Here is a 57671-nt window from a genome sequence, read left to right as displayed (position 1 = left end):
TTGTTCAAGCTCGACGGCGCCGCGCTGGCTCTGGTCGGCAGCCAATTGCTGGTTGCGCTGCAGGTCGGTGATGCGGACCTGGATGCCTCGTTCGGCGAATTCGGCCTCTTGTGCGGCGCGTTCGAGTTCGCGAAGGCGCGTGCGGGCGGCCTCGGCCTGCGCCGACAGCGTCTCGCCGTCCATCTCGGCGTCCGCAAAGCGCGATTGGTGTTCGGCAAGTTCCAGGTCCAGCGCCTCGAAGCGGGCTTCGGCCTCTTCGCGGGTGGCGCGCAGGTCTTCCTCGTGAGCCTTGATTTCCTCGAGGTCCTGGCGCAGACGCGCGGCGCGCTCGCCGGATTGCTCGGCCTGTTGCTGCAGGCGCGAGTGTTCAAGCTGGATGTCGTGCACCCGGCGCGTGACCTCGGCCACGCGGGTGCGCGCCGGGGAAATGGCCTGGGAAACCTGCTGCCAGGCGGCCTCTGCGCGGGCGACGGCGGCGCGCGCCTGGTCCGCGATCAGTTGCTGCGCCTTGATCTCGCGCTGCAGATTTTCGATTTCCTGCTGGCGGGCCAGCAGGCCGGCCTGTTCGGAATCCGGGGCATAGAAGCGCACGCTGTGGGCATCGACCAGGTGGCCGGCCTTGACCACGCAGGCGGAGCCTGCCGGCAGACTGGCCCGCTGGGCCAGGGCCTGGGTCAGGTCGGCGGCGGTGTAGACGCCATCCAACCACTCGTTCAGCAGCGTGCGCAGGTCGGGATCCGTGATGCGCAGCAGGCTGGCCAGCGGCGTGAGGCCAGCCGGCGCCGGCGGCGTGGGTGCAGCCACCGGCAATTGGTAGAACGCCAGGCGCGCGGGCGGCGCATCTTCGGCGAAGGCGCGCGCCCAGTCCAGGTTGCGCACCTCCATCGAGGCCATCCGTTCGCGCAGCGCCGATTCCAGGGCGGTTTCCCAGCCCGGCTCGACATGCAGCTTTTGCCACAGCCGCGAAAGCCCGGCCAGTTCATGCTTGGCCAGCCACGGTTCCAGCGAGCCCTGCTTCTGCACGTCTTCCTGCAGCTTCACCAGCGCCGACAGACGGGCTTCCAGCCGAGCCAGGCTTTGCGCTTCGGTCTGGGCGCCTGCCTGCGCGCGGCTGCGTTCGGCATCCGCCTCGGGCACGCGGCCTTCCAGCACGGCCAGTTCTTCCTGGGCCGCTTCGAGCTGGTCTTCGCCCGCGGCGCGGTCTCCGGCCAGCTGCTCCAGGCGCTCGGGATCGGGGCTGTGCAGTTCGCGCAGTTCCTGCTGGAGACGCTCGCGCCGCTGGTCCAGGTTCTGCATCTGGCGATCGGCGTCGCGCTGGGTCTGCGCCACCAGGGCCAGATTCTGCTCGACACGGGCGAGCGCGGCGCGCATTTCGTCGCGGCCGGCGGCGGCCTCGCGCACGCGCTGCTCGACCGAGGGCAGCCCGGCCTGGGCATCTTCCGCGGTGGCGCGCGCCTCTTCGGTGCGGGCGGCGGCGGCCGCCAGGTCGTCTTCGGCCTGCGCGATCTGCTCGGTGCAGTGCTCGCGCTGGCTGGTCCATTCGGCGATCTGCTGCTGGAGCTGGTCGCGGCGCGCCTGCAGGCGGTTGCGGGAGTCCACGACGTGCCGGATTTCGGCTTCCAGGCGGCTGACCTGGGCGTTGGCTTCGTACAGGGCGCCCTGGGCGGTGTGAACCGCATCGCTGGCCGCATAGTGGGCCTGGCGCCGCGATTCCAGCGCGGCTTCGCCGGCGCGCAGGCCGGCGATGGCGGCTTCCAGTTCGTTCTGGGCCTGCGCCATCTCCTGCGCTTTCTTGGCGCGTTCTTCGCGAGCCCCCGTTTCCTTCAGGAACCACAGCGAATGCTGCTTCTTTTCGCCGTCGGCCTGCAATTCGCGGTAGCGCGTGGCCACTTCGGCCTGGGCCTCCAGCTTTTCAAGCTGGCTGTTCAGTTCACGCAGGATGTCTTCGACGCGGGTCAGGTTCTCGCGCGTGTCCGACAGGCGGTTTTCGGTCTCGCGCCGGCGTTCCTTGTAGCGGGACACGCCAGCGGCTTCTTCCAGGAATACCCGCAATTCTTCCGGCCGGGCTTCGATCAGGCGGTTGATCATGCCCTGGCCGATGATGGCGTAGCCACGCGCGCCCAGGCCCGTGCCCAGGAAGATGTCGTGGATGTCGCGGCGCCGGACCTGCTGGTTGTTGACGAAGTAGCTGCTGGTGCCGTCGCGCGTCAGCACGCGGCGCACGGCAATTTCAGCGTAGGTGCTCCACTGGCCGGCGGCGCGGCCCTCGCTGTTGTCGAACACCATTTCCACGGACGCCCGCGCCGCGGGCTTGCGGTTGCCGGACCCGTTGAAAATGACGTCCTGCATGGACTCGCCGCGCAATTCCGAGGCCTTGGCTTCGCCAAGCACCCAGCGCACCGCGTCGATGATGTTCGATTTCCCGCAGCCATTGGGCCCCACCACGCCCACCAGCTGGCTGGGCACGGGGATGACGGTGGGATCGACGAAGGACTTGAAGCCGGCGAGTTTTAGCTGAGTAAGACGCACAGTACGATGACGACGGGGTGGGTTGAACGAAAGGCGTTAACGGACCTGCCGCACAGATTGCAAACCGGCCCCAGAAGGGCCGGCTCTCATATGGGTCGTATGATACCGCAGGCGGTCTGTTCCCAGACGTGGACAAGGGCCCCTCCCAGGGGGAAACGCGCAATGGCTGCGATCAAGGCTCCGGCTATACTCCCTGACACTTTTTGGCACGACACATAATTTTCACGCGGACTGGCCGGGCTCTGGCCGAAGAACGGGGACATTCTTGAAACGTGGTTTCTATCTAGTCATGGCCGCGCAGGCCTTCTCGTCATTGGCGGACAATGCGCTGTTCATCGCAGCGATCGCCTTGATACAGGAGCTGCACGGCCCGGACTGGTTGGCGCCCATGATGAAATGGTCGTTCGCGCTGGCGTATGTCGTGCTTGCCGCCTTTGTCGGCGCCCTGGCCGACTCGTACCCCAAGGGCCGGGTGATGTTCTCCACCAACGCCCTGAAAGTCGGCGGGTGCCTGCTGATGTTCTCGTACGCCAGCATAGGCGTCGCCCCTGAATATCAGACCTATCTAGTCTGTGCGGCGTACGCCGTGGTAGGCATTGGCGCCGCCGCCTACTCGCCCGCCAAGTACGGCATCGTCACGGAAATGCTGCCCCCGCACATGCTGGTCAAGGGCAATAGCTGGATCGAGGGCCTGACCGTCTTCTCGATCATCCTGGGCACCGTCCTGGGCGGGCTGCTGATCTCTTCGTCCGTCTCCACCGCCCTGCTCAGCCACTCCTTCATCGGCAGCCTGGTCCATACGCCGGCCGAGGCCGCGATCCTCGTCATTGCCTTCGTGTACCTGCTGGCGGCGCTGTGCAACCTGTTGATCCCGCGCACCCACGTGCGCTATCCGCCCCAGCAGAAGAACCCGGTCCGGCTGATGCGCACGTTCTGGGGCTACGTCCGCGTGCTCTGGAAGGACAAGCTGGGCCAGATTTCCCTGGCCGTCACCACCCTGTTCTGGGGCGCCGGCGCCACCCTGCAGCTGATCGTGATCGAATGGGGCCGCAGCCATCTGGGCTATCAGCTCGACAAGGCCTCGATGCTGATGGGCGTGGCCGCGCTGGGCACTGTAGTCGGTTCCATCCTTGCCGGGCGCATCCCGTTGCGGCGCGCCCTGGCAGTGCTGCCGGTGGGCGCCGCCATGGGTTTGGTCGTGCTGCTGATGCCGCTGGTCTACCAGCCCTGGAGCGTCTATCTCCTGCTGCTGCTGACGGGCGGCCTGGCCGGTTTCTTCGTGGTGCCCATGAACGCCCTGCTCCAGCACCGCGGGCACGTGCTGCTGTCGGCCGGCCATTCCATCGCCGTGCAGAACTTCAACGAGCAGCTCAACATCCTGCTCATGGTGGCCATGTACACCCTGCTGCTCTGGCTCGAGCTGCCGATCAACGTGATCATCGTCATCTTCGGCACCGTCGTCGCCGTGCTGATGGTGGTGTTCATGCGCTGGAGCAAGCGCAACATGCAGGCCAACCCCGACCTGCACGACCAGATCGGCCAGGAAGGCCATGGCCGCGCCCTGGACTCCACGCACTGACGAAATCGCTCCAAGCGCTTGAAATCTCAATGAAAAAACCGGGCCATGCCCGGTTTTTTCATCGCCTTGCGGATCGCTTCAAACCTCGCTGGCGGCCAACCTCAAGTCCTGCCATGCGCGCGCCTTTTCGGAAGGGCTGCGCAGCAGATAGGCGGGGTGGTAGCTGACGATGACCGGGATCTGCACGCCCTCGTCCGTCTTCAGTTGATGAACGCGGCCGCGCAGGCTGCCGATGGTGGCGTCGGTGCCCAGCAGCGTCTGTGCGGCAAAACGGCCCAGCACCAGGATGCGCTCGGGCTTGAGCAGCGCGATCTGCCGCATCAGGTACGGGCTGCAGGCTGCGATTTCCTCGGGTTTGGGATTCCGATTGCCCGGCGGCCGGCACTTGATGACGTTGGTGATGAACACGTCACGCTCGCGGCTCATCCCCACCGACGACAGCATGGCGTCCAGGAGCTGGCCCGAACGGCCCACGAAAGGCAGGCCCTGGCGGTCTTCCTGTTCGCCTGGCGCCTCGCCCACCACAAGCCAGCGGGTCGGCTGGGCGCCCTGGCCGGACACCGCATGGCGCCGGCCTTTGCACAGCCCGCAGGCGGCGCAGGCCAGGACCTGCTCGCCCAGTTGTTCCAGATTGAGGTCCTTGACCGCTTCGGCCACCGGAATGGGCGGCGGGGCCTCTTCCTTGGTCTCGACCTTCGGCGCGGGCCGCGGCGGCGGTCCCTTGCGGTTCAGGATCGACGCCGGGATGGCCGACGTGCTGGAGCGCCCAGGAGTCTCGGCAGGCGGGGATACCGCAGGTGCGGAGGCGGCCACCATTGACGGAGCCGCTGTGGAAGTGGGCGGCGTGGACACGTCCGCCGTCGACAAGGCCGTCACATCGATCGCCGTTGCGGCCGCGCCGGCGGCAGGCGCGACCGCAGCCGCGTCGTGAATCGTTACGTCGGGCGGCGAAACGACTGAAACGCCCGGCGCAGCAACGGTGGCCGCGGCCGGCGGCGTGCGCAGCCAAAGCCGTTCCATGCCGATCTCGCGAAGCCAGATCCGCTGTAGCGGGTTGACGCGCGGCGGCGTCGGGCGCGGTGCGGCGTCCATCAGGCTCATGCCGGTGCTCCGCCAGGCGCGTCGAACCGCTTTTGCATGACGAGCGCGTCTTCCCGGCCGCCCTTTTCGGCAGGATAGTAGGCGCGCCGCAAGCCGATCTGCAGATAGCCATGGCGCTTGTAGAAACCGATGGCGGATGTATTGGACGGTCGGACTTCCAGCAACAGGCCCTCCAGCCCACGTTCTCGCGCCTGACGCTCGCACCAGTCAAGCAGCACGCCGCCCAGGCCCTGCCGATGCAGGTCCCGGGCCACCGCGATCACCAGCAGATGCGCCACGTCGGGCGCAAACATCAGGACGCAGAATCCGGCCAGTCTGCCTTCTCGCCGCAAGGTCCAGGCGCCGTAGCCGGCCGACAAGGCGTCGGTGAAATTGCCTCGGGTCCAGGGGAACGACTGCACGTGCGCTTCCAGCGCCACCACCTCGGTCAGGTCCGCCTCTGTCATGGGCTGCGGCGCCGGCGCGGCCAGCGAGGGCTGCGCCTTGGGATTGCCGCCTTCGCCGCGAAGGCGCTCGGCGGTGGTGAATGCCACCTTGTCCCGCACATAGAGCGGGGCAGCCAGTTCCGGCGCCAGGGTTTCGCCCCGCAGCCATCCCTGCCGGCCCAGACGCGCCACGCTGGCAGCCTGCGGCCGCTGCGCATCAGCGACGCGGCGCCATTCGGCGGGCGGCAACATATCCGCCGGGTATGCCTCCCAGGCGTCCCCTGCCAGCAAAGGTTCGAGCGGCTGCCCGGCCTTGTTAGACCAGGCTGTCAGATGATGGGCCGTCCAGGGCACGACTTCCGCGGCCGAGATCAGCAGAGGGGCCTGCAAGGTTTCCCATGAGGATTCTTGCCCCGACGAGTCGCCCCGGCGGTAGACTGCCAGATAGACCTCGTTCATGCGGGCGTCCAGCGCCACGACGATCGCCTGACCCGGCGTCGATTCCAGCTGCGCGGCCACCGCCTGGTGCGAAACAATAGGCAACACCGGGATGCCCAACCCCAATGCCATTCCCTGAGCCACGCCGCAAGCGACTCGCAAGCCGGTAAACCCGCCCGGCCCCTGTCCGAATGCCACGGCATGCAGGCCGGACGGCGAAAGCCCGGCTTCGGCGAGCAACTCATCGGCCATGGGGAGGAGGCGCTCCGCGTGCTCCTGGGATCCTTCGTGTTCCCGCACGGTGATTTCCAGGCAGCCGTCCGCCGCCCGCAAAAGGGCCACGCCACAGCGGGACGACGATGTTTCCAGAGCCAGCAGGTTTAGTTCCATAGATGCAGATTGTACGAAATAAGCCGCTGTTACCCCCGGGTGTAAGGGGGATTTCAACCAGGGTTCGCAATGTGTAATATCTTGTGAACGCCCACTAGCCGCTGGTTCTTGTCACTGTTACATTTCCGGCCATGAATACGCAAAACACCACCCCCACCCGCAAAATCCTTGTCGTCGACGATGATCCGCGCTTGCGCGATCTGCTGCGCCGGTACTTGTCCGAACAGGGATTCAACGTTTTCGTTGCCGAAGACGCCAAAGAGATGGGCAAACTCTGGCAACGCGAGCACTTCGACCTGCTCGTGCTGGATCTGATGCTGCCCGGCGAAGATGGCCTGTCCATCTGTCGCCGGCTGCGCGGTGGCCACGACAACACCCCCATCATCATGCTGACGGCCAAGGCGGAAGAAATCGACCGCATCGTCGGCCTGGAGATGGGCGCGGACGATTACCTGTCCAAGCCGTTCAACCCCCGAGAACTGCTGGCGCGCATCAATGCCATCCTGCGCCGCCGCGGCACCGAGGAACATCCCGGCGCCCCCAGCCAGGAAAACGAATCCATCGCCTTCGGCCCCTACGTGCTGAACCTGTCCACCCGTACGCTCACGCGCAACGGCGAACAGGTGCCCATCACCACGGGTGAATTCTCGGTGCTCAAGGTCTTTGCGCGCCATCCGAAGATTCCCCTGTCGCGTGACAAGCTCATGGAACTGGCTCGCGGCCGCGAATACGAAGCCTTCGACCGCAGCCTCGACGTCCAGATCTCGCGCCTGCGCAAGCTGATCGAACCGAACCCGTCCAAGCCCGTATTCATCCAGACCGTCTGGGGTCTAGGATACGTGTTCGTCCCGGACGGTGGTAGCTGATCGGCTGGCCCGCCCCGGGCAGGAGCGCAGCGTCGTGCCGCGCCTGCGCAGAACATTCAGGAACCTGACATCACGTTTGCGGCTCGGCTTGTTCGGCCGCACGTTCCTGTTGCTCGCCGCGCTGATGCTGGTCAGCCTGGGCGCGTGGCTTCAAGTGTTTTTCAGCATGGAGCTGGGACCGCGCGCCAATCAAATGGCGCAGCGGGTGATCACGGCCGTCAATATCACACGCACGGCGCTGATCTATTCCCATAACGGTGAACGCAGCAAACTGCTTCTCGACCTGGCCACCAACGAAGGCATCCAGGTCTATCCGCGCGAAGTTACCGATTTCGCCGAAGCCCTCCCCGACGACGACTACTGGCAGCGTGTGGCGCAGCACATCCGCACGCGCTTCGGTCCGGAAACGCAGATCGCCTGGGGCGTGAACCAGGTGCCCGGGTTCTGGGTCAGCTTCCAGATTGAAAAAGACCTGTATTGGCTGGTGTTCGAACGCGAACAGATCGGCCTGACCGGAGGCATCGAATGGCTGGGCTGGGGCGCAACGGCGCTGCTGCTGTCCCTGGTGGGCGCCGCAGTCAGCGTGGGCTTCGTCAACAGGCCGCTGTCACGCCTGGCCCGCGCTGCCCAGGTGCTGTCGCGTGGAGAAACGCCAGCGGCCCTGCCTGAACAAGGGCCGCTGGAAATTCGTGATCTCAATGCGTCGTTCAACCGGATGGCCAAGGACTTGCGGCAGGCCGAGGCCGACCGCGAACTCATGCTGGCGGGCATCTCGCACGATTTGCGCACGCCGCTTGCGCGGATGCGCCTGGAAATCGAGCTCAGCGGCGTATCCGAAGACGCCCGCCAGGCCATCGACGAAGACCTCGGGCAGATCGATCACAGTATCGGCCAGCTGATGGAATACGCCCGTCCGGCTGGCACGCTGCCCCAGCTGGCCACGGACATCTCCGCCGTCCTCGCCGAACTCTACGAGCGCGAGCGCAGCCATACCTCATCGCTGGGCGGTGAACTCGAGGCATCCCTCGAACCCGGCCTGCGCGCCCGAATCACTGCACTCGACCTCAAGCGCATCGTCAGCAACCTGATCGAAAACGCCCGGCGCTACGGCCGATCCACCGACGGCATGGCGCACTTGAACATGACGCTGCAAGCCGAAGGCAGCATGATCGTGATCGAGGTCTGCGACCGGGGCCCCGGCATTGCTCCCGAAGACGTGGACCGCCTGCTGCGGCCCTTCTCGCGCGGTGAAGCAGCGCGCACCGGTGTCAGCGGCGCCGGCCTGGGCCTGGCGATCGTCGAACGACTGCTGAAACACGTCGGCGGCTCTCTCCGGATGCTGCCACGTGAAGGCGGCGGCCTGACCGCCCGGATAGAGTTGCCCAAAGCCAAGTTTAGGAATTATCAATTAGACAACGATAATCCATAGCGTAGAATTTATGGTTTGAGGCACTGCCTTATCTCCACCCAACAACTACGGGAGTAAACATGAAAACTGTTGGCGACAAACTCGAGCCCTTCAAGGTCACCGGCGTCAAGCCCGGCTTCAACCAGCACGAAGAAAATGGCGTGTCGGCGTTCGAAGACATCACCGAAAGCTCGTTCCCCGGCAAGTGGAAGGTGATTTACTTCTACCCGAAAGACTTCACGTTTGTGTGCCCGACCGAAATCGTCGGCTTCAACAAGCTGGCCAAGGACTTCGAAGACCGCGACGCCGTCCTGCTCGGCGGCTCGACCGACAACGAATTCGTCAAGCTGGCATGGCGTCGTGAGCATCCGGACCTGAACAAGCTGGGTCACTACCAGTTCGGCGACACCACCGGCGCTCTGATCGACCAGCTGGGCGTGCGTGAAAAGGGTGCTGGCGTTGCCCTGCGCGCCACGTTCATCGTCGATCCCGACAACACGATCCAGCACGTTTCGGTGAACAACCTGAACGTCGGCCGTAACCCGGAAGAAGTTCTGCGCCTGCTCGACGGTCTGCAAACCGACGAACTGTGCCCGTGCAACCGTACGGTTGGCGGCGCCACGCTGTAATTTCCAGCCCGGTCCGGGACCTGCTTGCCAGGGCCCGCGCCGGGCTTTAACTGCGCTAGATTATAGGTAAAAACTATGGAATTTCTTACGACCATTAAGGAACAACTCCCGGATTGGGCCAAGGACATCCGCCTGAATCTGGACGCCGTGATCGCCCGCTCCACCCTCGCACCGGAAGATGCCGTCGGCGCCGCGCTGTCCGCCGCCTACGCCGCACGCAGCCCCGTGCTGGTCGAAGCCTTCAAGAGCGGCCTGTCGGAAGGCGACGCGAACGCCGCGCTGACCGCCTCCGCCCTCATGGGCATGAACAACACCTGGTATCCCTACGTGGAGATGACCGGCGACGCCCAGCTCAAGAGCCTGCCGGCCCAATTGCGCATGAACGCCTACGCCACCCATGGCGGCGTGGAAAAGAAGCGCTTCGAGCTGTTCGCCCTGGTGGCCTCCATCATCGGCAAGTGCCATTTCTGCGTGGCCTCGCACTACGAGAACCTGAAGAACGACGGCCTGTCGACTGAACAGCTGCGTGATGCCGGCCGCATCGCCGCCGTGGTCAATGCCGCCGCCCTGGCGCTCGCCGCCCAAGGCAAGTAAGCGACCCGCTGGCCAAAAAAAAGCCCGCCTGCATGAAGCAGGCGGGCTTTTTTATTTCTGAAACGGCGACCTCATTTGCCGGGCGCCGTCTTCACCGCCGCGGTAGGCAGGCCGTTGGCCACCCAGGCCTCCATGCCGCCGCGGTACCAGTATGCGCGCCAGCCCAGCACGCCCGCGCGCAGCGCCGCGTTGTAGGACGAACGGTCATTCATGCCGGCGCCCATGAACACGATGGGCGCGTCGCGCCGGCCGCCCGTATTCTTCTGCAGCCAGGAATCGAGCGCGCTTTGCAGGTGGTCGGCGACACTGCCGTCCGAGCCCGCATCGGGCAACGGGTAGGCGATGGGCAGCGTTTCCCGCAGGCCGCTCGTATCGATGATGAGGATGTTCTTGTCGTTGTTGATCATCTTCACCAGGTCAGCGGTGGTGATGACGTCGGCGCGGGCGTGCTTGTTCGGAGTCGGCCCCTTGTAAGGCGACGAGAACAAGAGGGACGTCGGGGGCACGCCACTGTCCTTGAGTTCATCAAACGCCCCGCTGGGCAATGCCGGCATGCCCTGGCCCGCAGGCGGCGCCTGCCGGGGAGCCGACTGCGCGCCGTCCTTGGCCACGACCTCCCCGCCCACGGTGCCCATTTCGATGTCCGAAATCATCACTGCGATGTTCTCGATCAGCTCGTAGCACATCGTGATCGAGCCTTCGCGCGGGTTGTACCAGGCGTTCAACTGGCCGCAATCCTTGAAGGTCACATTGACGGGCCGCGGCAGCACGTAGGTCTGGCCGAGCAGCTTGATATTGGCGGCAATGGGCTCGGAAAGATGGTGCGCGAAGAGATTGCCGATCTTGCGCTTCGAGGGTTCGAAAACCACGTTGACCGGGGCTCCGGGCGCGTCGGCGGCCTGCAGGCCGTCCGGCGTCCAGGTGCCGACCCGCGTGTGCGGCGCCAGCAGCCGCCGCCATGCGCGGTTCTGCTTGTTGAATTCGTCGACGCAGCGCGACTTGGTCCGGTCTTCGAAACCCGCATGCTTGGCCACGGATTCGAACACCCCCGGGTTGCCGCCATACATGATGCAAAGCATGTTCCGGAAACGCTTCAGGTCACCCGTGTGCTCGTCCTGCCAGGCCGAACTTTCCGACGCGCCTCTTTTTTCCGCCAGCTTGCCGCTGTAGTACCACTGCAACGCTGCGTACGTCGCGGCCTCGCGGGCCATGGTGTTCGAATCCGCGTCCTGGGTCGGATACATGGTGGGTTCAACGATCCGCAACGCCGAATACATATCGACCGCGTCTTCTTCCGCGCCGGTCGCCGGCAGTTCCAGCTCACCGATCAGCGCGTGGCCGAACTCGTGCAGGAAAATGCTGCGCATGATCCCGACGTAGACGCCCACGATGCGCAGGGTATCCCCGCCGAACCGCGGATAGGGACCCGCCCCCTGCAAGCCGGACGTGTTGTTGGCGGGCGCCGGAGCCGGCGTCTGCACCGTGGCCCCGCCGCCGCTGCCGCCGCCGCGCGGGGGCTGACCGCCGCCCTGCGGGCTGGCCCCGGTCGGCTTGGCTCCCGCATTCGACGTGATGGCGAAGTCGGCGATGCCGAAGGTGCCCTCGTCATACGCCATGACGCCGATTTCGCTGCCCAGCGCCGCTTCGTTCTCGATGTCCGCGATTTTCTGGCCGTTCACGATGAACCGTGCGGCGCCCGGCACTTCCACGACTTTGATGCGGTCCGTGCCATCCAGTTTGGCGACATTGGGCACCGAGGCGATATCGCGACGCTTCTGGCCTTCCAGGCAGAACAGCAGGATGTTTTTGTCCGCCCGGATTTCCAGGAGGCAAAGGCCCTTGGTGGCATTGTTGTTCAACGAGATGCCGATGGACGCCTTGGGGCTTTTCGAGTTGACCACCACGTTGACGTCGGTGATGCGTCCGGCTTCAGGCGCTGGGCCGGCGTTGATGTAGAACGTCTGCTCGCCGCCGGGCACGTCGCTGTTGCGCAGCGTGAACCACCCGTCCTGCTCGCCGACGTGCCATCCCTGCAGCAACTGCTGCTTGACCGCGCCCGCCAGCGGGCCGAGCTGCCGTTCATATTCCGCATGGGCGGAGGTAGCAAATGCCGCAAGAACGCAAAGTAGCCCGACGCCACGTAAACGCATCTGAATGTCCCTGTTTGGTCAGATTTCAAGTCGCGCAGCGTATGCCAGATCAAAACGATCCGCTTATGCATTTGTTAAAGATGTATGCCAACGTAAATGCCGCCTGCCCAAGGGGCGGCGGCATTCATTTACCTACTCGGCATTACGCCCGGGGGAGAGGCGCAGCTCAGGGCGCCGTGCGGGCGAGCAGCGCCACCACGGTTGCCGCGATGCCTTCCTTGCGGCCCAGATACCCCAGGCCTTCATTGGTCTTGGCCTTGATGTTCACCTCGGACTCGGCCAGGCCGGTATCGGCGGCGATGTTTTTCACCATGGCCGGCGCGTGCGGACCGATCTTCGGGGCCTGCGCGTGCAGCGTGGCATCGATATTGACCGGCGACCAGCCGGCCTGGCGCACACGAGCCATGGCCTCGCGCAGCAGAACCCGGCTGTCGGCGCCCTTGAAGGCGGGGTCCGTGTCCGGGAAATGCCGCCCGATGTCGCCCAGTCCTGCCGCGCCCAGCAGCGCGTCGGTAATGGCGTGCAGCAGCACGTCCGCGTCCGAATGCCCCAGCAGTCCGTGAGTATGGGGAATCGTGACCCCGCCGATGATCAGCGGCCGACCTTCGACCAACGCGTGCACGTCGAAGCCCTGCCCGACGCGGAAAGGAATGCTCATAGCCATTTTTCCATCAGTTCAAAATCGTCCGGCCACGTCACCTTGAAATTGCGCATGGAACCCGGGACCAGCAGCGGCGCATAGCCCGCCGCCTCGATGGCCGAAGCCTCGTCGGTGACAGCCACGCCGCTCACGGACGCCGCGGACAGCGCATCGCGCAGCACGCCCGCCCGGAACATCTGGGGCGTCTGCGCCAGCCAGAGACCATTGCGGTCCAGCGTGCGCTCCACCCGTTCGCTGCCCGCCTTGACCGTGTCGGCCACCGGCAGCGCCAGCAGGCCACCCACCGGGTCGGCAAGGCAAGCGTCGATCAGCCGGGCAAGCGCCGCCGCAGGCAAGCCGGGACGTGCCGCGTCATGCACCAGCACCCAGGCGTCGTCCGCCACTTCGCTGTCGGCCAGGGCGCCCTCGACCGTATCGGCGCGGGTCGCGCCGCCGCAGGCCCGCCAGACCGTGCGAGGCAAGCCGGCGAGCGCGGCGTCGACCCAGCCGTCGCCCGGGGATACCGCCACGCGGACCTGCGCTACGCGTTCGTCGGCCAGCAGGGCGAGCACCGCATGCCGAAGCATGGGCTGTCCGGACAATGGACGGTACTGTTTGGGAACGGCCTCGTGCCCGGGCCGGCTGGCGCGGGCCCCGACGCCCGCAGCGGGCACGATCGCAATGATTGAGTCAGACATGGTGCGGAGATTTTATAATCTTCCGCTTGATGTCCGCTTCCAGCCTGATGCCCGCCCCTTCCTCCTCCGCCACAGCCGCGCCGCCCGTCCCCGCCACGGTTCCCACCCTGACCGCGCTGAAGCCCGGCTCGCGCTACGCACAGCCCCGGCCGCCGGGTTCGGGCGACGCCTGGTTGCTGGCGGACCTGGCGCGCCAGGCGGGCGCGCCGCTGGTCATCCTGACGGCCGAGCCCCTGGAGGCCCAGCGGCTGGCCGAAGAGATCCAGCTATTCGCGCCCGGCCTGCGCGTACGGCAGCTTCCCGACTGGGAAACGCTGCCTTACGACGCCTTCTCGCCGCACCAGGACCTGATTTCCGAGCGTCTGCACACGCTGCATTCGCTGATGATGAAGACGGTCGACGTGCTGACCGTGCCCATTACCACCGCGCTGTATCGCGTCGCCCCGCCCTCGTTCCTGGCGGCCTACACGTTTTCGTTCAAGCAGAAAGACCGTCTGAACGAAGCCGCCCTTCGCGCGCAACTCACGCTGGCCAACTACAACCACGTCACCCAGGTGACGTCGCCCGGCGAATTCTGCCTGCGGGGCGGGCTGATCGACCTGTTTCCGATGGGCTCGGTGGTGCCCTACCGCCTGGACCTGTTCGACGACGAGATCGAAACCATCCGCAGCTTCGACGTCGATACGCAGCGCAGCCTGTATCCCGTGCGCGAAGTCCAGCTGCTGCCGGGCCGCGAGTTCCCGATGGACGAGGACTCGCGCAACCGGTTCCGCGCGCGCTTTCGCGAAGTCTTCGAAGGCGACCCCTCGCGCGCCCTGCCCTACAAGGACATCGGCAACGGCATCCCGTTCGCCGGCGTCGAATACTACCTGCCGCTCTTCTTCGAAGAAACGGCCACGCTGTTCGACTACCTGACCGAAGGCACGGTCATGGTCACCGTCGGCGACATCGACGACGCCATTCAGCGCTTCAATCAAGACACCGCCAGCCGCTACGGCTTCCTGAAGAGCGATCGCGAACGCCCGGTCCTGCCGCCGTCCGAGCTCTTCCTGGACAACGAATCGCTCTACGCCCGCCTCAAGGATTTCCGCCGCCTGGCCCTGACGGCTGGCCAGCCGCATCCGGACTTCCGCGCCGCGCCGGACGTCAGCGTCGCCCGGCGTTCCGACGATCCCATCGCCAAGCTGCGCACGCTGGTGCAGACGCGCCAGACCCGGGTGCTGCTGTGCGCGGATTCAGCTGGTCGGCGCGAAACGCTGGTGCAGATGCTGAACGAGTTCGGCGTTACGCCCGACGCGCAGCCCGACACCATCGAAGCCTTCCTGGCCTCGGACGCGCACTTCGGCATCGTCGCTTCGGCGCTGGGCATCGGCTTTGAGCTGCCGGCCGCCAACCTGGCTTTCCTGACCGAAAACGATCTGTATCCCGGGCTCGCCACCACCGGCCGGCGCGGCAAGCGCGACCAGGAACGCGCCAGCAACGTCGAGGCCATGGTCCGCGACCTGTCCGAGCTGCGGGCGGGGGATCCCGTCGTCCACGCGCAGCACGGCATCGGGCGCTATCACGGCCTGGTCAACATGGACATGGGCGAAGGCGAGATGGAGTTCCTCCATCTTGAATACGCCAACGGCAGCACGCTGTATGTGCCAGTGTCGCAGCTGCACGTGATCGCCCGCTACAGCGGCGCCGATCCCGAAGCCGCGCCGCTGCACCAGTTGGGCTCCGGCCAGTGGGACAAGGCGCGTCGCAAGGCGGCCAAGCAGGTCCGAGACACCGCCGCCGAGCTCCTGGCGCTGTACGCGCAGCGGGCGGCGCGCGAAGGCTTTGCCTTCAATCTGTCCTTGAATGACTACGAGGCCTTCGCCGAAGGCTTCGGCTTCGAGGAAACCGCCGACCAGGCCGCCGCCATCGAAGCCGTGATCGGCGACATGACTTCGGGCCGCCCCATGGACCGCCTGGTCTGCGGCGACGTCGGTTTCGGCAAGACCGAGGTCGCCCTGCGGGCCGCCTTCCTCGCGGTCGCCAACGGCAAGCAGGTGGCCTTGCTGTGTCCCACCACCCTGCTCGCCGAGCAGCACGCGCAGACTTTCTCCGATCGATTCGCCGATTGGCCCGTGCGCGTCGTCGAGCTGTCGCGCTTCCGATCGGCCAAGGAAGTCTCCAGCGCCATCGAAGGCATTAACGACGGCCGCGTCGACATCGTCATCGGCACCCACAAGATCCTGTCCAAGGACGTGAAGTTCAAGCGCCTGGGGCTGGTCATCATCGATGAAGAGCACCGCTTCGGCGTGCGCCAGAAGGAAGCGCTGAAGTCGCTGCGGGCCGAGGTCGACGTGCTGACCCTGACCGCCACGCCCATCCCGCGCACGCTGGGCATGTCGCTCGAGGGCATCCGCGACTTCTCCGTCATCGCCACGGCGCCGCAGAAGCGCCTGGCCATCAAGACCTTCGTGCGGCGCGAGGACGGCAGCACACTGCGTGAAGCCCTGCTGCGGGAACTCAAGCGCGGCGGCCAGTGCTACTTCCTGCACAACGAAGTCGAAACCATCCACAATCGCCGCGCCCGCCTGGAAGAGCTGGTTCCCGAGGCCCGCATTGCCGTGGCGCACGGCCAGATGCCCGAGCGCGAGCTCGAACAGGTCATGAAGGGCTTCTACCAGCAGCGCTACAACGTGCTGCTGTGCACGACCATCATCGAGACCGGCATCGACGTGCCCAGCGCCAACACCATCGTGATCCACCGCGCCGACCGCTTCGGGCTTGCCCAGTTGCACCAGTTGCGCGGGCGCGTCGGCCGGTCGCACCACCAGGCGTACGCCTATTTGTTGACGCCCGGCGAGGACGCCATTACCAACAACGCCAAGAAGCGCCTGGAAGCCATTCAGGCCATGGAAGAACTGGGATCGGGGTTCTACCTGGCCATGCACGACCTGGAAATCCGCGGCACCGGCGAGGTCCTGGGCGACTCGCAGTCCGGCAATATCCAGGAAGTGGGCTTCTCGATGTACAACGAGATGCTCAACGAAGCGGTGCGCGCCTTGCGTGCGGGCGAAGAGCCCGACCTGGACGCGCCCTTCAACCTGGCCTGCGAAGTCAACCTGCACGCCCCGGCGCTGCTGCCGTCCGACTACTGCGCGGACGTACACGCCCGGCTCGCCATCTACAAGCGGCTGGCCCATGCCGCCGACGAGGACGACCTGATCCACATCCAGGAAGAACTGATCGACCGCTTCGGCAAGCTGCCCGAGGCGGCGCAGACGCTGCTGGCCACCCACCGCCTGCGCCTGGCGGCCCAGCCGCTGGGGATCGTCAAGATCGACGCCAGCGAAACCCAGGCCCTGCTGCAGTTCGGCCCCAAGACTTCGGTGGACCCGGCCAAGATCATCGAACTCGTCCAGCGACAGCGCCACATCAAGCTGGCGGGGCAGGACAAGTTGCGGGTCGAGATCAAAGCCGCCCAGCTTGCCGCCCGGGCGGACGCCGTGCGAGCCGTCCTGCGCGCCCTGAAGTAATCCACGACACCTTTCCCTGACCCCTATGACTACCTATAACCTCGTCGTCCAATCCCCCGGCCTCGCCATCGAACACGCGGAACAGCTTGCCGCGCTGGCCCAGGCCCAGGGCGTGGCGCGCATCAGCAACACCGCCGCGCGCCTGCTGGACGTCCAGCACGACGCCGGCACCCGCGCCGAGGTCACCGCCTGGGCCGACGCCCGGAGCGTGGACGCCGCCTTCGTCCCTGCCGGCCTTAAGCTGGCCGGCTGCAAGGTCCTTGCCATGGACATGGACTCCACTCTGATCAACATTGAATGCATCGACGAGATCGCGGGCGTGGTCGGCGTGAAAGACAAGGTGTCCGAGATCACCGAGGCCGCGATGCGCGGCGAGATCAAGGACTTCGCGGAAAGCCTGCGCCGCCGGGTTGCCCTGCTCAAGGGCGCTCCGGCCAGCGCGCTGGAACAGGTCTACCAGGAAAAGCTGCTGCTGAACCCCGGCGCCGAACGCCTGATCAGCACGGCTCAGTCCGCCGGGATCAAAGTCCTGCTGGTCTCCGGCGGGTTCACGTTCTTCACCGAGCGCCTGCGTGAGCGCCTGAACCTGGACAGCGCCCATGCCAATACGCTTGAAATCGAAAACGGCGTGCTGACCGGCCGCGTGTTGGGCGATATTCTGGACGCCGACGCCAAGGCGGCGCACCTGCGCGAGTTCGCGCGCATTCACGGCGCGGAAACCAACCAGATCATCGCCATGGGCGACGGCGCCAACGACCTGAAGATGCTGGCCGCCGCCGGCTTCCCGGTCGCGTATCATGCCAAACCGCTGGTGCGCCAGCAAACGCGGTACGCCCTGAACGTGTCGGGCCTGGACGGCGTGCTGAACTGGTTCGAAAGCTGATCGCCGCGTCAGCCGCGGCGCCAGGAAGTGAAAAAGCCACCTCGCGGTGGCTTTTTCGTTGCAGGCCGGTCAGGCCTGCGGCTCCAATTCCGGATCAGTACCGCATGCGCACGGAAAGCAGCGCCGCGCGGCCCGTACCCAGCGCGGCGTAGTGCGCCGCGTAGGCCTTGGTGTAGTACGTTTCGTCGAAGATATTCAGCACGTTCAACTGCGCCGAGATGTGTTCGTTGAATTCGTAGCCCGCCATGGCGTCGAAACGCCAGTAGGAAGGCACCCAGCGCGCCTTCGGCGTGCCGTCGGCGTTCTTGGTGGCGTCCGAATTGCCGTACACCTTATCCACGTAGTAGGCGCCGCCGCCGACCGTCAGCTTGGGCAGGACCTTGTACGTCGTCCACAGGCTGAAGGCGTTGCGCGGGGTGTTGGGCAGGTCCTGGCCCACGGCGCCGCTGTTGTAGGCGCCCTTGGTCATTTCGCTGTCCATGAACGTGTATCCGCCAAACACGTTCCACTTGGGCGTGATGGATCCCGAGAAACCCAGCTCGATACCCTGCACCTTGGCCTCGCCAACCTGCGCCACTTCCGTCGCGGACACGGCCACGCTGGTGTTCTTGCGAATGTCATGGAAGGCCGCCGCCGACAGCGTCAGGCGATTATCCAGGACGTCCCACTTCGTACCCAGCTCCACCGTGCGGCTCTTTTCCGGCTCCAGCGAAGACGTCGAGATCGACGTCGCATCGCTGATGGCGCCCGCGGCGATCGCCGACGGCGTCGACGACGTGCCGTACGTCGCGTAGATCGTGCCGTTGGGCAGCGGCTTGTAGGCAAGCCCGATCTGGTAGTTGAAAAGGTTGTCCTCGCGGCTCGTGCTGTAGAACGCCGGCGTGCTGGCGGGATCGCTGCGGCCCTTGGCGATGTTGCTGCCGCTGGTCCGATAGTTGTCCCAGCGCGCGCCCAGGCTGGCCTGCCACTGCTCATTGAACTTGATCGTGTCAAAGCCGTAGAGCGCGATGGTATCCGTGTTGTAGCGGGCCGGATTGTTGTTGCGGGTCAGCTTGCCCGTGTAGTCCACCCGCGGATCGGGATTCCAGAGCGACGCGCACAGCGCCGGATTCGACGGATCGGTCGCGCTCACCTTGCAATCCATCGGCCCCCGCGCGATGGTCTGGGTATAGCTGTCCTTGTCCTGCTTGATGTTGCTGTACTCGAAGCCCAGGTCGAACGAGTGCTTCAGGCTGCCCGTCTCGAACTCACCGGTCAGGTCCGTCTGATTCGCAAAGCTCTTGGTCACGTAGTAGCCGGACTTGAGCGCCCGGTAGACCAGCCCGTTCGGCACATTGCCCTTGCTGTCATCGGGATTCGTCGCCGCGAAGTCCGTCGTGCCACGGCCATAGCGCGTCACGTTGCGCAACTGCAGCTTGTCGGAAAAGTCGTGCTGGAAATCGACCGTCGCGACGTCGTCGCGCGTCTTCATGAAGTCGCGGCCGGTCAGGCCATAGAAAGACTTGCGGCTCACGCCCATCGTCTCCGTCACCGGCTGACCCGTCTTCGGGTCATACGGAATGGAGTAGTCCGGCATGCTGTCGTCTTGATAGTGGTAATAGCTGAGCGTAATGCGCGTCGGCGTGCCCACCCCCAACATGAGCGACGGCGCCACACCCCAGCGCTCGAAATCCACGGCGCTGTCGCGGCCCGGCACGTCGCCCTTGTTGCCCATCACGTTCAGGCGGAACGCCGCCTTGTCGGCCAGGCGCCAGTTGCTGTCGATCGTGGCGCGGTAGTTATTGTCCGTGCCGATCTGCGCGGTCGCTTCCGTGAAGTCCGTGGTCTTCGGCGCCTTGCTGACCATATTGATGCTGCCGCCCGCGCCGCCGCGGCCCGAATACACCGAGTCCGGCCCCTTGATGATCTCGACCTGTTCCAGGTTGAATGTGTCGCGAACCTGCGTGCTCGAATCGCGGATGCCGTCCAGGAAAATGCTGCCCGCCGAGTTCTGACCGCGGATAACCGGCAGGTCACCGCCCGGACGGCCGCCTTCGCCGGCGCCAAACGTGATGCCCGGCGAATTGCGCAGCACATCCTGCAGCGACGACGCCGCCTGGTCCTGGATCACCTGACGCGGCACCACCTGAATCGTCCGCGGCGTATCCAGCAACGGCGCCGTCATCTTCGGCGATTGCGCCGTGGAGGTCTGATACGAAGACCCCTCGCCTTCAACACGAACAGGCGACAACTGCGTCACGCCGCTATCGGCGGATTGCGCGGCTGCAAGGGGGCTGATGAACAACGCGGGCGCGGCAATGGCAGCGGCCAGCGAGGTAGTGAGCGTATTCAGCGAATACGAATCTTGGGGCTTCAAACCAGCTTCTCCAGAATGTGAATAGCAACGATTCTTGTTTTTTTCGGCGTTTGCGATTCTGAACTGGGCGGCTGAAAGAAACCTGAAAGACTTGATGCAGCTCATCCAAAAGATGAAAAAACAACAGTGCGCGCTGAACTTTCGAAGGAATTGAAGCCACGTAAATTGGTGTCGGATAGCACGATGTGGAAGCGCGCGGTTATCGCGCGTCGGCACTTGATCTCCAGGCCAGCCTACGATCAGCGGCCAGCCCTACGAAGAAGGAAGCGCCCGACGAAGCGCTCTGCCCGCCCCCGACCGGCCCCGGCGGAACCCAAGCCCAAGCGCCCCAGCGCCACTCAAAATCCTAGCCTTGGCGCCTACCCCGCAATCCCCCAAAATCGCCCCAAAAGCCGTTCATCCCGGTCCTCGCACTAGATCACCCGCCCATAAAAAAACGCCCCACACGGGGCGTATATAGGCACTGGCGAGCCATCAGGCACGCAAGCGAGGATGCCGCTTGAAGAGATACCGGTAAACGAACCCCGGATAAGCCAGCACCAGAAACAGGCTGAGCGTGATCGCGTAGAACTCCCACGTCTGCGCAAAACGATTGCCCAGCGCCGACTCAAACGCAAATCCCAGCGCACCGACAATCGCGTAAAACACCAGCACTTCCACCAGCCGCAACCAGAACGGTTTTGGGGCCGCCGCTCCGCCCTGCTTCCAGGGCAGCACCGCGAACACCCGCTCGGTCAGAAAGGGAAGATTCGCGCTGACAAGCGCCAGCGCGATCAACAGCCATACCGCCAACGTCTGGTTCATGGCTGCTATCCGTCCCTTAGAGCGTCAGCGACGAACGGATCGCCTGCACGCACAGCGCCATCAGGCCGCCCGGCAACAGGCCCAGCACCAGGATCAGGGCGCCGTTGATCGACAGCACGCCGCGTTGGCCGGCAGTGGCCGCCATCGGCGCCGCATCGGCCGCGGGCTCGTCGAAGTACACGACCTTCACGACACGCAGGTAGTAGAACGCGCCGATCAGCGAGAACAGCACGGCCACCACGGCCAGCGTGATGTGCCCAGCGCTGACCAGCGCCTGCAGCACAGCCAGCTTCGCGTAGAAGCCAACCAGCGGCGGCAGCCCGGCCAACGAGAACATCAGCAGCAGAACGATGGCGGCATGCCACGGGCTGCGACGGTTCAGGCCCTTCAGGTCGTCGATATGCTCGCACTCGAAGCCCTGACGCGACAGCAGCAGCACGATGCCGAAGCTGGCCAGCGTCGTCAGCACGTACGTGAGCATGTAGAACAGCGACGCGCCGTACGCGGCGGACGACAGTTCCGGCTTGCCTGCCACCGAACCCGACATCAGGCCCAGCAGCACGAAGCCCATGTGCGAGATCGTCGAGTAAGCCAGCATGCGCTTGAAGTTGGTCTGCGCGATGGCGGTCAGGTTGCCGATGGCCAGCGACAGCACTGCGAGGATCATCAGCATCGGCTGCCAGTCAGCGGCCAGGCCGTGCAGGCCGTCAACCAGCAAACGCAGCGTGATCGCAAAGGCAGCCAGCTTGGGCGCGCCGCCCAGGATCAGCGTGACCGCGGTCGGCGAACCCTGGTAGACGTCCGGCACCCACATGTGGAACGGCACCGCACCCAGCTTGAACGCAAGGCCAGACACCAGGAACACGATGCCGAACACCAGCGCCATCTTCTCGGCCTTGCCGGCCGCGATGACCTTGGACACTTCGCTCAGGTCCAGATGGCCCGTCGCGCCGTAGATCATGGACATGCCGTACAGCAGGAAACCCGAGGCCAGCGCGCCCAGCACGAAGTACTTCATGGCGGCTTCGGTGGCCACGACGTCGTCGCGGCGCAGCGCGATCAGCGCGTACAGCGCCAGCGACATCAGTTCCAGGCCGAGGTAGATCGAGATCAGGTTCCCGGAGGAGATCATGACCATCTGGCCCAGCAGCGCAAAGAGCGTCAGCACGTAGAGCTCGCCGCCCTTGACCATGTCGCGCACCTGCGCATAGACACGGCCGTAGATCAGCGTGACCGCAACCGCGATGTAGGAAGCGATCTTCAGCAGATGCGACAGCTCGTCCGTGACGTACAGGCCGTTGAACGTCGAGCCTGCGACGCCATTCTTCCATTGCACGGCCGACACGACGGTCAACACGCCCAAGGCAAGCATGGTCAGCAGGAACGTCGGCTTGCGCTCGGGGTGATTGCTGACCGCGTCGATGAGCAGGATAGCCAGGCCGAAAATCAGCAGAAGGATTTCCGGTGTCGCCAGGGCGAAATCGATTTGGGATTGCATCATTGTCTTGTCTTACAGTTTCGAGACGGCAACGTGTTGCAGCAGGGCCTCGACCGACACGTGCATCACGTCGGTAAAGGGCTTGGGATAGATCCCCATGTACAACACGGCGATCGCCATCACGCCAAGAATCAGGAATTCGCGACGATTGATATCGGTCAGCTCACGCACGTGGTCATTGGCGACATCGCCCAGGACGACGCGCTTGACCATCCACAGCGAATACGCCGCGCCCAGGATCAGGGCGGTTGCCGCCAACAAGCCGATCCAGAAGTTGTGCTCGACCGCGCCCATGATCACCATGAATTCGCCGACGAAACCGCTGGTGGCCGGCAGGCCGCTGTTGGCCATCGAGAACAGGATGAAGAACGTGGCGAAGCGCGGCATCACGTTGACGACGCCGCCGTAGTCGGCGATGCGGCGCGAATGCATGCGGTCGTAGAGCACCCCGATACACATGAACATGGCGCCCGACACGAAACCGTGGGAGATCATCTGCACGATGGCGCCTTCGACGCCAGCCGTGTTGAAGATGAAGAAGCCCAGCGTGACGAAGCCCATGTGGGCCACCGACGAATAGGCCACCAGCTTCTTCATGTCGTCCTGCACGATCGCGACCAGACCGATGTAGATCACGGCGATCAGCGACAGCGTGATCATCAGGCCGGCAAGGCTGTGCGAAGCGTCAGGAGCGATCGGCAGCGAGAAGCGCAGGAAACCGTACGCGCCCAGCTTCAGCATGATGGCCGCCAGGACGATGGAGCCGCCGGTAGGCGCTTCCACGTGAGCGTCCGGCAACCACGTGTGGACCGGCCACATCGGCACCTTGACCGCAAAAGCGGCAAGCAGCGCCACGAAGATGAGGATCTGCGGGGTGTAGCCCAGCTTGGTCTGCTGCCAAGTCAGGATGTCGAACGAACCACCCGACGCATTCCACAGGTAGACGAACGCGATCAGCGTCAGCAGCGAACCCATCAGGGTGTACAGGAAGAACTTGAACGCCGCATACACGCGGTTCGCGCCGCCCCAGACGCCGATGATGATGTACATCGGGATCAGCGTGGCTTCGAAGAACACGTAGAACAGCATGCCGTCCAGGGCGCAGAACACGCCGACCATCAGACCCGAGAGGATCAGGAAGGCGGCCATGTATTGCGACACGCGGCTGGTGATGACTTCCCAGCCGGCCAGCACCACGATGATGGTGATGAAAGCCGTCAGGAGCACGAACCACAGCGAGATGCCGTCGACGCCCAGGTGGTAATTGACGTTGAAGGCCTCGATCCAGGAGGTCTTCTCCACGAACTGCATGGCGGCCGTGGAGGAGTCGAAGTTCGTGTAGAGCGGAATCGTGACCAGGAAACCGGCGATCGAGCCGACGAGCGACAGGCCGCGCGTCAGGCCGGGACGGTCGTCACGGCCCACCGCCAGCACCAGCAGGCCGAATACGATCGGGACAAAGATCGCAAGCGTGAGCCAGGGAAAAGTGTTGGATGCCATCTCGCTTGCCATCATTGGGGAATCAGCACAAAGAAAGTCACCAGCGCCATGACGCCGATGATCATTGCGAACGCGTAGTGATAGATGAAGCCGGACTGCAGGTGGCGGCTGATGGCAGCCACCCAGCCCACCACGCGGGCGCTACCGTTGATCAGGAAGCCGTCGATGATGCCGCGGTCGCCGGTCTGCCACAGGCCGCGGCCCAGGCAGCGCAAGCCGCGCGCGATGACCTGCTCGTTGAACCAGTCGACGTAGTACTTGTTCTCGAGGATCTTGTTCACGCCCGACAGGTTGGCCTTGATGGCGGCCGGCACCTTCGGGTTGATCAGGTAGCAATACCAGGAGATGACGAAACCAGCGACAACCAGCCAGAACGGCAGGGTCTGGAAGGCGTGCAGGCCATAGGCGACCCAGCCGTGCCATTCCTCGCTGAGCGCGTGCATGGCGGGATGCTGCAGCGGCAGAACCTTGATGGAGCCTTCGAAGAACTTGCCGAAGACCATCGGGTCCACCGCCCAGGCGCCGATCAGCACCGACGGAATCGCCAGCAGCACCAGCGGCAGCGTGACCACCCAGGGCGACTCGTGCGGCTTGCCGCCGTGATGGCCGTGGCCATGGTCGTCATGTCCGTGGTCATCGTGGCCGTGCGCGTCATGGCCGTGGCCGTGGTCGCTCGTGTCGAAGCGTTCCTTGCCGTGGAAGACCAGGAAGTACACGCGGAACGAGTACAGCGACGTCACGAACACGCCGATCAACACGGCATAGTAGGCAAAGCTGGCGCCCCACACGTTGGCGTGGCCCGCGGCTTCGATGATGTTTTCCTTCGAGTAGAAACCCGAGAAGAACGGCGTGCCGACCAGAGCCAGCGTGCCCAGCAGGAACGTGATCCAGGTGATGGGCATGTACTTGCGCAGGCCGCCCATGTTGCGGATGTCCTGGTCGTGGTGCATGCCGATGATGACCGAGCCGGCGCCCAGGAACAGCAGCGCCTTGAAGAACGCGTGCGTCATCAGGTGGAAGATCGCGACCGAGTAGGCCGACGCGCCCAGCGCCACGGTCATGTAGCCCAGCTGCGACAGCGTGGAATACGCGACGACGCGCTTGATGTCGTTCTGGATGATGCCCAGGATGCCCAGGAACAGCGCGCCGATGGCGCCAATCACGATGATGAACGACAGCGCCGTATCCGACAGCTCGAACAGCGGCGAGAAGCGCGCAACCATGAAGATGCCGGCCGTCACCATGGTGGCGGCGTGGATCAGCGCGGAGATCGGGGTCGGGCCTTCCATCGAGTCAGGCAGCCAGGCGTGCAGCGGAACCTGGGCCGATTTGCCCATGGCGCCGATGAAGAGGCAGATGCAGGCGACGGTCAGCAGCATCCAGTCCGAACCCGGCAGCGTCATCGCGGCCAGCTTGTCAGCCTGCGCGAAGACTTCACCGTAGTGCATGGTGCCGGCGTAGGCGAACAGCAGGCCGATGCCCAGGACGAAACCGAAGTCGCCGACGCGGTTGATGAGGAACGCCTTCATGTTGGCGAAGATCGCCGTGGGACGGGTGTACCAGAAACCGATCAGCAGGTACGACACCAGACCCACCGCTTCCCAGCCGAAGAACAGCTGCACCATGTTGTTCGACATCACCAGCATCAGCATGGAGAACGTGAACAGCGAGATGTACGAGAAGAAGCGCTGGTAGCCGGGATCGTCAGCCATGTAGCCGATGGTGTAGATGTGCACCATGAGCGACACGGAGGTCACGACGACCATCATCATGGCCGAGAGCGGATCGATCAGGAAGCCGATTTCCAGCTTGGTCTGGCCGATGAGGCTCCAGGTGTAGACGGCGCCGTCGAAGCGCAGGCCGTTCAGCACGTCGCCCAGCACCACCACCGAACCGATGGCGGAGACAAGCACGCCAAGGATGGTGATGACATGCGAGGCGCGGCGGCCGATGGGCCGGCCGAGGAAGCCGGTGCCAAAGAGGCCCGCGAGAATTGCTCCGGCCAGCGGCGCCAGCGCGATGAGCAGGTAGAGATTGGGTGAGCTAGACATTTTCTTCCAATACCCCGTCAGCCCTTCAGGCGATCGAGTTCGTCAACGTTGATCGTGTTCAGGTTGCGGAACAGCAGCACCAGGATGGCCAGGCCGATCGCCGCTTCGGCGGCTGCGACGGTCAGGATGAAGAACACGAACACCTGTCCGGCGGTGTCGCCGAACCAGCTGGAGAACGCCACGAAGTTCATGTTGACGGCCAGGAGCACGAGCTCGATGGACATCAGGAGAATGATCAGGTTGCGGCGGTTCAGGAAGATTCCGAAGATCCCGATGGCGAACAGAATCGCGCCAAGGATCAGATAGTGGGCCAGCGTCAGCGTCATTCTTTTTCTCCTTGGGGCGCGGCAACGCCGTTCGAAGCGTCACGCTTGGCTTGGGCGCGCTCGCTCTGGGCGGGCATGCTCACCATGCGGAAGCGGTCCTTCGAACGCACGCGGACAGCGGCGACCGGGTCGTTGTACTTCACGTCGCGGCGGCGGCGCAGGGTCAGCGCGATCGCGGCGACCATGCCGACCAGCAGCAGCGCGGCGCCCACTTCAACGGCGTAGACGTACTGCGTGTACATCGCCTCGCCCAGCGCGCGGGCATTGTTGTAGTCGCTGGCGACCGGCGCCTGCGGACCCGAGCCGTACCAGATGGAACCCAGCACGAAGGACACTTCCAGCACCAGCACCAGGCCGATCACCAGGCCCAGCGGCAGGTAGGTTTTCATGCCCTGCCGCAGGGTGTCCATGCGGATGTCGAGCATCATCACGACGAAGAGGAACAGCACCATCACGGCGCCCACGTACACCAGCACCAGCAGCAGCGCGAGGAACTCGGCGCCCAGCAGCATCCACAGCATGGCCGCGTTGGCGAAGGCCAGGATCAGGTGCAGGACTGCAGTGACCGCGCTGCGCGCGGTGATCACGCGGAACGCCGCGATCACCAGCACGGCGGCCAGTATGTAGAAAAGGACAGTGGTAAAAGTCATGGATCGGACCCTGGGCTCAGCGGTAAGGCGCGTCTTCGGCCCGGCGGCGGGCGATGTCGGCTTCGTAGCGGTCGCCCACGGCGAGCAGCATGTCTTTGGTGAAATACAGGTCGCCGCGCTTTTCGCCGTGGTATTCGTGGATGTGCGTTTCCACGATGGAGTCCACGGGGCAGCTTTCCTCACAGAAGCCGCAGAAAATGCACTTGGTCAGGTCGATGTCGTAGCGCGTCGTGCGGCGGGTGCCGTCGTCGCGCTGGTCCGACTCGATCGTGATCGCCAGCGCCGGGCACACGGCTTCGCAAAGCTTGCACGCGATGCAGCGCTCTTCCCCGTTGGGGTAGCGGCGCAGCGCGTGCAGGCCGCGGAAACGCGGCGACGCAGGGGTCTTTTCCTGGGGGTAGCGCAAGGTGACCTTGCGTTTGAAGAAATACTTGCCCGTCAGGCGCATGCCCTTGAGCAATTCGGTCAGCATCAGACTGCCGAAGAAATCCTTGATCGCTTCCATATCCTGCCTCTGCTTGGCGGCTTAGCGCCAAATGTTCCAGGGCGTCTGCATCCAGATCGCCACCACGACCAGCCAAACGCCAGTCAGCGGGATGAAGATTTTCCAACCCAAGCGCATGATCTGGTCGTAGCGGTAGCGCGGGAACGAGGCCCGGAACCACACGAACAACGAGACCACGACGAACGTCTTGAGACCCAGCCAGATCCAACCCGGAATCCAGGTCAGCGGCGCGATATCGATCGGGGAAGCCCAGCCGCCCAGGAACATGATCGAGGCCATGCAGGACAGCAGGATCATGTTGGCGTATTCGCCCAGGAAGAACAGCGCGAACGCCATGCCCGAGTATTCGACCATGTGGCCGGCCACGATTTCCGATTCGCCTTCCACCACGTCGAACGGGTGGCGGTTGGTTTCGGCAACGGCCGAGATCACGTAGATCACGAACAGCGGCAACAGCGGCAGCCAGTTCCAGGACATGAACGTCAGGCCCTTTTCGGCAAACCAGCCGCGGTTCTGGACGTTCACGATCTCGGACATGTTCAGGCTGCCGGACACCAGCAGCACCGTCACCAGCACGAAGCCGATGGCCAGTTCATACGACAGCATCTGGGCCGAGGCGCGCAGCGCGCCCAGGAACGCGTACTTGGAGTTGGACGCCCAGCCGGCGACGATCACGCCGTACACGCCGACGGACGTGATGGCCATGACGTACAGCAGACCGGCGTTGACGTTGGCCAGCACGACGTCCGGACCGAAGGGCACGACGGCCCAGGCTGCCAGCGCGGGCATCAGCGTGACCACCGGGGCCACGACGAACAGCACCTTGTTGGCCTGGCTGGGAACGACGACTTCCTTGGTCAGGAGCTTGAACACGTCGGCAAACGGCTGCAGCAGCCCCTTGAAACCGACGCGGTTCGGACCCATGCGCACGTGCATGGCGCCGATCATCTTGCGCTCCCAGTACGTCAGGTACGCCACGCACAGAATGATCGGCACGGCGATGACGACGATCTTGACGAGGGTCCAGAGGACCATCCAGACCGTCGGACCCAGCAATGCCTGACCGTGGCTTTCAAGAACATTGAGCCATTCCATCAGGCACGCTCCACGCTGATTTGACCAAATGCGCCACCCAGGGCAGCGGTACTTTCAAAGGCTGCGGAAATGCGCACGGCGCGATCGGCCACGGCATCGTCCTGGACGGTTTCGAGTTCGACGGCGCCCTGCCCGGCCGACACGCGCACCTTGACGCCAGCCGTCAGGCCCAGGCTGGTGAGCGTACGGCCGTTCATGGCGGCGGCGGGCTTCTTCGAGGCCGGCGAGGCCTGCAGCGGTTCCGAACGGCGCACCATCGCATCGGTGCGGTAGATCGGCACGTCGGCAACGCGTTCCAGGCCGGTGGCTGTCTGGCCCAGGCCCAGGGGGGCCTTGAGGTCGTTGGACAGGCGGCCTTCGATGCCGCCAGCCAGCACGGCGTCGCGCACGGACTCGGAGGTTTCGTCGTCGAAGCCGGCCAGGTGCAGGACGTTGCCCAGCACGCGCAGGACCTTCCAGCCCGGACGGGTCTGGCCGAACGGCGTGACCGTGCCCTTGAAGCTTTGAGCCAGACCTTGCGCGTTGACGAAGGTGCCCGAGGTTTCGGTGAACGGCGACACCGGCAGCATCACGTCGGCCCACTCGGCGGCAGCCGAGCGGTACGGCGTCAGCGCGACGGCGAATTGAGCGCCGCGCAGGGCGGCGATGGCCTGCTGGCCGTTGTCGGCGTCGAGCAGCGGCTCGGCGTGCAGGACCACATAGGCCTTGAGCGGTTCGGCCAGCATGGCTGCGGCGGTCTTGCCGCCCTTGCCCGGGATGGCGCCGGCAAGGTAACCGCCGACCGTGTTGCCGCCCGAGGTCAGGAAGCCAAACTTGCCGCCGGCCAGGTCGGCCACGGCGCGGCCGTTTGCGGCCAGTGTGGTGGCCTGGGCGCTGGCGACCGCCAGGTTGCCCATCAGCACGGCGGTGTTGGCGCCGGAAGCGAGGCTGGCGGCGATGAGCTTGGCGTTTTCGCCCGGCGTGACCGAAGCGAATTCAGCCGGCACCGCCTGTTCCTTGGCTTGCGCCAGCGCGACGGCCACTTCGGCCAGCGCGCGCGCCAGTTCGGACGGGGCGACGGTGATGCGCGCGGTGACGGGCATCAGGGGATCGTCGGCGGCGCTGTCGACCATCAGGATCTGCGTGCCGCGCTTGGCAGCCTGGCGCAGGCGCTGGGCCATCAGCGGGTGATCCTTGCGCAGGAACGAGCCGACGACCAGGACGCGGTCCAGGTTGTCGAGTTCAGCGATGGGCATGCCCAGCCACGGTGCGCCGGTCAGTGCGGCGTCGAAGGCCGGATCGGTCTGGCGCAGGCGGAAGTCGATGTTCTCGGAACCCAGCGCGCGAACCACGCGGCCCAGCAGTGCGTATTCTTCGGTCGTGGCGTATTCCGACGCCAGTGCTCCGATCTGGCCGGCGCCGAAGCTGTCACGCACGCGCGACAGGCCTTGGGCCACGGCCTGCAGGGCGTCAGCCCAGGAGGCTTCCTGCCACTTGCCGTCGGTGCCCTTGATCATCGGGGCGGACAGACGGTCATCGCTGTTCAGGCCTTCGTACGAGAAGCGGTCGCGGTCGCTGATCCAGCATTCGTTGACGGCTTCGTCTTCGAAGGGCACAACGCGCATGACGCGGTCGCCCTTGACCTGGACCACCAGGTTGGCGCCCAGGCTGTCGTGCGGGCTGACCGAACGACGGCGAGCCAGTTCCCAGGTGCGCGCGCTGTAGCGGAAGGGCTTGGAGGTCAGCGCGCCCACCGGACAGATGTCGATCATGTTGCCCGACAGTTCGGACTCGATCGAGCGGCCCACGAAGGTCGTGATCTCGGAGTGTTCGCCGCGGCCCAGCATGCCCAGTTCCATGACGCCGGCGATTTCCTGGCCGAAGCGCACGCAGCGGGTGCAGTGGATGCAGCGGGTCATTTCCTCGGCGGAAACCAGCGGGCCCAGGTCCTTGTGGAACACGACGCGCTTTTCTTCCTGGTAACGGGAAGAAGAGCCGCCGTAGCCCACGGCCAGGTCCTGCAGCTGGCATTCGCCGCCCTGATCGCAGATCGGGCAGTCGAGGGGGTGATTGATGAGCAAGAATTCCATCACCGACTTCTGAGCGGCGCGAGCCTTCTCCGAGCAGGTGTGGACGACCATGCCGTTGGTCACGGGCGTGGCGCAGGCGGGCAGCGCCTTGGGCGCTTTTTCCACTTCAACCAGGCACATCCGGCAGTTGGCCGCGATGGACAGTTTCTTGTGGTAGCAGAAATGCGGCACGTAAAGCCCGACTTTCTGGGCGGCATGCATGACCATGCTGCCTTCGGGCACTTCGACCTTGTTGCCGTCGACGGTTAGTTCAACCATTGCTGTTCCTGAGACCTACAGATATTGCGGGACCACACAAGACTTGTGCTCGATGTGGTGCGCGAATTCGTCGCGAAAATGCTTGAGGAAGCCACGTACGGGCATGGCGGCGGCGTCACCCAGGGCGCAGATGGTGCGACCCATGATGTTGAGGGCCACGTTATCCAGCAGCTCCAGATCTTCCGGACGGCCTTGACCGTTTTCGATGCGGTGCACCATGCGGTAGAGCCAGCCCGTGCCTTCGCGGCACGGCGTGCACTGACCGCAGCTTTCCTCGAAATAGAAGTACGACAGCCGGAGCAACGACTTCACCATGCAGCGCGTTTCGTCCATGACGATCACGGCGCCCGAACCCAGCATCGAGCCGGCCTTGGCGATGGAGTCATAGTCCATCGTGCATTCCATGATGATGTCGGCGGGCAGGACCGGGGCGCTGGATCCGCCGGGGATCACGGCCTTCAGTTTCTTGCCGCCGCGCATGCCGCCCGCCAGTTCCAGCAGGGTCGAGAACGGCGTACCCAGCGGGATCTCGTAGTTGCCGGGGCGTTCGACGTCGCCGGTGATCGAGAACAGCTTGGTGCCGCCGTTGTTCGGCTTGCCGACTTCGAGGTAGGCCTGGCCGCCGTTGCGGATGATCCACGGCACGGCCGCGAACGTTTCCGTGTTGTTGATCGTGGTGGGCTTGCCGTACAGGCCGAAGCTGGCCGGGAACGGCGGCTTGAAGCGCGGCTGGCCCTTCTTGCCTTCCAGGGATTCCAGCAGCGCGGTTTCTTCGCCGCAGATGTAGGCGCCGTAGCCGTGGAACGCGTGCAGCTGGAAGCTGAAGTCGGAACCAAACAGGCGGTCGCCCAGGAAGCCGGCGGCGCGCGCCTCTTCCAGTGCTTCCTCGAAGCGCTCGTAGACTTCGAAGATTTCGCCGTGGATGTAGTTGTAGCCGACGCTGATGCCCATGGCGTAGGCGGCGATCGCCATGCCTTCAATCACGATGTGCGGATTGAAGCGCAGGATGTCGCGGTCCTTGAACGTGCCGGGTTCGCCTTCGTCGGAGTTGCAGACCAGATACTTCTGGCCGGGGAAGGCGCGCGGCATGAAGCTCCACTTCAGGCCGGTCGGGAAGCCCGCGCCGCCGCGGCCACGCAGGCCCGACGCCTTGACTTCCGCGATCACGTCTTCCGGCTTCATGCCGGTGGTCAGGATCTTCTTCAGGGCTTCGTACCCGCCACGCTTGACGTAGTCGGCAAGGCGCCAGTTGGCGCCGTCGACGCCGTCCAGGATCTGCGGCTGGATGTGCCGGCCATGCAGGCACATCGAGTTGGACAGATCGTTCAGGGGGTTGGGTTCCAGCCCCTGCGCGAACTGCTTGTACAGGTCAGGCGCGTTCATGCCGACTCTCCTTGCTTGAGGGTCGCGACCAGCGCGTCCAGCTTCTCGTCGGTCATGCGCACGCACATATGCTTGTTGTTCACGATCAGCACGGGGGAATCGCCGCAAGCGCCCATGCATTCGCCTTCGACCAGGGTGAACTGGCCGTCTGCGGTGGTCTCGCGGTAATCGACACCCAGCTTGCGCTTGAGGTATTCGCCGGCACGGTCGCCGTCGCGCAAGGCACAGGGCAGGTTCGTGCAGACGGCGATCTTGTTCTTGCCGACGGGCTTGACGTCGAACATGTTGTAGAACGTGGCGACTTCCTGGACCGCGATGGGCGGAACGCCGATGTAGTTGGCCACATCTTCGATGATTTCGGTAGCCAACCAGCCCTTCTCTTCTTGCGCGATGGCAAGCGAGGCCATGATGGCGGACTGCCGCTGGTCGCCCGGGAACTTCGCGAGTTCACGGTCGATTTTCTGGTAGGCCTGTTCGGAAAGCAGCATAGTTTGAATCCGGGTTATGCGGGCGTGCTCGTGACTGTCTGGGCGGATCAGCGATCGATCTCGCCGAAAACGATGTCCTGCGTGCCAATGATGGTGACGGCGTCGGCGATCATGTGGCCGCGCGACATTTCATCCAGCGCTTGCAGGTGGACAAAGCCAGGCGCCCGAATCTTCAGGCGGTAAGGCTTGTTGGCGCCGTCGGACACCAGGTAGATGCCGAATTCGCCCTTCGGATGCTCCACCGAGGCGTAAGCCTCGCCCGGGGGCACGTGGAAACCTTCAGTGAAGAGCTTGAAGTGATGGATCAGCTCTTCCATGTTGGTCTTCATGGCGGTGCGCGACGGCGGGGCGATCTTGTGGTTTTCGATCATGACCGGGCCGGGATTGTTGCGCAGCCATTCCACGCACTGGCGGATGATGCGATTGCTCTGGCGCATTTCAGCGACGCGGACCAGGTAGCGGTCGTAGCAATCGCCGTTGACACCCACGGGGATGTCGAAATCGAGCAGGTCGTAGACTTCGTAGGGCTGCATCTTGCGCAGGTCCCAGGCCACGCCCGATCCACGCAGCATCGGGCCGGTGAAGCCCAGCGCCTTGGCGCGGTCGGGATCAACCACGCCGATGCCCACCAGGCGCTGCTTCCAGATGCGGTTGTCGGTGAGCAGCGTTTCGTACTCGTCGACGCATGCGGGGAAGCGGTTGGTGAAGTCTTCGATGAAGTCCAGCAGCGAACCCGAACGCGCGTCGTTCATGACGCGCATTTCCTTGTCGCCGCGGTACTTGCTGGTGTCGCCGTATTGCGGCATGGAGTCCGGCAGGTCGCGATAGACGCCGCCCGGACGGTAGTAGGCCGCGTGCATGCGCGCGCCCGAGACCGCTTCGTAGCAGTCCATCAGGTCTTCGCGCTCGCGGAAGGCATACAGGAACACCGCCATGGCGCCCACGTCCAGCGCGTGCGAACCCAGAGACATCAGGTGGTTCAGGAGACGGGTGATCTCGTCGAACATCACGCGGATGTATTGGGCGCGCAGCGGGGCCTCGACGCCCAGCAGCTTTTCGATGGCCATGACGTAGGCGTGCTCGTTGCACATCATGGACACGTAGTCCAGGCGGTCCATGTAGGGCAGCGCCTGGATGTAGGTCTTGTGCTCGGCCAGCTTCTCGGTGGCGCGGTGCAGCAGGCCGATGTGCGGATCTGCGCGTTGGATGACTTCGCCGTCAAGCTCGAGCACCAGGCGCAGCACGCCGTGCGCGGCCGGGTGTTGAGGACCGAAGTTGAGGGTGTAGTTCTTGATGTCTGCCATGATTCAACGCCCCATGCCGTAGGTGTCTTCGCGCACCACGCGCGGGGTGATCTCGCGGGGATCGATCGTGACGGGCTGGTAAATGACGCGCCGCTGTTCGGGGTCGTAGCGCATTTCGACGGTGCCCGAAAGCGGGAAGTCCTTGCGGAAGGGATGCCCGATGAAGCCGTAGTCCGTCAGGATGCGGCGCAGGTCGGGATGGCCTTCGAAGACGATGCCGTACAGATCGAAGGCTTCGCGCTCGAACCAGCCGACGGTAGGCCAGCATTCCATCAGCGAGGACACTACCGGGAATTCGTCGTCGGGAACCCAGGTGCGCACGCGCAGGCGGCAGTTGTTCTCGAGGGAGAGCAGATGCGCCACCACGGCGAAACGCGAACGATGCACTCGGGCGTTCGTTTCCTCGGGCAGTTGGCGCGTGCCGTTGCCCCAGGTCAGGTAGTCGACGCCGCAGAGGTCGATACAGGTTTCAAAGCGCAGGCCGGCTTCGGTGCGCAGCTTGTTGCAGACGGAGAACCACTGTTCCGCGGGCACTTCGAGCGTCAGCTCGCCCAGCGCCTCGGTCAGCGCGATATCCGCGCCGAGGGTGGTCTGCAAATTGTTTTTCAGGGATTCGAGCCTGGTCATCATCTTGTACGCTTAGGTGAACCGATACGCTGGTTTCGCTGGATTCGAGGCGGCGAGGCCTGCCGTCGAACCCGGTGAAGCATCAGCGCGCAATCGTGTTGGTCAGACGGATCTTGTTCTGCATTTGCAGCAAGCCGTAGACCAGCGCCTCGGCCGTGGGCGGGCAGCCCGGCACGTAGACGTCTACCGGTACGATGCGATCGCAGCCACGGACCACCGAATACGAGTAGTGGTAGTAGCCGCCGCCATTGGCACAGGAGCCCATGGAGACAACCCAGCGCGGCTCGGGCATCTGGTCATAGACCTTGCGCAGAGCCGGCGCCATCTTGTTGCACAGCGTGCCGGCGACGATCATGAGATCTGACTGGCGCGGGCTGGGCCGGAAGATGATGCCGAATTGGTCCAGGTCGTAGCGGGCCGCGCCCGCGTGCATCATCTCGACCGCGCAACAGGCCAGACCGAAGGTCATGGGCCACATGGAGCCGGTCTTCGCCCAGTTCAGGAACTTGTCGGCGCTGGTGGTGATGAACCCTTGCTTGAGAATGCCGTCTATAGCCATATTCGTCTCTGATAGCGTGCGTTGAAAGTACCCAGGGGGTTACTCCCAATCCAGCGCGCCCTTTTTCCATTCGTAGATGAAGCCGACGGTCAACACGGCGAGGAAAACCATGACCGTCCAGAAACCGACGAGTCCAACAGTGCCCTGAGCAATGGCCCACGGGAACAGGAACGCGATTTCCAGGTCGAAAAGAATGAACAGAATCGCCACCAGGTAGTAGCGCACGTCAAACTTCATGCGTGCATCTTCAAACGCTTCGAAGCCGCACTCATAGGGCGAGAGCTTCTCAGCGTAAGGACGCCGCGGGCCAAGGAGGGAGCCGGCCGTTAGCAGCGCGAACCCGATAAGGGTGGCCACTACGATAAACAGCAGGACGGGAAAATACTGTTGCAGGTTCATTCAGGCGTCCGTCAAATGCGCAAACCTTAGGATTGTAGCATTCGCGCGGTTACTTCCGGCTGAACTCTGTAGCTTGAATAGCGGGTGAAAGACTGCATTCCTCAAGTGGAACAATCGCAGCTTCCAACAGCGTTTTTCGATGGGCACACAGCTTGAACAACAAGCAGTCGTAGTATGCCCGAATTCAACCAGCAAACATAAAAACCACAAAAAAAAACCACCCTCGAAAGGGTGGTTTATGCGAACGGGCCGAAGCCCGTTCGCTCGCTTTCGCTTTGAATCCAGACAGGGCTTGCACCCTGCGTTGGATTAGAAGCGGTGGCGGATACCGACGCCGACGGCGGTCGACTTGGCGTCGTCCAGGAAGGCGTAGTTCTTGGCGTAGGAACCGTAGGCGTACAGGTTCGTGCGCTTCGACAGATCGTACGTGTAGCCGAGGCTGAACACGTTCATCGTTTCGGCGCCGTTTTCCAGGGCGTTCAGGTTGTTGTTGCTGGGGTCAACCATCTGCCACGAACCGAACAGTTGGCTGGCGCCACCGATGGGGGCCGACAGACCGACCATGTACGAGTTGGCCTTGAAGCCATCAGCGAAGATGTTGGTGCCGAAGCCGCTGAACGAAGACGTGCCCGTGGTGACCGAGGTACCGAAGCCTTGGCCGGCGAACCAACCGTCGGTGGTGCGAGCGTAAGCCAGAGCCAGCTTGACCACTTCGAAGTCATACGAACCGCCGATTGCGTACATGCGCGGGGTCGCGTCCGTAGCGCCGGAGGGCAGGTTGTTCGAGGCGTTCAGTTGGTCGTACGTCAGGGCGACGTTCAACGGGCCATTGACGTAGCGCAGACCGGTGGTGATAGCGCGGGTGTTGTCGGCGGTGCGGAAGCCCACTTGCGACGGAACGGCGGGCGTGGTCGCGGTGGCGGCACGGCCGGTGTTCGTGTCATCAGCGCTGAACGAGTAGCCAACGCCGAACTGGAAGCCGCTGAACGACGGGGTTTGGTACATGACCATGTTGTCGTAGCGTTGCGTGTTCGCAGCGCTCAGACCAACACCGATGTTGGCTTGACCGAAGCCAGCGCCGAACGGATCGATCGAGCCGAAGTACTTCGACGCGATGTTGGTTTGGCGACCGAAGTCCAGTTGACCCCAGCTGTCGCTGGCCAGACCGACGGTGGCTTGACGACCGAACAGACGACCGCCTTGAGCGGAGTTGCCGTTACCCGAGTTGAAGCCCGATTCCAGTTGGAAAACAGCGCGCAGGCCGTCACCCAGATCTTCCGAACCACGCAGACCCCAGCGCGAACCGTTCTGCACGCCGTTGATCATGCCGAAACGGCTTCCGTCGACGCGGGCGATGGTGTTGCCAGCAGCGTCCTTGATGGAGGCCTTGACGTCGTTGTAACCGATACCCGTATCAATGATGCCGTACAGGGTGACAGACGTTTCTGCCTGGGCGACACCGGCGAAACCGGCGAGCAGGGCGGCAGCGAGCAGAGTCTTTTTCATTTAAGAAATCTCCGTTGATTTGAGTGACAAGAGCAGCAATCCAGCAAACCAGCCTGCCGCCCCCCTAACTCCGCGAAGGGAAGTTGACGCTATTGCATCAAAAATCAGGGGGGCTGGCTACGGTCGGCATCAGAAAAGTGCACGTTTGCGACAGCCTTGTTGGGAACTTGCAACATCCCGCCGACGCTTGCCGAGCAACGCTAGGGCTTTCCCTTATCTGCCGGCCCGAGCGCGCAACCACGCGACTTTCGGCCCTGCCCCCAATTTTTTGGGCAATTCCAAAACGAATTCTTCAACCGATTTTCTGCGAGCTTCGAAGCGCCGAGCGACATCGATCGGGTGCCGGCACGGGAACTCCGACGCTGAAGATCATCGTAATCACAGGCAGCCGAAATAACGTTGTTATTAATAAAAATCGTCGATATGATCTGATGAATCGCCCTCTCCTGGCTAACAGATGTCTACCCCCTCCCCCCGCGCTGACCGCAACGAACGCCTGAGCGCCCTTCGCAGGCAGATTGTCCTGGACGCCGCCCAGCGCGTATTCGAGCGCGACGGTCTGGAGAAGACCACGATCCGCGCGATCGCCAGGGAGGCCGGCTGCACCACGGGCGCTATCTACCCGTGGTTCGCAGGCAAGGAGGCGCTGTACGGGGAATTACTGGATGAGTCGTTGCAGCGGCTGCACGCGCACCTGAAGCAGGCCGCGACGGATTCAGAACCGCCGTCCGCCGCGCGCAATGTCGTCCACGCCTTCTTTGGGTACTACGCCGACCGGCGCACGGACTTCTCGTTGGGGCTGTATCTGTTCCAGGGGCTTGGACCGCGAGGACTGGGCCGGGACATGGACGAGCAACTGAACGGGCGGCTGCGGGAATGTATTGACCTTATTGGACACGCGCTGGCGCGCACGAAGGCGTGGGAGGATGGCGTCGTCCAGGTCGAACAGATGAATGTCTTTACCTATTTGATGGGCCTGTTGCTGCTGTTGCATACGCGCCGCCTCAAATCCCTGGGCCAGCAGGCCGAAGCGCTGCTGGACACCTATTGCCACGCCCTGGAACAACGATGACTGCAATCGACCTGGCCTCCGACGTGCAAGCGCCACTGATCACGCTTGCGGATTTTCATGTGCTGCTGGCCGACCAGCATCCCTTTTCGATGCTGCTTGGCATCGACGTGCTGCACATCGGCCACGGCACGGCCCACGCCATACTGCCCGCGCGTGACGCTCACCAGCGCCTGGGGGGTATCGTCGCGGGCCCGATGCTGATGGGACTTGCGGATCTGGCCATGTATGCCGCGGTGGTGGGCGCCACCGGGCAGGCCCACGCGGTCACCGCGAGCCTGACCATCAACTTCCTGCGCAAGAGCCCCGCCGGCGCCATTCATGCCCACGCCCGCCTGCTGAAGGTGGGCCGCCTGTCCGCCGGCGAGGTCACCTTGACGGGCGAAGGCTCCGATGAGCCCCTCGCGCACATCGTGAGCACGTGGTCGGTGCCCAGGCCATGAGCCCGCGCGTCAGCATCGTCGGCATGGGCCGGCTGGGCACGTGGGCCGCCCGGCGCCTGTTGGCCGCCGAACCCGACATCGCACTGACGCTCTACGATATCGAGTCCGCCCGCTGCGAGGATTTCCGGGGCAGCGCCACGCTGGCCACATCGGCGCGCGAAGCGCTGGCGGAGTCGGACACGATCGTGCTGGCCCTGCCACGCGAACGCGAGATCGACCGCACGCTCGAGCGCTTCAGCGATGGGCAGGTCACCGCGCCCATTGCCGGAAAGCTGATCATCGACCTGGACCCGCCGCCTGCCGAGCGGGCGACGCAGCTGGACCGGGCCATCGCCAGCGCGGGCGGACGCTATGCGCGCGCGCCGCTGCGGGTTGGCGTCGGAGAGGACGTCGAAGCGCGCCTACTGAACGCGTTGAACCATTCCGCCTGACGCGTGCAGGCGCTCGATGGCCGCGACGCATAGCGTCAGCCAACACAGGCTGACCGAAAGGCCCGCCACGACATCGCTGGCGAAGTGCACCTGCAGCAGGATCCGGCTCAGGCCGATCGCCATGATCAGCGCGGCCATGACGGCCACGCAGGGCAAGCGCCACGCCGGCGGCGCCAGGCGCCACATCAGGTAGCAGGCCGTGCCGTACACGGCCATGGCGGCCGACGAATGGCCGCTGGGAAAGCTCCACCCGGTCGCGATGACATAACCGTGATCGTGGAGCGGCCGCACGCGCTCGAACGTATGCTTGAGCAGCCAATTGAGCGCGCCACCCAGGCCGGTCGCGATGGCGCAAAACACGGCAAACTGCCACCGGCCACGCCAGAGCAGGCCGAGCGTCATCAGCACGCTCACGACGGTAAGCAGGTTGCGGTCGCCCAGGTAGGTGAACCAGGAAAGCAGCCACAGCATCGACGTGGACATGGTCATGCTGAGCGCATTGGCCAGCGCGCCGTCGAACGCCACGACCATTCCGCGATGCTCGACCGCCAGGGCCAGCACGAGGAACAGCGCGAAAGACACGCAGGCCGTCGTGGCAAAAAGCGCCGTGCGCCCGTTTGCGGACAGCCTGCGGTAGCACTGCATGAACAGCAGCGCGACGCCGCCCGCCAGGACCGGCAGCACGAAAAACAGTTGCAAGGCATGGGCCGCGGCCCATGCCGCGTAGGCATCGGTCATGAATGCGCCATCAAAAAGAAAAAAGTGCGACGACCGAACGACTCATCGCGACAGGGTGACCAGCGTCTTGTCGACGGGCGAGAATGCATGGGCGCCCGCCGCATAGTCCCACCGCTCGACATGGCACACCTGCCCGCCGTCTTCCTGCGCCCAGGTGATCACCCCCAGCGAATTGGGCACGCTGCCCCGCACGCGGTGAGAGCAGGTAGTCCCCGCCTGGACGATCCAGCCGGCTGGCGCCGACGCGGCGGTCAGGGGCAAGACGTAGGGCAAGTGTATGTGACCGCCCAGCACCAGGTCGACGCCTGCCTGCGACCAGGCGGCAAGCGCCCGTTCGCGGCCGATAAGCAGGTTGGAGAGGTCGGACTCCACTTTGGCGCGCACGGGATGGTGGGCCACGACGATGCGCAACTGGCCCGGCCTCGCCTGGCGCAGCCGCTGCGAGACGCGGGCGATCTGCGTGTCGGAGATTTCGCCGTCCTTGCGGCGCCTTGGCCGCGTGGTGTTCACCCCGATGGCCAGCACGCCGTCGTTCTCGAACACGGGTTCGAGAATCGGGCCCAGCGCGCGCTTGTAGTTGCCGTACGGGTTCAGCGCGCGCGCGAACACGTTGAAAAGTGGGATGTCATGATTGCCGGGCACGGCCAATACCGGCAGCGACAGGCGCTCGATAAACCGGCGGGCGGCAGTGAACTGGCCGCGGCGGGCGCGCTGCGTGATGTCCCCGCTGAGGACGACCAGGTCCGGGGCCAGCGATCGGGCAAGATCAAGGACAGCCTCGACGACCGCTTTGCGTTCGGTGCCGAAATGGGTATCGGACAGATGCAGGATGCGCGTCATGAACGATCCAGGTACTCGGAGTCCGCGGGCACCACGAGCGGCAGCCGGTCCGCGGCCACCTTGAATTCCAGCGGCGTGTCCATCCAGGAAATTTCGCCATCCATGGCGACCTTGACGCGTCGGCGGCCCCGGACGCGCACCGTCAGCCGGTCGAACGCGAAGCTGACGACGTGTTCGGCTTCGCCCAGCCGGCTGAGCAGGCCCCGGACCAGCAGGCCGTACAGGGCCAGCGTGCCAACCGGCTTTGCCGACATGGCGACCAGCCGGTTGTGATCGAGTTCTGCGTGGTCGATGCCGATGTGCTCGAGCTGCAGCTTGTTGTTGCCGACCACCAGGGTGGGCGAACGCATATTGCGCGCCTTGCCCTCGTATTCGAGTTCGAGCCCGAGGTGGCGAGGCTCGCGCAGCAGCGTGACCAGCCCCGACCAAAGGGCCACCCAGCGCTTGCGGCCGAACCGCTGCTTGTAGGCTTCGCGGTCTTCGAGCAGCTGTGGATACAGTCCGAGGCTGGCGTTGACGAGGAACAGCCGGCCGTTCAGCATGCCGACCTGCACCGGACGCAGGCTGCCTTGAAGAAAGCCGCGCAGCGCCACTTCGGTTTCCTGCGAGATACCGTAAGTGCGACCGAAATAGTTGAAGGTGCCTTGCGGCAGGATGCCGAAGGGCACGCCCTGCCCCAGGACCGTGCCCGCCACGGCGTTCAGCGTGCCGTCGCCGCCGGCGGCGATGACGACGCCTTGTTCGTCCTGGGCGCGCTTGACCGCCTGCCGTGCGACGTCCGTCAGGCGCGATGGGTCGTCCACCGGCATGAGTTCGTAGCGTCGGCCGGATTCATCGAGGATGCGGCGGATGGTGTCCTGCAGGACCTGCGCGTCGCCGCGCCCCGATCCGGTGTTGAGGACAATGAAGAGAGGTTCAGTTCCCGTGAGGGGTCGAGCCGCTGGTGCCGGGCTCTGCTCGGTTGGCGTCATGCGACAAACATACCCTATGCGGGCAAACTGCCGCAAGACGCCGCGGCGCATGGCAACTGCAGGACGGGTGCCGCGCGCCGCTCCGGTCAACGTCCGATGGCGTACGCCTGCATCAGTCGCGGCGTGGCCGCCGCATGCAACAGGCCATCGGGATCGCGCGAGGCCGCGGTCAGGCGGCCCACTGACCATTCGGGCACCTCCTCGATCTGGTGTCCACGCTGGCGCAAGGCCTCGATGACGTCGGCGCCGAAGCTGGCTTCCAGCGCCAGGTGTCCCGGCTTGCGGTCGCGGGGATAGAACGACGTGGGGAAATGCATGGTGTGCGACATGGGCAGGTCGATAGCTTCCTGCAGGTTCAAGCCATGGTGTACATGGCGCAGGAAGAACAGCAGCTGCCATTGCTCCTGCTGGTCGCCGCCCGGCGTGCCGAACGCCAGATAAGGCTTGCCGTCGCGCAGGGCCAGCGACGGGGTCAGCGTGGTGCGCGGGCGCTTGCCCGGCGCCAGCGTGCCCGGCAGGCCCTCTTCCAGCCAGAACATCTGGGCGCGCGTGTTCAGTCCAAAGCCCAGTTCGGGAATGACCGGCGACGACTGGAACCAGCCGCCCGACGGCGTGGCCGAGATCATGTTGCCCCAACGGTCGATGACGTCCACGTGCGTCGTGTCGCCGCGCTTGGCCGACGCGCGCATGTCGGCAAGCGTGGGCTCGTTGGTGGCGCTGCCGGGCGCGGTGATGGGCGACAGGCGCTGCAGCGTGTCCATGACGCGCGCCACCTGCGCCTCGAAGCCGGGCACCGTCCCAGGCAGCAGGTCGCGAGACGCGGTCTCGCCGATCAGCTTGCGGCGTTCGGCGTTGTACTCGTCCGAGAGCAGGTGGGCCAGCGGCACGTCGATGAAAGCCGGGTCGCCGTAATAGGCCTCGCGGTCCGCGAAGGCCAGCTTCATGGCTTCGGTGATGCGGTGGACGAATTCCGCGCTGGTGGGACTGACGCCCGCCAGATCCATTTCCTTCAGGATGGCGAGCGTCTGCAGGAAGACCGGCCCCTGGCTCCACGCGCCGGCCTTCGCCACCGTGTAGCCGTGGTAATCGTAGGTCAGCGGTTTGTCGTAGCTGGCGGACCAGCCAGCCAGGTCGTCCGCCGTGATGACGCCGCGGTGTGTCGTGCCGCTTTCGTCCATGACATCGGTGTTGCGGGCGAACCGGTCGATCTCTTCGGCGATGAAACCGCGGTAGAAGGCGTCGCGGGCGGCTTCGATCTGGCGCTCGCGGTCGGCGCCTGCGCTCTCGGCTTCTTTCAGCACCCGCATCCAGGTGCGTGCCAGCGCCGGATTGCGGAACAGCTTGCGCGCCGCCGGCACCTGGCCGCCCGGCACGTAGACCGCTGCAGTCGTCGGCCAGTGCGTTTCGAAGAAATCCTTCAGCCCGGCGATCGTGTTGGAGATGCGCGGCATCAGCGCATGGCCATGTTCGGCGTAATAGATGGCGGGTTCGAGGACGTCCCGTACGCGCATCGTGCCGTGGTCGCGCAGCAGCAGCATCCAGGCATCGAACGCGCCCGGAATGACGGTGGCGAGCAGGCCATTGCCGGGAATGAGCTTGAGGCCTTCGGCGCGATAGCGCTCCAGGGTTGCGGCGGCGGGCGTCGTGCCCTGTCCGCACAACACCTCGACCTTGCCGGTGCGCGCGGAATAGAACACAGCGGGCACCTCGCCGGCCGGGCCGACCAGGTGGGGTTCGACCACCTGCAGCACGAACGCCGAGGCGGCGCAGGCGTCGAACGCGTTGCCGCCGCGCTCCAGCAACGACATGCCGGCCGCGCTGGCCAGCCAATGGGTGGACGTCACGACACCAAAGGTGCCGAGGATTTCCGGGCGAGTCGTAAACATGATGGTCCTGTTCTTTGGGGTATCAGACGCCCTGGCGGCATCGAAACGGGCAGAGGTCGTCGCGTCGGGGTGTCGGACATCTGCGGAAAAATCCATGCGATGGTCCGAACCCATGTCACTACATAAAAGTAAAACGCGGAAGGCAAAAGGCGTTGCACTGGACATACGCCATCGAGGCACCGCGGATCCGGCTCCGCCGGTCCGCAGGTGGGCCCCCTTGAGGGGGACCCGCGCAGCGGGTCGGGGGTGGGACCTCCCCCCGGTCCGCAGGTGTCGCCCCCTGGGGGGCCCGCGTAAGCGGGTACGGGGGGGCCTATTTCTTCGTGACGCCCTTCAGGCGGATCAGGCCGTCGGGATAGGGAACGAAGCCGTCCACCTTGGCTTGCACGCCGAACGTCCACGGCAGATAGAACAGATAGATGATGGGACGCTGGTCCTGCATCGCCGCCAGCACCTGGTCGTACAGGGCGCGGCGCTTGGCGGTGTCGGCCTCGGCGCGAGCGTCGTTCAGCAGCTTGTCCACGCCGGCGTCGCAGAACTTGCCGTCGTTCAGGTTGCCCTTGCAGCTGAGGTACTGGTGGATGTTGCCGCTGGGATCGACGCGGCCGGACCAGCCGCTCTGGCCCACCTGGAAGTCGCCGCGGGCCAGCGACGATTGCAGCGAGGCGAACTCGACCGGACGCAGGGTGATGTCGAACCCGGCTTCCGCCCCCATGGCCTGCACCAGTTCGAAGACCTGCTGCATGGTGGTGTTGTTGCCGAAGGTGATCTCGAACTTCACGCGGTCGTAGCCGGCTTCCTTCAGCAGGGCCTGCGCCTTCTTGGGATCGCGGCCCTGGCGCTCGAACGACTTGTTGAAGGCGAAGCTGGCGGGGGGGAACGGCTGGTAGGCGGGTTGGAACATGCCTTCGCCGATCACCTGGTTCAGCACGTCGCGGTCGATGGCCAGGTCCAGCGCCTGGCGCACACGCTTGTCCTTGGCCAGCGGATGGTCGGCGCGCGCGCCGTTGGCGAGGTTCACGGAAATGGACTGGAAGCCCAGGCCGGTGACCGGAGCGAGGCGCAGGCTGGCGTCGTCCTTGACGGCCTTGGCGTCGCTGGGCGCCACGCGTTCGATGATGTCCAGGTCGCCCGCGCGCAGGTTGTTCAGGCGCACGGTGTTGTCCGGGATCGGCGTATAGACCAGGCGATCGAAGTGATAGTTGGCCGCGTCCCAGTACTTGGGGAATTTCTCGAGCACGATGCGGTCGTTCTGCACGCGCTCTTTGAATTGGTACGGACCGGAGCACACGGGCTTGCCGCCGGGATCCTTGTCGAAGCTGGCGGGCGAAATCATCATGCCGGCGCGGTCGGACAGCTGCGACAGCAGCGAGGCGTCGGGCTCGGACAGGTTCAGCACCACGGTCTGGTCGTCCGGCGTGTCGATACTGGCGACGGTGGCCAGTTCGCTCTTGCGGTTGCTGTCCGGCAGCGTGCGGGCGCGGTCGAGGTTGGCCTTGACGGCGGCGGCGTTGATGGGCGTGCCGTCATGGAAGACGGCGTCGGTGCGCAGCTTGAACGTCAGCGTCTTGTTGTCGGGGCCGACGGACCAGGACTGCGCGAGCTGGGGCACGAACTTCAGGTCGGGCGTGATGTCGACGAGTCGGTCGCACAGCGAGGCAAACACGATGCGGCCGACAAAAGTGCGGGCGCGCGCCGGATCCAGCACGTCCGGATCGTCCTGCAGTCCGATACGCAGGGTGGACTGGGCATGCGCCAGTCCGGAAGCCAGCATTCCCGCCATGGCCATGGCGAGGCAAAGTTTACGCATGAATGATCTCCGTCGAATCAGGGCGGCCGGTTTTCCTATGCGCCGTCGGCGCATCGCCTGGCAATGAGAAAAGCCGCCCCCGAGCCGTGCCGCATCGCCGGGCCCATCCCCCGCTGCGCACGTTGTTGTTGGATTCTGCGCCAGGCGCGCGGCGATTGTATAGACCGGCGGCTGTCGCGCCGCTAAATATACGCCGGTGGCGGCCGCCTTGCGGACGCGGGCGTCAGGGCAACCGGCACGGAGCCGCGAAGTCCACCGAGGCGGCCACCGCGTCCCGCAACATGGCGACGAGCGGTCGCGTGTCGTCGCGCCGGTATTGAAAGGCGTAGGGCAAGGCCGCCAGTTCGGGTTCGCCATGCAGCACGCGCAGGCTGCCCTCGGCCTGGAGCGCGTCGGCCCAATGGCTGGGAAGCAACCCTACCCCGGTGCCCTCGATCAGCAGGCCGACAATGGCGCCCCAGTTGTTGCAGCAGAGGCGTTCGCCCGCGACGTCGCGGCCCGCCATCCAGTCATCGATGATGCGCGTCGTGCCCGCGCCTTCGGGCAGCGTCACCAGCGGCAGACGCGCCAGCAGCGCCAGCGTCATGCGGGTTTGCCCAGCCGTCAGCGCCGAGGGCGCCGCTGCCCAGGAAAAACGGGCTTCGCCGATGGGCGACGAGGCAATTCCGGGCCGCGAAGATCGTCCGGCGATGACTGCGAAGTCCAGTTCGCCGTCTGCGACCCGCTGCTCCAGCACCTGGCCGATGTCGACATACGGTTCCAGCACCAGTTCCGGGTAGGCGGCGCGCACGGCGCCGATCAGGCGCGGCAGCCATGTAAGCGCGGTCAGCTCGCCCACGCCGAAGCGGCAACGGCCGCGCAAGCCGGGGGTTTCGGCCATGGAGGCTCGAACCTGGTCGGCGGCCTCGAGCAGTCCGCGGGCCTGCGGCACCAGCCGCTGGCCCGCATCCGTGAGCACAGCCTTGTGGCCGCTGCGGTCGAACAGCGCCTGTCCCAACGCTTCTTCAAGTTCGGTGATGCGCTTGGACAGCGACGAGACCGACAGATGCAGGCGCTCGGCAGCCACGGCGAAACTTGCGCAGGTGGCGGCCCAGTAAAAGGCTTCGAGCTGCTTGAGGGTCATGGACGCTCGCTGACCCGGTAGGCGCAGCGGCGCGCCCCCGCAAGGATGTGTTCTTCCCGTTCGACCTGGACGCCTTCGCCGAGCACTTTGCGGAACAGTTCAAGTTCGCTGCGGCAAAAGCCCATACAGGCCTTTGCCGCGGAACAGATGGGACAGTGGTTTTCGATGAAGACGAAATCTGCTCCGTCCTGGCGCATTTCGGCCATGTAGCCTTCCGCGCTGCGCACCTCGACCAGGCGTTCCAGCCGCTCTTTCAGGCTTCGGGCGTCCAGCATCGCGCGCTGGTAGCCGTTCAGCATGCTGCTTTCTCGCGCCTGGACCAGTTTGTCGATGCCCTCGTCCCCGAACACCTGGCGCACGGCCGTGATCATCTGCACCGTCATCTCGGCATGCGTGTCCGGAAAGCGTCCGTGCCCCGCTTCGGTCAGGAACCAGATCTGCGTCGGCCGCCCCCGCCCCGCGCCGCGGCTCTCGGAATCGACCAGCCCGTCCGCGTGCAGCCGGGTCATCTGCTGGCGCACCGCCTCGGCTGTCACGTCCATGGCCCGGGCTATGACCGCGACGGACTGCGGCCCGCGCGTCTTGAGTGTCATGAGCACGCGGTCCGCCGGCTGATGCGGCGTCCCGGCGGCGGGGTGGGACAGGCTGTCGGACATGAGGGTAACGATGCTCCGGAAGAAGGTTCCTATGGTGCCATGGGCAGCGGGCTTGCGGTCAACCAGCGCCGGGCGGCGTGGCCGCGGCCGCCGCGGCGGAGGTTTCCGGCGGGGCTTCCCAGCCGCCGCCCAGCGCCTTGTACAGCGCGATCAGTCGCGTGTAGGACTCGGTTTCCGCGACTGCCACGGCGTCCTGGGCGCGCAAAAGCGTACGCTGCGCGTCCAGCACGGTCAAATAGGCCGTGCTGCCTTCGCGGTAGCGCAGCCGCGCCAGTTCCGCGGCCCTTCCGCTGTGCGCTGCGGCCTGGACCAGGTTCGCCAGGCGCTGCTGCGTCTGCCCATATTCCGCCAACGCCGACTCCAGTTCCTCTACCGCGCGCAGCACCGCCTGTTCATAGCGGGCGGCTTCGCCCTGAAGGCGCGCCTCGGCCCCGCGCTTGCGGGCCAGCGCCGTGGGCAGGTGAAAGGCCGGCCAGTCCGCCGCCGCCGCCACCGAGAAGGCGCGGCTGCTTCCCGTGCCGAAGTCCGCGCCTCGCAGGGCGACGAAACCCAGGAATCCGCCCAGGTCGATGCGGGGATACAAGTCGGCCGTGGCGACGCCGACGTCCGCATTCGCGGCCGCCATGTTGCGCTCGGCCGCCAGGACGTCGGGGCGGCGGGACAGCAAGGCGCCCGCGTCGCCGATCGGCAGCCGGGCCGTCAGCGGGGTCAAAGGCTTGCCCGCATCCAGTTCACCCAGTTCCACCGGTCGCAGCCCGGCCAGCACCGCGATGCGGTACAGAGCCAGCCGCCGCGCGGTTTCCTGCACGGGCACGCTGGCCAGCACGGTTTCCAGTTCGGCTCGCGCGCTGGCGAGGTCGCCTTCGTCCCCGCGCCCGGCCGACACCATGGCTTCGGTCACACGCAGGCTGTCTTGCTGACTGGCCAGGTTGGCGCGCGCCACGGCCAGGCGCTGCTCCGCGCCGCGCAGTTCGAAATAGTTGCGCGCCACTTCGGCCGCGACGACGATGCGGGCCTGGGCGAGATCAGCGGCCTGCGCCTCGCTGATGGCAGCTGCGCCTTCAGCCGCGCGGCGCAGACGGCCGAACAGGTCCAGTTCCCAGGTGGCGTCGAACCCAGCCCGGTAGCTTTCGGCCAGGTTGCGCTGCCCGGCAACACCGGGGTTGGCCTGCGAAAGACTGCGTTCATAACCGCCGTTCAGCGTCACGGCGGGCAGCTTGTCCAGTTCCTTTTCGTCCAGCACCGCACGCGACTCGGCAAGGCGGGCTTGGGCGATGCGGATGTCCAGGTTGCGGACCAACGCCAGGTCGATCAGGCGGTCGAGCTGCGGGTCCTGCAGTTGCTTCCACCACTCGCGCTGAAGCTGGTCGGTGGAAAACATCGCCAGTTCCGGACTGGCCAGAACGACAGCGTCAGGCTGCGGCTTTTGGTAGTCGGGGCCGACGGCGCACCCGGCGGCCAGCGCCGCCAGCAGCAGGATGGCGCCGCGGCGCAAGCGTTTGGAAAGGTATTGCATATCCATGATCGATTCCTCAGTGGCCGGCCGCCGCGCCGGCTGCACGCGCATCCTCGGCCTCGGCCAGCGCCAGTTCGCGGGCTCGGGGCGTCTCGTTCGCCGCCCGGTGATCCCGCGCAAACACGGTGTAGACGGTGGGCAGGACAAACAGCGTAAAGAGCGTGCCCACCAGCAGCCCCACCACGATGACCAGCCCCAGGCTGTAGCGGCTGTGCGCGCCGGCCCCGGTGGCAAAAAGCAAGGGAATCAGCCCCATGACCATCGCCGCCGTCGTCATCAGGATGGGACGCAGGCGGATGCGGGCGGCCTGCTCCATCGCCGCGCGCCGGTCCAGGCCGTGGCTGACCTGCATTTCGTTGGCGAATTCCACCATCAGGATGCCGTGCTTGCTGATCAGCCCGATCAAGGTCACCAGGCCGATCTGCGTATAGATGTTGATGGTCGCCATGCCCAGCGCCAGCGGGATCAGCGCGCCGCAGATCGACATCGGCACGCTCACCAGGATGATGAACGGGTCGCGCAGGCTCTCGTACTGCGCGGCCAGGACCAGGTAGATAACGATGATGGCGAAGATGAAGGTGATCATCAGCGCCGAGCCTTCCTGGGTGAATTGCCGGGCGTCGGACTGCCAGTCGTAGCTGAACCCCGCGGGCAGCGCCTGAGCCTGGCGCGTCAGGAACTGCACCGCGTCGCCCATCGTGACGCCCGGCATGGGAATCGCCTGGAACGTGGCGGCGTTCAACTGGTTGAACTGGGTCAGCTTGTTGGGCTCGACGCCCATGGACACCGACACGATGTTGGACAGCGGCACCTGGGCGCCGCTGGCGCTTTTCACATGGTATTGCGCCAGCGCCTGCGGCGAGATGCGCTGTTCGCGCAGGCTTTGCGGAATGACGTCATAGGAACGTCCGTCCATGCCGAAACGGTTGACGTAGTTCTCGCCCACCAGCACGGCCAGCGTGTCGCCGATGGCCTTCATGGTGACGCCCAGGCTGTTGGCCTTGGCGCGGTCCACCTTCAACTGCACGACCGGATTGTTGTAGTCCAGGTCGCTGTCCACCACCATGAAGAGGCCACTGTCACGCGCCGCCTTCTTCAGGTCCTCCATGGCCTCGTAGACGACGGCGTAGTCCGAGGCGCTCATCAGCACCATCTGCACGGGCAGCCCGCCGGTGGATCCCGGCAGGGACGGCAACTGGAACGCAAAGATGTTGCTGCCTTCGACCCGGTTCGCCATCGATTGCATGTCGGCCTGGATCTCGTCGGCGGAACGCGTGCGGTCCTGCCAATCCACGAAGTCCACGCCGCCGATGCTGTTTGACACGCCGTCCGACCCGTTGATCAGCCAGCGCCCCTTCTGTTCGGGCAGCGTCTTCATGACGTCGTCCCACTTCTTGCCGAACTTCTCGACGTAATCGATGTTGGCCTGCTGGGGCGATTTGATGGCCGTCAGCACCGTGGACTGGTCTTCGACCGGCGCCAGCTCCCGCTGGGCAGCGTTGTACAGGAACGGCAGGCTGGCCAGCACCGCCACCGCCAGCGCGCCGGTGATCCAGCGGTGATGCAGCGATATGTCGAGCACGCGGCCATAGGCATCGCCCAGGCGGCCGAAGAAGTGCTCGGCGCGGCGGGCCATCCAGCCCTCCGACACGCGGCCATGCAGCAGGAATGAACTCATCACGGGCGACAGCGTCAGCGCGATCACGCCGGACACCACCACGGCGCCCGCCAGGGTGAACGCAAACTCCTTGAAGAGCGATCCGGTCAGACCGCCCATCAGCCCGATCGGCGCATAGACGGCCGCCAGCGTGATGGTCATGGCGATCACCGGGCCGGCCACTTCGCGGGCGCCGATCAGCGCGGCGCGCACGGGCGACTTGCCTTCCTCGATGTGGCGGTGCACGTTTTCGACCACGACGATGGCGTCGTCCACCACCAGCCCGATCGCCAGCACCATGGCAAGCAGCGTCAGCAGATTCACGCTGAAACCGAACAGCGCCATGATGGCCGCGCCGCCCAGCATGGACAGCGGGATGGTCACCACGGGAATCAGCACGGCGCGCAGCGATCCCAGGCACAGGAAGATCACCGCCACCACGATGACGATGGCCTCCAGCAGCGTGCGCGTCACGCCGTCGATGGAGGCGCTGATGAAGCGGGCCAGTTCGAACGGCACCTGCACGCTCGTGCCCGGCGGCAGGCTTTGCTTGATGTTGGGCAGCAGTTCGTTCAAGCGCTGCACGATGACCAGGGGATTGCCCACCGGCGTGGCGTTCAGGCCGAAATACACCGCCGGCTCGCCGTCCATCAATCCGCTGGAATCGGTGGACGCCGCTCCGAGCTCCACGGTGGCCACGTCGCCCAGGCGCACGATCACGCCGCCGTCGCGCTTGATGACCAGGTCGCGGAATTCCGCCACGTTGACCAGATCGGTGTTGATCTGGATGTTGGACACCACGTACAGGCCCTTGGCCTGTCCAGGCGCCGCCTGCACGTTGTTCTCGCGCAGCGCATCGGCCAGTTCGCCGGCGGAGATGCCGCGCGCCGCCATGCGGTCGGGGTCCAGCCAGACCCGCATCGCCAGCTTCTGCCCGCCGTACAGTTCGACGCTGGCCACGCCGTCGATCGACGACAGCTGCGGCTGCACCACGCGCGACAGGTAGTCGGTCAGCGCAGCCAGCGACAGCGTGCTGCTGGAAAATCCGACATAGGCCACGGCCGTGGCCTCGCCCGCGGACTTGACCAGCACGGGATCGTAGACGTCCTGCGGCAGGCGGTACTTGACCTCGTTGACCTTGGCCATCACCTCGGTCATGGCCTTGTTGGAATCCGCGTTCAGCTTCATCCGCACGGTGATGACGCTGCGGCCTTGGGTGGACGACGAGGACAGGTAATCGATGCCCTCGACGGTCGCCACGGACTGGGCGATGGGCTGCGTCACGAAGCCCTGCATCAGATCGGGCGACGCGCCCGGGTATTGGGTGGTGATGGTGATGGTGGTGCTTTCGGTCAACGGGTACTGCCGGACGGGCAGCCCGCTCAGGGCCTTGATGCCCAGGAGCAGGATGAGGGTGCTGACCACCAGCGCCAGCACGGGGCGGCGCACGAACAGGTCTGTGAATGTCATGTCTGTCTCCGCGCCTTAACGCGCTTCTGCCACGGCCGAGACAGGCTTGTGCAACGCCACCGTGTCGTCGGGCAGTATCTCGACCGCCGCGCCGTTGTGCAGGCGAAGCTGGCCCGAGGTCACGACGCGGTCGCCGGCCGTCAGGCCTTCGGTCACCACCACCCGGCCGCTCAGCCGTTCCGCAGTCTTCACATAGGCCTGCCGGACGGTCGGGCCCGCGGAGGCCGCGCCGGACTCGGGCGCGACCACCACGTAGACCGAATCGCCGTAAGCGCTATAGCTGACGGCCGTTTCCGGCACGGTGATGACGCCCGGACGGTCCGGCAGGCCTATCCGTCCATGCGCAAACATTCCGGCGGACAGCGCGCCGTCGGGGTTGGGCAGCAGCGCCTGCACGCGGACCGTGCGGGTGCCTGGGTCCACCTGCGGCTCGACGGTCGTGACCTTGCCCTGGAATTCGCGTCCCGCATGCGCGTCCACAGCGACGCTGACCGGCTGGCCGGTGCGGAGCACGCCCAGCGCCTGTTCCGGCAGATTGATATTCGCGTACATGGAAGACCCATCGGTCAGCGATACCAGCGGATCCCCTGCCCGCGCGAACTGTCCCAGGTTCACGCGGCGCACGCCCAGGACGCCGTCGAACGGCGCCTTGATTCGCTTTTGCTCGATCAGCGCCTGCACGCGCCGGATGTCGCCGGCTGCCTGTTCGTAATCTGCTTGCGCCTGGTCCAGCTGCTCGCGCGTGGCGGCCTGAAGCGGCACCAGCCGGCGCGTGCGCTCCAGCAGGGTTCGCGCGTTGCGGGCCTGCGCCTGCAGTCGAGCCAGCTCGCCCTGCTCGGGCGCATCATTCAACAGCACCAGCAGTTGCCCCGCCTTGACCTGTTCGCCCGCCGTGAACAGGATCTGCGCGATGCGTCCGTCAACCTCGGCGGGCACCAGCACCTGGCGCGTCGCCTCGAGCGAACCGATGCCGCTCAACACCACGGGGAAATCGGCCTGTACCGCGGGGGCCACGGCCACCTTGGCGGGCGGCATCGCCCAGCCGCCGCCCGGCTTCGCGCCGCTGTACTTCCAGTAGATCCCTCCGCCCACGAGCCCCGCCGCCACCGCCAGGGCGCACACCGTCCACGCCCGCAATTTCGCCTTCATGATTCGCTCACTTTTATTTAAACAAGAATATTCTTGGATAATCCATGATTCTCGTTTTTTCGTCAAAGCGGACAAAGCAATGAGGCAGATAGCGATCGGCTATGGCGCAAAAAAACGCCACGCAGGGCGTGGCGTCTTCGCTCAGGCGGCAGGGAGGATCAGTCGCGCACCATGTGCAGGTAGTGGCGGTGCCGTTCGTACTGGTCCAGGATGTCCCCAATCACTGCGTCCCGGCTCCAGCCCATGATGTCGTAGTCCTGCCCGCCTTCGCGCAGGTGGACTTCGGCGCGGAAGTACTTGCGCTCTTCTTCGTCGGCCGCCTCGTCGGGCGTCAGGCTGGGCCGCACAAAAGCCTGCGGCTGGACGGCGTAGGAAAAGTCCAGGTGCTCGCCATGGGAGACTTCGAGGATGGCCCCGCCCGCTTCCTCGTCCTCGCGAACGTCTACGGCATAGCCCTGCTTGCGCAGCTCGTCCGCCACGTCCTCGAATGCTGGACGGACCACGTCGGAAATGAAGCGCAGCACGTGGGCCCGACGCGGCATCATCACCATGTTGCGCAGGCGCCTTTCCCACGATTGTCCGCCGCGCGCGGGCCGGGACAGCGTCAGCGACTGGTAGCGGATGCCGCGCTTGGTCGCGTCCAGCTTGAGCGCCTTGAACAGGCCCCACAGCGACAGCAGCAGGATGATCGAGAACGGCAGCGCGCTGGCGATGGTGGCCGTCTGCAAGGCGGTCAGACCATCGGCCAGCAACAGGGCGATGGCCACGGCGCCCATGGAAAGGGACCAGAAGATGCGCTGCCATACCGGCGTGCGATCCGCGCCCCCGGAGGCCAGCAGGTCCACGACCAGCGCACCCGAGTCGGCGGACGTGACGAAGAACACCGCCACCATCGCGATGGCGAAGATCGATATCACGCTGCTCCACGGCAGCAGTTCAAGAAACGCGAACAAGGCCAGCGAACTGTCGGCATCCACGGCCTGCGCCAGTTCCTTGACGCCGCCGATCATGATGAAGTGGATGGCCGTGTCGCCGAACACCGTCATCCAGAACAGCGTGAATCCGGCAGGCACCAGCAGCACGCCGCAGACGAATTCACGGATGGTGCGGCCCCGCGAGATGCGCGCGATGAACAGCCCCACGAACGGCGACCACGCAATCCACCAGCCCCAGTAGAACAGCGTCCATCCGCCCAGCCAGTCGGTGGGCTCATAGGCGTAGAGGTTGAATGTCTTGTTGACCAGGTCGGACAGATAGGCGCCGGTATTCTGCACAAAGGTCTGGAACAGGAACACCGTGGGCCCGGCGATCAGTACGAACAGCAGCAGAATCACCGCCAGAACCATGTTCGCTTCGGACAGGAAGCGGATGCCGCGATCCAGGCCGCTTGCCACCGAAAGCGTCGCCAGGCCGCAGGTAATGACGATCAGGACAATCTGCGTCGACACGCCCACGGGAACGCCGAACAGGTGGTTGAGCCCGCTGTTCATCTGGGCCACGCCCAGGCCCAGCGAGGTCGCCACGCCAAGCACCGTCCCGATGATGGCGAAGATGTCGACCGCGTGCCCGATCGGCCCGTGAATGCGGTTGCCGATCAACGGATACAGGGCGGATCGCAGCGTCAGCGGCAATCCATGCCGGAAGCTGAAGAAGGCCAGCGTCAGCGCCACCGCCGCGTAGATCGCCCAGGCGTGCAATCCCCAGTGAAAGAAGGTGATCTTCATGGACTCGCGCGCCGCCGCGACCGTGCCGCCCTCGCCCACCGGCGGCGATACGAAATGCATGACGGGTTCGGCCACGCCGAAAAACATCAGGCCGATGCCCATCCCGGCTGAGAACAGCATGGCGAACCAGGTGAAATTGCGGTAGTCGGGCTCGCTATGGTCGGGACCCAGCTTGATGTCGCCGTAGCGGCTGATCGCCAGGAACGCCACCGAGAGCAGGATGACGGCAACCGTCAGGATGTAGAACCAGCTGGCGTTGCCAAGGATCCAGGCCTGCATCGATTCGAAGAGGTCCTGCGCAGCCTTGGGCGCGATGATCGCAAACGCCACAAGCAGCAGGGTGAACAAGGCCGCCGTGAAAAAGACAGGCCGATTGATGGTCGCGCGCGATCGGGATTCCGAAGTCATGCAGGCACTCCTTGCGCCCGAGGGTCGCGAACATCGCGCAGGCCCCCTCAGCACGACCGGTGCGCTGCCGGTATTACTATCACGGGCGTGCCCGGGATGACAATGCAAAGATGCGGACCATCCCGCGCGGCCCCTGGCTGGAGACGCCCATGATCGACCACCTGGACCACCTGGTCCTGACCTGCACCGACCCCGCCGCCACGGTGGATTTCTACACCCGCATCCTGGGCATGCGCCTGGAGACGTTTGGCGAAGGGCGCCAGGCGTTGCGCTTCGGCAACCAGAAGATCAACCTGCACGTGCGCGGCCATGAGTTCGAGCCCAAGGCGCACCTGCCCGTGCCAGGCGCGCTGGACCTGTGCTTCATCGCCGACCGTCCGCTGGATGAAGTGATCGCGCGGCTGAAGGAAGCGGGCGCCGCGATCATCGAAGGTCCCGTGGCGCGCACGGGCGCCACCGGCAAGATCCGCTCGGTCTATCTGCGCGATCCGGACCTGAACCTGATCGAGATATCGGAACTGCTGGGCTGAGGGCTTCGCCCGTTATTCGGGCCGGGAATCGCCGAAGACCACCCGGCGGAAGAACCCGGCCAGCACGGCTTCGGTCATTTCCGGGGTGACCGCCTGCGGGTCGAACGCGTAGCTGAACTGCATGCCGTCCGACAGGGCCAGCAGGCCCAGCGCAAGCTGTTCGGCCGGAAGCGGCAGCGGCGTGCCGACGTGGGCCGAAAACTGGCGGATGTATTCGGTGGTGGCTTCACGCAGTTCGCGCAGACAGGCCGTGAAGCCTACTCGGAAGTCCGGATCGCGGGCGGCCTGGAGCTTGGCCTCCATCCAGAGCAGGAAACAGTCGTTTTCGCGGTAATGCGTGCTGTAGTAGTCAAGCACGCGCGCTTCCATCTGGGAACGGGTTTCGCCGTCCTCGAAGATGGCGCGCATGTCCGCCATGACGCTTTCGTGGTCGCGCTTGAGCAGTTGCAGGAACAATTCGGACTTGCTGCCGAAATTGGAATAGAACGCACCGCGCGTGTAGCCTGCCTGTTCGGCGATGTCTTCGACGCTGGCCGCCACGAAGCCCTTGGCAAGAAAAATCGATTGCGCGGCGTCGAGCAGGCGCTGGCGCGTCTGATCACGGCTCTGCTCTCGAGTTAGGCGGACTTTTGACATGGCGCGAGTTTAGCACTGGCGGCACTTTCAGATTCATTATTGAATCCGAATACATGACTGTATTAGAATCCGGTCTGTATCGAGTCCGACTCGTCCCTTTTACGCCCTTTTCCGCGCCGCGAGGTGTTTCGTGAATTGTCCTGGCCCCTGCGCGCGCGCCGCCGCCCGCAACGCCGCTGCCGATGCAGCACCACCCGCCTCTCATTCCCAAGTCCGCCGCTGGACCCGCCTTGTGGCCCTGCCCGCCGCGCTGGCGTTGGCCGCCGTCGTCGCCGGTTGCGGGCGTCAGGAAGCGCCGGCGCCGGCGCCCCGTCCCGTCGTCGCCATGCCCGCGCAGGCCGACGAATCCCTGCCCGCCTGGACCTTGCCCGGCGAGGTGCAGGCGCGCTACAGCACGCCACTGTCGTTCCGCGTGGGCGGCAAGATCATCGAGCGGCAGGTGCGATTGGGCGACACGGTCACCCCCGGGCAGGTGGTCGCCAAACTGGACCCGGCCGACGCCACCAAGAATGCGGCAGCGGCGCGCGCGGCGGCGGCGGCAGCCCAGCACCAGCTGGATTACGCCCGCCAGCAACTGGACCGCGACCGGGCCCAGGCGCGCGAAAACCTCATCGCCACGAACCAGCTCGAACAGACGCGCAACGCCTACGCATCGGCGCTGGCGCAGCGGGACCAGGCGGCCCAGCAGGCCGCGCTGGCCAACGACCAGCTCAAATACACCACGCTCCAGGCCGATCACGCCGGCGTCATCACCGCGGAACAGGCCGACACGGGGCAGAACGTGGCGGCCGGCACGCCTGTCTATCAGTTGGCCTGGTCGGGCGGCATCGACGCGCTGTGCGACGTGCCCGAAAGCGTGCTGGCCGGCCTGGCCGTCGGCCAGCGCGCCACCGTCACGCTGGGCCCCCTGCCCGGACAGACAATCTCCGCCGTGCTGCGAGAGATCGCGCCTGCCGCCGATCCGCAAAGCCGCACCTACCGCGCCAAGCTGACGTTGGAGTCGCCCCCTCCCGAAGTGCGGCTGGGCATGACCGCCAACATCAGCTTCGACAACCGCTCGGCAAACGGGCGCGCCACCTACACCCTGCCGGCCACGGCGCTGTTCCATGACGGCCGCGAACCGGCCGTCTGGATCGTCAAGCCGCAGGAAGACACGCTGGAGCTGCGCCGCGTGCAGGTACTGCGCTACGACGCGCGCACGGTAACGGTGTCGCAAGGGGTGCAAGCGGGCGAACGCGTGGTGTGGCAAGGCGTGCACACCGTATCGGCCGGCGAGAAGGTCCGCGCGGTGCCGCCGCTGCATCCCGAGGATTTCGCGTCATGACCGCACCCGACGCCGATTCCCACCGCCACGAGGAAGGCCGGTTCAACCTGTCGGCCTGGGCCCTGCGGCA

At 65.2% G+C, this 57671-nt stretch carries 48 protein-coding genes (2 of these 48 running past the window's edge); 13 read left to right on the top strand and 35 right to left on the bottom strand.

Annotated elements, in window-relative coordinates; translation table 11 throughout:
• Positions 1-2529 carry the 5' portion of a chromosome segregation protein SMC gene (gene smc, locus RT614_RS11480; protein ID WP_313622238.1) on the bottom strand. 1005 nt of this gene lie to the left of the window's left edge, so 2529 of the gene's 3534 nt are visible here — the first part of the coding sequence; it begins with the start codon at positions 2527-2529; its stop codon lies beyond the left edge, outside the window.
• Between the two features lie 265 nt (positions 2530-2794).
• On the opposite strand from smc, the gene lplT reads away from it, so the two are divergent.
• Positions 2795-4108, top strand: coding sequence for a lysophospholipid transporter LplT (lplT, locus tag RT614_RS11475; RefSeq protein ID WP_313622237.1), 1314 nt, complete (start codon positions 2795-2797; stop codon positions 4106-4108).
• A 78-nt stretch (positions 4109-4186) separates the two neighbouring features.
• Here the strand turns inward: lplT and RT614_RS11470 are convergent, their stop codons facing one another.
• Positions 4187-5200: a uracil-DNA glycosylase family protein gene (locus RT614_RS11470; protein WP_409558454.1), complete on the bottom strand. Its 1014-nt coding sequence runs from the start codon at positions 5198-5200 to the stop codon at positions 4187-4189.
• Between the two features lie 5 nt (positions 5201-5205).
• Entirely contained in the window at positions 5206-6462 is a 1257-nt protein-coding gene (tsaB, locus tag RT614_RS11465; protein ID WP_313622235.1) for a tRNA (adenosine(37)-N6)-threonylcarbamoyltransferase complex dimerization subunit type 1 TsaB, read from the bottom strand.
• Positions 6463-6593: 131 nt separating this feature from the next.
• On the opposite strand from tsaB, the gene ompR reads away from it, so the two are divergent.
• The 4 genes from ompR (at position 6594) to RT614_RS11445 (ending at position 9959) form a co-directional block, all read left to right on the top strand.
• Positions 6594-7328, top strand: coding sequence for a two-component system response regulator OmpR (gene ompR, locus RT614_RS11460; RefSeq protein WP_003813882.1), 735 nt, complete (start codon positions 6594-6596; stop codon positions 7326-7328).
• Between the two features lie 4 nt (positions 7329-7332).
• Entirely contained in the window at positions 7333-8757 is a 1425-nt protein-coding gene (locus RT614_RS11455; protein WP_313622473.1) for an ATP-binding protein, read from the top strand.
• 59 nt (positions 8758-8816) lie between these two features.
• Entirely contained in the window at positions 8817-9365 is a 549-nt protein-coding gene (locus RT614_RS11450; RefSeq protein WP_006217982.1) for a peroxiredoxin, read from the top strand.
• A 75-nt stretch (positions 9366-9440) separates the two neighbouring features.
• Positions 9441-9959 (top strand): carboxymuconolactone decarboxylase family protein, encoded by a 519-nt coding sequence (locus RT614_RS11445; protein ID WP_042796792.1) that lies wholly within the window; start codon positions 9441-9443, stop codon positions 9957-9959.
• A 71-nt stretch (positions 9960-10030) separates the two neighbouring features.
• Here the strand turns inward: RT614_RS11445 and RT614_RS11440 are convergent, their stop codons facing one another.
• From RT614_RS11440 to ispD, 3 genes are all read right to left on the bottom strand, one after another.
• The gene (locus tag RT614_RS11440) at positions 10031-12109 is read right to left on the bottom strand and encodes a DUF4344 domain-containing metallopeptidase (protein WP_313622234.1); all 2079 of its coding nucleotides are present in this window, start codon (positions 12107-12109) and stop codon (positions 10031-10033) included.
• A gap of 166 nt (positions 12110-12275) precedes the next feature.
• The gene (ispF, locus tag RT614_RS11435; protein ID WP_313622233.1) at positions 12276-12767 is read right to left on the bottom strand and encodes a 2-C-methyl-D-erythritol 2,4-cyclodiphosphate synthase; all 492 of its coding nucleotides are present in this window, start codon (positions 12765-12767) and stop codon (positions 12276-12278) included.
• Positions 12764-13447, bottom strand: a complete 684-nt coding sequence (ispD, locus tag RT614_RS11430; RefSeq protein ID WP_313622232.1) for a 2-C-methyl-D-erythritol 4-phosphate cytidylyltransferase — start codon at positions 13445-13447, stop codon at positions 12764-12766. The genes ispF and ispD overlap by 4 nt, the downstream gene beginning before the upstream one ends.
• A 29-nt stretch (positions 13448-13476) precedes the next feature.
• Between ispD and mfd the strand changes: the two genes are divergently transcribed.
• Entirely contained in the window at positions 13477-16959 is a 3483-nt protein-coding gene (gene mfd, locus RT614_RS11425) for a transcription-repair coupling factor (protein WP_313622231.1), read from the top strand.
• A 25-nt stretch (positions 16960-16984) separates the two neighbouring features.
• Entirely contained in the window at positions 16985-17842 is an 858-nt protein-coding gene (serB, locus tag RT614_RS11420) for a phosphoserine phosphatase SerB (RefSeq protein ID WP_313622230.1), read from the top strand.
• Positions 17843-17936: 94 nt separating this feature from the next.
• Here the strand turns inward: serB and RT614_RS11415 are convergent, their stop codons facing one another.
• The 17 genes from RT614_RS11415 to RT614_RS11335 all read right to left on the bottom strand — a co-directional run bounded on the left by RT614_RS11415 (position 17937) and on the right by RT614_RS11335 (position 37220).
• Entirely contained in the window at positions 17937-20198 is a 2262-nt protein-coding gene (locus tag RT614_RS11415) for a TonB-dependent siderophore receptor (RefSeq protein ID WP_313622229.1), read from the bottom strand.
• 474 nt (positions 20199-20672) lie between these two features.
• Positions 20673-21002 (bottom strand): DUF2818 family protein, encoded by a 330-nt coding sequence (locus RT614_RS11410; RefSeq protein WP_313622228.1) that lies wholly within the window; start codon positions 21000-21002, stop codon positions 20673-20675.
• Positions 21003-21018: 16 nt separating this feature from the next.
• Positions 21019-22503 carry an NADH-quinone oxidoreductase subunit NuoN gene (nuoN, locus tag RT614_RS11405; protein ID WP_313622227.1) on the bottom strand — a complete coding sequence of 495 codons (1485 nt, stop codon included), beginning with the start codon at positions 22501-22503 and terminating at the stop codon, positions 21019-21021.
• Positions 22504-22512: 9 nt separating this feature from the next.
• A complete protein-coding gene (locus tag RT614_RS11400) occupies positions 22513-24015 on the bottom strand; it encodes an NADH-quinone oxidoreductase subunit M (protein WP_313622226.1) in 1503 nt (500 codons plus the stop codon).
• Complete coding sequence (gene nuoL / locus RT614_RS11395) at positions 24012-26051, bottom strand: NADH-quinone oxidoreductase subunit L (protein WP_313622225.1); 2040 nt, start codon at positions 26049-26051, stop codon at positions 24012-24014. Before nuoL ends, RT614_RS11400 begins: the two co-directional genes overlap by 4 nt.
• A 17-nt stretch (positions 26052-26068) precedes the next feature.
• Positions 26069-26377 carry an NADH-quinone oxidoreductase subunit NuoK gene (gene nuoK / locus RT614_RS11390; RefSeq protein WP_006217969.1) on the bottom strand — a complete coding sequence of 103 codons (309 nt, stop codon included), beginning with the start codon at positions 26375-26377 and terminating at the stop codon, positions 26069-26071.
• Positions 26374-27027 carry an NADH-quinone oxidoreductase subunit J gene (locus tag RT614_RS11385; RefSeq protein WP_313622224.1) on the bottom strand — a complete coding sequence of 218 codons (654 nt, stop codon included), beginning with the start codon at positions 27025-27027 and terminating at the stop codon, positions 26374-26376. The genes nuoK and RT614_RS11385 overlap by 4 nt, the downstream gene beginning before the upstream one ends.
• A 16-nt stretch (positions 27028-27043) precedes the next feature.
• Complete coding sequence (gene nuoI / locus RT614_RS11380) at positions 27044-27532, bottom strand: NADH-quinone oxidoreductase subunit NuoI (protein WP_008161196.1); 489 nt, start codon at positions 27530-27532, stop codon at positions 27044-27046.
• Positions 27533-27553: 21 nt separating this feature from the next.
• Positions 27554-28627 carry an NADH-quinone oxidoreductase subunit NuoH gene (nuoH, locus tag RT614_RS11375; RefSeq protein WP_313622223.1) on the bottom strand — a complete coding sequence of 358 codons (1074 nt, stop codon included), beginning with the start codon at positions 28625-28627 and terminating at the stop codon, positions 27554-27556.
• Positions 28627-30954, bottom strand: coding sequence for an NADH-quinone oxidoreductase subunit NuoG (nuoG, locus tag RT614_RS11370; protein ID WP_313622222.1), 2328 nt, complete (start codon positions 30952-30954; stop codon positions 28627-28629). Before nuoG ends, nuoH begins: the two co-directional genes overlap by 1 nt.
• A 15-nt stretch (positions 30955-30969) precedes the next feature.
• Entirely contained in the window at positions 30970-32337 is a 1368-nt protein-coding gene (gene nuoF, locus RT614_RS11365; protein ID WP_313622221.1) for an NADH-quinone oxidoreductase subunit NuoF, read from the bottom strand.
• Positions 32334-32825: an NADH-quinone oxidoreductase subunit NuoE gene (gene nuoE, locus RT614_RS11360; RefSeq protein ID WP_313622220.1), complete on the bottom strand. Its 492-nt coding sequence runs from the start codon at positions 32823-32825 to the stop codon at positions 32334-32336. Before nuoE ends, nuoF begins: the two co-directional genes overlap by 4 nt.
• Positions 32826-32872: 47 nt before the next feature.
• Positions 32873-34129 (bottom strand): NADH-quinone oxidoreductase subunit D, encoded by a 1257-nt coding sequence (locus tag RT614_RS11355; protein WP_313622219.1) that lies wholly within the window; start codon positions 34127-34129, stop codon positions 32873-32875.
• Positions 34130-34132: 3 nt separating this feature from the next.
• The gene (locus RT614_RS11350) at positions 34133-34759 is read right to left on the bottom strand and encodes an NADH-quinone oxidoreductase subunit C (protein WP_313622218.1); all 627 of its coding nucleotides are present in this window, start codon (positions 34757-34759) and stop codon (positions 34133-34135) included.
• Between the two features lie 79 nt (positions 34760-34838).
• Positions 34839-35315, bottom strand: coding sequence for a NuoB/complex I 20 kDa subunit family protein (locus RT614_RS11345; protein ID WP_006217960.1), 477 nt, complete (start codon positions 35313-35315; stop codon positions 34839-34841).
• Positions 35316-35354: 39 nt separating this feature from the next.
• Positions 35355-35714, bottom strand: coding sequence for an NADH-quinone oxidoreductase subunit A (locus RT614_RS11340; protein WP_006217959.1), 360 nt, complete (start codon positions 35712-35714; stop codon positions 35355-35357).
• Positions 35715-36023: 309 nt separating this feature from the next.
• Positions 36024-37220, bottom strand: coding sequence for a porin (locus RT614_RS11335; RefSeq protein WP_313622217.1), 1197 nt, complete (start codon positions 37218-37220; stop codon positions 36024-36026).
• 457 nt (positions 37221-37677) lie between these two features.
• Here RT614_RS11335 and RT614_RS11330 point away from each other — a divergent pair, with 457 nt between their 5' ends.
• From RT614_RS11330 to RT614_RS11320, 3 genes are read left to right on the top strand one after another with little or no spacing between them, the layout of a single operon-like run.
• Positions 37678-38292, top strand: coding sequence for a TetR/AcrR family transcriptional regulator (locus RT614_RS11330; protein ID WP_313622216.1), 615 nt, complete (start codon positions 37678-37680; stop codon positions 38290-38292).
• On the top strand, positions 38289-38732 hold the full coding sequence (locus RT614_RS11325; RefSeq protein WP_313622215.1) for a PaaI family thioesterase: 444 nt from the start codon (positions 38289-38291) through the stop codon (positions 38730-38732). The genes RT614_RS11330 and RT614_RS11325 overlap by 4 nt, the downstream gene beginning before the upstream one ends.
• On the top strand, positions 38729-39163 hold the full coding sequence (locus RT614_RS11320; RefSeq protein ID WP_313622214.1) for an NAD(P)-binding domain-containing protein: 435 nt from the start codon (positions 38729-38731) through the stop codon (positions 39161-39163). The genes RT614_RS11325 and RT614_RS11320 overlap by 4 nt, the downstream gene beginning before the upstream one ends.
• Here RT614_RS11320 and RT614_RS11315 read toward each other — a convergent pair.
• From RT614_RS11315 to RT614_RS11265, 11 genes are all read right to left on the bottom strand, one after another.
• The gene (locus RT614_RS11315) at positions 39134-39901 is read right to left on the bottom strand and encodes a phosphatase PAP2 family protein (RefSeq protein ID WP_313622213.1); all 768 of its coding nucleotides are present in this window, start codon (positions 39899-39901) and stop codon (positions 39134-39136) included. The genes RT614_RS11320 and RT614_RS11315 overlap by 30 nt on opposite strands.
• Before the next feature lie 42 nt (positions 39902-39943).
• On the bottom strand, positions 39944-40741 hold the full coding sequence (locus RT614_RS11310) for a metallophosphoesterase family protein (protein ID WP_313622212.1): 798 nt from the start codon (positions 40739-40741) through the stop codon (positions 39944-39946).
• Positions 40738-41712 (bottom strand): diacylglycerol kinase family protein, encoded by a 975-nt coding sequence (locus RT614_RS11305; protein ID WP_313622211.1) that lies wholly within the window; start codon positions 41710-41712, stop codon positions 40738-40740. Before RT614_RS11305 ends, RT614_RS11310 begins: the two co-directional genes overlap by 4 nt.
• An 86-nt stretch (positions 41713-41798) precedes the next feature.
• Positions 41799-43598: a gamma-glutamyltransferase family protein gene (locus tag RT614_RS11300; RefSeq protein ID WP_313622210.1), complete on the bottom strand. Its 1800-nt coding sequence runs from the start codon at positions 43596-43598 to the stop codon at positions 41799-41801.
• A 313-nt stretch (positions 43599-43911) separates the two neighbouring features.
• Positions 43912-45408, bottom strand: a complete 1497-nt coding sequence (locus RT614_RS11295; protein WP_313622209.1) for an ABC transporter substrate-binding protein — start codon at positions 45406-45408, stop codon at positions 43912-43914.
• A gap of 223 nt (positions 45409-45631) precedes the next feature.
• On the bottom strand, positions 45632-46531 hold the full coding sequence (locus RT614_RS11290) for a LysR family transcriptional regulator (RefSeq protein WP_313622208.1): 900 nt from the start codon (positions 46529-46531) through the stop codon (positions 45632-45634).
• Positions 46528-47187 (bottom strand): metalloregulator ArsR/SmtB family transcription factor, encoded by a 660-nt coding sequence (locus tag RT614_RS11285; RefSeq protein WP_313622207.1) that lies wholly within the window; start codon positions 47185-47187, stop codon positions 46528-46530. The genes RT614_RS11290 and RT614_RS11285 overlap by 4 nt, the downstream gene beginning before the upstream one ends.
• 58 nt (positions 47188-47245) lie before the next feature.
• Positions 47246-48709, bottom strand: coding sequence for an efflux transporter outer membrane subunit (locus RT614_RS11280; protein ID WP_409558449.1), 1464 nt, complete (start codon positions 48707-48709; stop codon positions 47246-47248).
• A gap of 10 nt (positions 48710-48719) precedes the next feature.
• Complete coding sequence (locus tag RT614_RS11275; protein WP_313622206.1) at positions 48720-51830, bottom strand: MexW/MexI family multidrug efflux RND transporter permease subunit; 3111 nt, start codon at positions 51828-51830, stop codon at positions 48720-48722.
• 15 nt (positions 51831-51845) lie between these two features.
• Positions 51846-52979 carry an efflux RND transporter periplasmic adaptor subunit gene (locus RT614_RS11270; RefSeq protein ID WP_313622205.1) on the bottom strand — a complete coding sequence of 378 codons (1134 nt, stop codon included), beginning with the start codon at positions 52977-52979 and terminating at the stop codon, positions 51846-51848.
• Between the two features lie 158 nt (positions 52980-53137).
• Positions 53138-55111 carry a choline BCCT transporter BetT gene (locus RT614_RS11265; RefSeq protein WP_313622204.1) on the bottom strand — a complete coding sequence of 658 codons (1974 nt, stop codon included), beginning with the start codon at positions 55109-55111 and terminating at the stop codon, positions 53138-53140.
• Between the two features lie 149 nt (positions 55112-55260).
• On the opposite strand from RT614_RS11265, the gene RT614_RS11260 reads away from it, so the two are divergent.
• Positions 55261-55641: a VOC family protein gene (locus tag RT614_RS11260; protein WP_313622203.1), complete on the top strand. Its 381-nt coding sequence runs from the start codon at positions 55261-55263 to the stop codon at positions 55639-55641.
• A 12-nt stretch (positions 55642-55653) separates the two neighbouring features.
• Here the strand turns inward: RT614_RS11260 and RT614_RS11255 are convergent, their stop codons facing one another.
• Entirely contained in the window at positions 55654-56277 is a 624-nt protein-coding gene (locus tag RT614_RS11255) for a TetR/AcrR family transcriptional regulator (protein WP_313622202.1), read from the bottom strand.
• Between the two features lie 232 nt (positions 56278-56509).
• Here RT614_RS11255 and RT614_RS11250 point away from each other — a divergent pair, with 232 nt between their 5' ends.
• Entirely contained in the window at positions 56510-57601 is a 1092-nt protein-coding gene (locus RT614_RS11250) for an efflux RND transporter periplasmic adaptor subunit (protein WP_313622201.1), read from the top strand.
• Positions 57598-57671, top strand: partial view of an efflux RND transporter permease subunit gene (locus RT614_RS11245; RefSeq protein ID WP_313622200.1) — the 5' end (the start) only. Its footprint extends 3094 nt past the window's final position; only the first 74 of its 3168 coding nucleotides appear in the window; it begins with the start codon at positions 57598-57600; its stop codon lies beyond the right edge, outside the window. Before RT614_RS11250 ends, RT614_RS11245 begins: the two co-directional genes overlap by 4 nt.

Source organism: Achromobacter sp. (assembly GCF_032102605.1).
Taxonomy (GTDB): domain Bacteria; phylum Pseudomonadota; class Gammaproteobacteria; order Burkholderiales; family Burkholderiaceae_B; genus Achromobacter.
This window is presented reverse-complemented; position numbering and strand designations above follow the sequence as displayed.

Coding starts and splice junctions, on each gene's coding strand:
- RT614_RS11470 (WP_409558454.1), bottom strand. CDS start 5,200: ATGGACGCCGCACCGCGCCCGACGCCGCCGCGCGTCAACCCGCTACAG.
- tsaB (WP_313622235.1), bottom strand. CDS start 6,462: ATGGAACTAAACCTGCTGGCTCTGGAAACATCGTCGTCCCGCTGTGGC.
- ompR (WP_003813882.1), top strand. CDS start 6,594: ATGAATACGCAAAACACCACCCCCACCCGCAAAATCCTTGTCGTCGAC.
- RT614_RS11450 (WP_006217982.1), top strand. CDS start 8,817: ATGAAAACTGTTGGCGACAAACTCGAGCCCTTCAAGGTCACCGGCGTC.
- RT614_RS11445 (WP_042796792.1), top strand. CDS start 9,441: ATGGAATTTCTTACGACCATTAAGGAACAACTCCCGGATTGGGCCAAG.
- RT614_RS11440 (WP_313622234.1), bottom strand. CDS start 12,109: ATGCGTTTACGTGGCGTCGGGCTACTTTGCGTTCTTGCGGCATTTGCT.
- ispF (WP_313622233.1), bottom strand. CDS start 12,767: ATGAGCATTCCTTTCCGCGTCGGGCAGGGCTTCGACGTGCACGCGTTG.
- ispD (WP_313622232.1), bottom strand. CDS start 13,447: ATGTCTGACTCAATCATTGCGATCGTGCCCGCTGCGGGCGTCGGGGCC.
- mfd (WP_313622231.1), top strand. CDS start 13,477: ATGTCCGCTTCCAGCCTGATGCCCGCCCCTTCCTCCTCCGCCACAGCC.
- serB (WP_313622230.1), top strand. CDS start 16,985: ATGACTACCTATAACCTCGTCGTCCAATCCCCCGGCCTCGCCATCGAA.
- RT614_RS11410 (WP_313622228.1), bottom strand. CDS start 21,002: ATGAACCAGACGTTGGCGGTATGGCTGTTGATCGCGCTGGCGCTTGTC.
- nuoN (WP_313622227.1), bottom strand. CDS start 22,503: ATGATGCAATCCCAAATCGATTTCGCCCTGGCGACACCGGAAATCCTT.
- RT614_RS11400 (WP_313622226.1), bottom strand. CDS start 24,015: ATGATGGCAAGCGAGATGGCATCCAACACTTTTCCCTGGCTCACGCTT.
- nuoL (WP_313622225.1), bottom strand. CDS start 26,051: ATGTCTAGCTCACCCAATCTCTACCTGCTCATCGCGCTGGCGCCGCTG.
- nuoK (WP_006217969.1), bottom strand. CDS start 26,377: ATGACGCTGACGCTGGCCCACTATCTGATCCTTGGCGCGATTCTGTTC.
- RT614_RS11385 (WP_313622224.1), bottom strand. CDS start 27,027: ATGACTTTTACCACTGTCCTTTTCTACATACTGGCCGCCGTGCTGGTG.
- nuoI (WP_008161196.1), bottom strand. CDS start 27,532: ATGGAAGCGATCAAGGATTTCTTCGGCAGTCTGATGCTGACCGAATTG.
- nuoH (WP_313622223.1), bottom strand. CDS start 28,627: ATGGAATGGCTCAATGTTCTTGAAAGCCACGGTCAGGCATTGCTGGGT.
- nuoG (WP_313622222.1), bottom strand. CDS start 30,954: ATGGTTGAACTAACCGTCGACGGCAACAAGGTCGAAGTGCCCGAAGGC.
- nuoF (WP_313622221.1), bottom strand. CDS start 32,337: ATGAACGCGCCTGACCTGTACAAGCAGTTCGCGCAGGGGCTGGAACCC.
- nuoE (WP_313622220.1), bottom strand. CDS start 32,825: ATGCTGCTTTCCGAACAGGCCTACCAGAAAATCGACCGTGAACTCGCG.
- RT614_RS11355 (WP_313622219.1), bottom strand. CDS start 34,129: ATGGCAGACATCAAGAACTACACCCTCAACTTCGGTCCTCAACACCCG.
- RT614_RS11350 (WP_313622218.1), bottom strand. CDS start 34,759: ATGATGACCAGGCTCGAATCCCTGAAAAACAATTTGCAGACCACCCTC.
- RT614_RS11345 (WP_006217960.1), bottom strand. CDS start 35,315: ATGGCTATAGACGGCATTCTCAAGCAAGGGTTCATCACCACCAGCGCC.
- RT614_RS11340 (WP_006217959.1), bottom strand. CDS start 35,714: ATGAACCTGCAACAGTATTTTCCCGTCCTGCTGTTTATCGTAGTGGCC.
- RT614_RS11335 (WP_313622217.1), bottom strand. CDS start 37,220: ATGAAAAAGACTCTGCTCGCTGCCGCCCTGCTCGCCGGTTTCGCCGGT.
- RT614_RS11330 (WP_313622216.1), top strand. CDS start 37,678: ATGTCTACCCCCTCCCCCCGCGCTGACCGCAACGAACGCCTGAGCGCC.
- RT614_RS11325 (WP_313622215.1), top strand. CDS start 38,289: ATGACTGCAATCGACCTGGCCTCCGACGTGCAAGCGCCACTGATCACG.
- RT614_RS11320 (WP_313622214.1), top strand. CDS start 38,729: ATGAGCCCGCGCGTCAGCATCGTCGGCATGGGCCGGCTGGGCACGTGG.
- RT614_RS11315 (WP_313622213.1), bottom strand. CDS start 39,901: ATGACCGATGCCTACGCGGCATGGGCCGCGGCCCATGCCTTGCAACTG.
- RT614_RS11310 (WP_313622212.1), bottom strand. CDS start 40,741: ATGACGCGCATCCTGCATCTGTCCGATACCCATTTCGGCACCGAACGC.
- RT614_RS11305 (WP_313622211.1), bottom strand. CDS start 41,712: ATGACGCCAACCGAGCAGAGCCCGGCACCAGCGGCTCGACCCCTCACG.
- RT614_RS11300 (WP_313622210.1), bottom strand. CDS start 43,598: ATGTTTACGACTCGCCCGGAAATCCTCGGCACCTTTGGTGTCGTGACG.
- RT614_RS11295 (WP_313622209.1), bottom strand. CDS start 45,408: ATGCGTAAACTTTGCCTCGCCATGGCCATGGCGGGAATGCTGGCTTCC.
- RT614_RS11290 (WP_313622208.1), bottom strand. CDS start 46,531: ATGACCCTCAAGCAGCTCGAAGCCTTTTACTGGGCCGCCACCTGCGCA.
- RT614_RS11285 (WP_313622207.1), bottom strand. CDS start 47,187: ATGTCCGACAGCCTGTCCCACCCCGCCGCCGGGACGCCGCATCAGCCG.
- RT614_RS11280 (WP_409558449.1), bottom strand. CDS start 48,709: ATGGATATGCAATACCTTTCCAAACGCTTGCGCCGCGGCGCCATCCTG.
- RT614_RS11275 (WP_313622206.1), bottom strand. CDS start 51,830: ATGACATTCACAGACCTGTTCGTGCGCCGCCCCGTGCTGGCGCTGGTG.
- RT614_RS11270 (WP_313622205.1), bottom strand. CDS start 52,979: ATGAAGGCGAAATTGCGGGCGTGGACGGTGTGCGCCCTGGCGGTGGCG.
- RT614_RS11265 (WP_313622204.1), bottom strand. CDS start 55,111: ATGACTTCGGAATCCCGATCGCGCGCGACCATCAATCGGCCTGTCTTT.
- RT614_RS11260 (WP_313622203.1), top strand. CDS start 55,261: ATGATCGACCACCTGGACCACCTGGTCCTGACCTGCACCGACCCCGCC.
- RT614_RS11255 (WP_313622202.1), bottom strand. CDS start 56,277: ATGTCAAAAGTCCGCCTAACTCGAGAGCAGAGCCGTGATCAGACGCGC.